The sequence below is a fragment of the Marinoscillum sp. genome, assembly GCF_040222955.1.
GTDB lineage: Bacteria > Bacteroidota > Bacteroidia > Cytophagales > Cyclobacteriaceae > Marinoscillum.
In genome coordinates, this window is record NZ_JAVKCA010000014.1 from 1 (window position 1) to 57,671 (window position 57,671).

The 57,671-nt window shown below is 46.6% G+C and carries 44 protein-coding genes (1 of these 44 running past the window's edge); 9 read left to right on the top strand and 35 right to left on the bottom strand.

Annotated features, from left to right (window positions below):
• Window positions 1–25: 25 nt before the first annotated feature.
• On the bottom strand, window positions 26–1,234 hold the full coding sequence (locus RIH33_RS13240; protein WP_406651421.1) for an IS256 family transposase: 1,209 nt from the start codon (window positions 1,232–1,234) through the stop codon (window positions 26–28).
• Between the two features lie 849 nt (window positions 1,235–2,083).
• On the opposite strand from RIH33_RS13240, the gene RIH33_RS13245 reads away from it, so the two are divergent.
• Window positions 2,084–2,437: a hypothetical protein gene (locus RIH33_RS13245; RefSeq protein WP_406651422.1), complete on the top strand. Its 354-nt coding sequence runs from the start codon at window positions 2,084–2,086 to the stop codon at window positions 2,435–2,437.
• Window positions 2,438–2,652: 215 nt separating this feature from the next.
• On the opposite strand, the gene RIH33_RS13250 is transcribed toward RIH33_RS13245, so the two are convergent.
• Window positions 2,653–5,361, bottom strand: coding sequence for a carbohydrate-binding protein (locus RIH33_RS13250; RefSeq protein WP_406651423.1), 2,709 nt, complete (start codon window positions 5,359–5,361; stop codon window positions 2,653–2,655).
• Window positions 5,362–5,919: 558 nt separating this feature from the next.
• Between RIH33_RS13250 and RIH33_RS13255 the strand changes: the two genes are divergently transcribed.
• Window positions 5,920–8,928: a two-component regulator propeller domain-containing protein gene (locus RIH33_RS13255; RefSeq protein ID WP_406651424.1), complete on the top strand. Its 3,009-nt coding sequence runs from the start codon at window positions 5,920–5,922 to the stop codon at window positions 8,926–8,928.
• Between the two features lie 56 nt (window positions 8,929–8,984).
• Window positions 8,985–9,206: a hypothetical protein gene (locus RIH33_RS13260; protein ID WP_406651426.1), complete on the top strand. Its 222-nt coding sequence runs from the start codon at window positions 8,985–8,987 to the stop codon at window positions 9,204–9,206.
• A gap of 86 nt (window positions 9,207–9,292) precedes the next feature.
• Here the strand turns inward: RIH33_RS13260 and RIH33_RS13265 are convergent, their stop codons facing one another.
• The 15 genes from RIH33_RS13265 to RIH33_RS13335 all read right to left on the bottom strand — a co-directional run bounded on the left by RIH33_RS13265 (window position 9,293) and on the right by RIH33_RS13335 (window position 26,368).
• Window positions 9,293–9,706 (bottom strand): hypothetical protein, encoded by a 414-nt coding sequence (locus tag RIH33_RS13265; RefSeq protein WP_406651427.1) that lies wholly within the window; start codon window positions 9,704–9,706, stop codon window positions 9,293–9,295.
• 226 nt (window positions 9,707–9,932) lie between these two features.
• Entirely contained in the window at window positions 9,933–11,102 is a 1,170-nt protein-coding gene (locus RIH33_RS13270; protein WP_406651428.1) for a tetratricopeptide repeat protein, read from the bottom strand.
• A 31-nt stretch (window positions 11,103–11,133) separates the two neighbouring features.
• Window positions 11,134–13,686, bottom strand: coding sequence for a DNA gyrase subunit A (gene gyrA / locus RIH33_RS13275; protein WP_406651429.1), 2,553 nt, complete (start codon window positions 13,684–13,686; stop codon window positions 11,134–11,136).
• Between the two features lie 69 nt (window positions 13,687–13,755).
• Window positions 13,756–14,805: a hypothetical protein gene (locus RIH33_RS13280; protein ID WP_406651430.1), complete on the bottom strand. Its 1,050-nt coding sequence runs from the start codon at window positions 14,803–14,805 to the stop codon at window positions 13,756–13,758.
• 76 nt (window positions 14,806–14,881) lie between these two features.
• Window positions 14,882–15,838 (bottom strand): FKBP-type peptidyl-prolyl cis-trans isomerase, encoded by a 957-nt coding sequence (locus RIH33_RS13285; RefSeq protein ID WP_406651432.1) that lies wholly within the window; start codon window positions 15,836–15,838, stop codon window positions 14,882–14,884.
• A gap of 44 nt (window positions 15,839–15,882) precedes the next feature.
• Window positions 15,883–16,503 carry a hypothetical protein gene (locus tag RIH33_RS13290; protein ID WP_159579741.1) on the bottom strand — a complete coding sequence of 207 codons (621 nt, stop codon included), beginning with the start codon at window positions 16,501–16,503 and terminating at the stop codon, window positions 15,883–15,885.
• 245 nt (window positions 16,504–16,748) lie between these two features.
• Window positions 16,749–17,243 carry a hypothetical protein gene (locus RIH33_RS13295; RefSeq protein ID WP_406651433.1) on the bottom strand — a complete coding sequence of 165 codons (495 nt, stop codon included), beginning with the start codon at window positions 17,241–17,243 and terminating at the stop codon, window positions 16,749–16,751.
• A gap of 76 nt (window positions 17,244–17,319) precedes the next feature.
• Window positions 17,320–18,756: a COG3014 family protein gene (locus tag RIH33_RS13300; RefSeq protein ID WP_406651434.1), complete on the bottom strand. Its 1,437-nt coding sequence runs from the start codon at window positions 18,754–18,756 to the stop codon at window positions 17,320–17,322.
• Between the two features lie 14 nt (window positions 18,757–18,770).
• Window positions 18,771–19,355, bottom strand: coding sequence for a penicillin-binding protein activator LpoB (locus RIH33_RS13305; RefSeq protein WP_406651435.1), 585 nt, complete (start codon window positions 19,353–19,355; stop codon window positions 18,771–18,773).
• Between the two features lie 56 nt (window positions 19,356–19,411).
• Window positions 19,412–21,781, bottom strand: a complete 2,370-nt coding sequence (locus RIH33_RS13310; protein ID WP_406651436.1) for a TonB-dependent receptor — start codon at window positions 21,779–21,781, stop codon at window positions 19,412–19,414.
• A gap of 8 nt (window positions 21,782–21,789) precedes the next feature.
• The gene (gene rpe / locus RIH33_RS13315; protein WP_406651437.1) at window positions 21,790–22,443 is read right to left on the bottom strand and encodes a ribulose-phosphate 3-epimerase; all 654 of its coding nucleotides are present in this window, start codon (window positions 22,441–22,443) and stop codon (window positions 21,790–21,792) included.
• A gap of 3 nt (window positions 22,444–22,446) precedes the next feature.
• On the bottom strand, window positions 22,447–24,057 hold the full coding sequence (locus tag RIH33_RS13320) for a S8 family serine peptidase (protein ID WP_406651438.1): 1,611 nt from the start codon (window positions 24,055–24,057) through the stop codon (window positions 22,447–22,449).
• Complete coding sequence (locus tag RIH33_RS13325; RefSeq protein ID WP_406651440.1) at window positions 24,044–24,721, bottom strand: hypothetical protein; 678 nt, start codon at window positions 24,719–24,721, stop codon at window positions 24,044–24,046. Before RIH33_RS13325 ends, RIH33_RS13320 begins: the two co-directional genes overlap by 14 nt.
• 14 nt (window positions 24,722–24,735) lie before the next feature.
• Complete coding sequence (gene mnmA / locus RIH33_RS13330; protein WP_406651442.1) at window positions 24,736–25,875, bottom strand: tRNA 2-thiouridine(34) synthase MnmA; 1,140 nt, start codon at window positions 25,873–25,875, stop codon at window positions 24,736–24,738.
• 175 nt (window positions 25,876–26,050) lie between these two features.
• Window positions 26,051–26,368, bottom strand: coding sequence for a thioredoxin family protein (locus RIH33_RS13335; protein ID WP_406651444.1), 318 nt, complete (start codon window positions 26,366–26,368; stop codon window positions 26,051–26,053).
• Window positions 26,369–26,443: 75 nt separating this feature from the next.
• Between RIH33_RS13335 and RIH33_RS13340 the strand changes: the two genes are divergently transcribed.
• Window positions 26,444–27,064 carry a phosphoribosylanthranilate isomerase gene (locus RIH33_RS13340; RefSeq protein WP_406651446.1) on the top strand — a complete coding sequence of 207 codons (621 nt, stop codon included), beginning with the start codon at window positions 26,444–26,446 and terminating at the stop codon, window positions 27,062–27,064.
• On the opposite strand, the gene RIH33_RS13345 is transcribed toward RIH33_RS13340, so the two are convergent.
• Window positions 27,019–28,293 (bottom strand): cystathionine gamma-synthase family protein, encoded by a 1,275-nt coding sequence (locus tag RIH33_RS13345; RefSeq protein ID WP_406651447.1) that lies wholly within the window; start codon window positions 28,291–28,293, stop codon window positions 27,019–27,021. The two genes, RIH33_RS13340 and RIH33_RS13345, sit on opposite strands and share 46 nt — an antisense overlap.
• 153 nt (window positions 28,294–28,446) lie before the next feature.
• Between RIH33_RS13345 and RIH33_RS13350 the strand changes: the two genes are divergently transcribed.
• Window positions 28,447–28,908, top strand: coding sequence for an Lrp/AsnC family transcriptional regulator (locus RIH33_RS13350; RefSeq protein WP_406651448.1), 462 nt, complete (start codon window positions 28,447–28,449; stop codon window positions 28,906–28,908).
• A gap of 1 nt (window position 28,909) precedes the next feature.
• On the opposite strand, the gene RIH33_RS13355 is transcribed toward RIH33_RS13350, so the two are convergent.
• The 10 genes from RIH33_RS13355 to holA all read right to left on the bottom strand — a co-directional run bounded on the left by RIH33_RS13355 (window position 28,910) and on the right by holA (window position 40,639).
• Window positions 28,910–29,806 carry an FKBP-type peptidyl-prolyl cis-trans isomerase gene (locus tag RIH33_RS13355; protein ID WP_406651450.1) on the bottom strand — a complete coding sequence of 299 codons (897 nt, stop codon included), beginning with the start codon at window positions 29,804–29,806 and terminating at the stop codon, window positions 28,910–28,912.
• Window positions 29,807–30,466 (bottom strand): tRNA (guanosine(46)-N7)-methyltransferase TrmB, encoded by a 660-nt coding sequence (gene trmB, locus RIH33_RS13360; RefSeq protein WP_406651451.1) that lies wholly within the window; start codon window positions 30,464–30,466, stop codon window positions 29,807–29,809.
• Window positions 30,463–31,749 (bottom strand): bifunctional folylpolyglutamate synthase/dihydrofolate synthase, encoded by a 1,287-nt coding sequence (locus tag RIH33_RS13365; RefSeq protein WP_406651452.1) that lies wholly within the window; start codon window positions 31,747–31,749, stop codon window positions 30,463–30,465. Before RIH33_RS13365 ends, trmB begins: the two co-directional genes overlap by 4 nt.
• Complete coding sequence (locus tag RIH33_RS13370) at window positions 31,750–32,625, bottom strand: hypothetical protein (protein ID WP_406651453.1); 876 nt, start codon at window positions 32,623–32,625, stop codon at window positions 31,750–31,752.
• 2 nt (window positions 32,626–32,627) lie between these two features.
• On the bottom strand, window positions 32,628–33,017 hold the full coding sequence (locus RIH33_RS13375) for an ExbD/TolR family protein (RefSeq protein WP_406651455.1): 390 nt from the start codon (window positions 33,015–33,017) through the stop codon (window positions 32,628–32,630).
• Window positions 33,014–33,670, bottom strand: coding sequence for a MotA/TolQ/ExbB proton channel family protein (locus RIH33_RS13380; RefSeq protein ID WP_406651456.1), 657 nt, complete (start codon window positions 33,668–33,670; stop codon window positions 33,014–33,016). The genes RIH33_RS13375 and RIH33_RS13380 overlap by 4 nt, the downstream gene beginning before the upstream one ends.
• An 88-nt stretch (window positions 33,671–33,758) precedes the next feature.
• The gene (locus tag RIH33_RS13385; protein WP_406651457.1) at window positions 33,759–34,802 is read right to left on the bottom strand and encodes an SPOR domain-containing protein; all 1,044 of its coding nucleotides are present in this window, start codon (window positions 34,800–34,802) and stop codon (window positions 33,759–33,761) included.
• A gap of 85 nt (window positions 34,803–34,887) precedes the next feature.
• A complete protein-coding gene (locus RIH33_RS13390; RefSeq protein ID WP_406651459.1) occupies window positions 34,888–36,558 on the bottom strand; it encodes a hypothetical protein in 1,671 nt (556 codons plus the stop codon).
• Window positions 36,555–39,566, bottom strand: coding sequence for a tetratricopeptide repeat protein (locus RIH33_RS13395; protein WP_406651460.1), 3,012 nt, complete (start codon window positions 39,564–39,566; stop codon window positions 36,555–36,557). The genes RIH33_RS13390 and RIH33_RS13395 overlap by 4 nt, the downstream gene beginning before the upstream one ends.
• A gap of 53 nt (window positions 39,567–39,619) precedes the next feature.
• Window positions 39,620–40,639, bottom strand: coding sequence for a DNA polymerase III subunit delta (gene holA / locus RIH33_RS13400; RefSeq protein ID WP_406651462.1), 1,020 nt, complete (start codon window positions 40,637–40,639; stop codon window positions 39,620–39,622).
• Window positions 40,640–40,950: 311 nt separating this feature from the next.
• On the opposite strand from holA, the gene RIH33_RS13405 reads away from it, so the two are divergent.
• Genes RIH33_RS13405 through RIH33_RS13415 form a run of 3 tightly spaced genes read left to right on the top strand, consistent with a single transcriptional unit; the run spans window position 40,951 to window position 44,160 of the window.
• Window positions 40,951–42,333: a circularly permuted type 2 ATP-grasp protein gene (locus RIH33_RS13405; protein ID WP_406651504.1), complete on the top strand. Its 1,383-nt coding sequence runs from the start codon at window positions 40,951–40,953 to the stop codon at window positions 42,331–42,333.
• Between the two features lie 15 nt (window positions 42,334–42,348).
• Window positions 42,349–43,320: an alpha-E domain-containing protein gene (locus RIH33_RS13410; RefSeq protein ID WP_406651463.1), complete on the top strand. Its 972-nt coding sequence runs from the start codon at window positions 42,349–42,351 to the stop codon at window positions 43,318–43,320.
• Between the two features lie 21 nt (window positions 43,321–43,341).
• Window positions 43,342–44,160: a transglutaminase N-terminal domain-containing protein gene (locus RIH33_RS13415; protein WP_406651464.1), complete on the top strand. Its 819-nt coding sequence runs from the start codon at window positions 43,342–43,344 to the stop codon at window positions 44,158–44,160.
• Between the two features lie 30 nt (window positions 44,161–44,190).
• On the opposite strand, the gene RIH33_RS13420 is transcribed toward RIH33_RS13415, so the two are convergent.
• From RIH33_RS13420 to RIH33_RS13450, 7 genes are all read right to left on the bottom strand, one after another.
• Window positions 44,191–47,268, bottom strand: a complete 3,078-nt coding sequence (locus tag RIH33_RS13420; protein ID WP_406651465.1) for a LamG-like jellyroll fold domain-containing protein — start codon at window positions 47,266–47,268, stop codon at window positions 44,191–44,193.
• A 67-nt stretch (window positions 47,269–47,335) separates the two neighbouring features.
• Window positions 47,336–48,412 carry a LamG-like jellyroll fold domain-containing protein gene (locus tag RIH33_RS13425; protein WP_406651466.1) on the bottom strand — a complete coding sequence of 359 codons (1,077 nt, stop codon included), beginning with the start codon at window positions 48,410–48,412 and terminating at the stop codon, window positions 47,336–47,338.
• Between the two features lie 37 nt (window positions 48,413–48,449).
• Window positions 48,450–49,934: a RagB/SusD family nutrient uptake outer membrane protein gene (locus RIH33_RS13430; RefSeq protein WP_406651467.1), complete on the bottom strand. Its 1,485-nt coding sequence runs from the start codon at window positions 49,932–49,934 to the stop codon at window positions 48,450–48,452.
• 13 nt (window positions 49,935–49,947) lie between these two features.
• The gene (locus RIH33_RS13435; protein WP_406651468.1) at window positions 49,948–53,025 is read right to left on the bottom strand and encodes a SusC/RagA family TonB-linked outer membrane protein; all 3,078 of its coding nucleotides are present in this window, start codon (window positions 53,023–53,025) and stop codon (window positions 49,948–49,950) included.
• Window positions 53,026–53,051: 26 nt separating this feature from the next.
• Window positions 53,052–54,770 (bottom strand): hypothetical protein, encoded by a 1,719-nt coding sequence (locus tag RIH33_RS13440; RefSeq protein ID WP_406651469.1) that lies wholly within the window; start codon window positions 54,768–54,770, stop codon window positions 53,052–53,054.
• A 5-nt stretch (window positions 54,771–54,775) separates the two neighbouring features.
• Entirely contained in the window at window positions 54,776–56,095 is a 1,320-nt protein-coding gene (locus RIH33_RS13445; protein WP_406651470.1) for an MFS transporter, read from the bottom strand.
• Window position 56,096: 1 nt separating this feature from the next.
• Window positions 56,097–57,143 carry a glycoside hydrolase family 130 protein gene (locus RIH33_RS13450; RefSeq protein ID WP_406651471.1) on the bottom strand — a complete coding sequence of 349 codons (1,047 nt, stop codon included), beginning with the start codon at window positions 57,141–57,143 and terminating at the stop codon, window positions 56,097–56,099.
• Between the two features lie 226 nt (window positions 57,144–57,369).
• Here RIH33_RS13450 and RIH33_RS13455 point away from each other — a divergent pair, with 226 nt between their 5' ends.
• Window positions 57,370–57,671, top strand: partial view of a two-component regulator propeller domain-containing protein gene (locus RIH33_RS13455; protein ID WP_406651472.1) — the start only. 3,787 nt of this gene lie beyond the right edge of the window; the window shows 302 of its 4,089 coding nt (coding positions 1–302); its start codon is at window positions 57,370–57,372; its stop codon lies beyond the right edge, outside the window.

Below are 57,671 nucleotides of genomic sequence, written 5' to 3' on the forward strand. Positions count from 1 at the left end.
GGATATGTTACAATAACTGTGTCAGCTAGATATTAAGTTTAAGCCTCTCACCAAATATAATGGAAAGTTGAGCTAGTGTTTGATTCCAATTATGTACGGGTCTATTCCACTTTGAACAGATATTTTCCTGAGCCAGAAACAGCAGTTTCATTAAGGCATCTTCCGATGTAAAAGCTCCCTTGCTCTTTGTTACGTTCCGTATCTGTCGGTAAAATCCTTCGATGATATTGGTGGTGTAAATGATGCGCCTGATCTCTTTAGAGTACTGAAAATAATTAGACAACCTTGGCCAATTCTTTCGCCAGGAATCAATGACTTTAGGGTATTTATCGCCCCAATTAGCCTCCAGTTGATCCAAATGGCGTTCTGCTTGTTCCTTGGTCGTAGCTTGGTATACAGGCTTCAAATCCATCATAAAAGGCTTGACATCTTTGTAAGAGAGATATTTCTGAGAGTTGCGGATCTGGTGAACGACACAAAGCTGTACTTCGGTGTTGGGGAAGATTGACTCAATAGCGTCTGCAAACCCGGTGAGGTTATCGATACTGGCAATGAAGATATCCTCAATACCCCTGTTTTGGAGGTCTGTGAGCACTTGTAGCCAGAACTTAGCTCCCTCATTTTCTCCAATGTACATCCCCAAAAGCTCTTTGTAACCCTCCTGGTTAAGACCAATCATGCAGTAAACTGCCCGGTTAATCACCCGACCCTCATGACGGACTTTGTAATGAATGGCATCCAGCCAAACAAAGGGATAAACCTGCTCCAAAGGCCTGCTCCGCCACTCTTGTACCAAGGGAAGAATCTTATCGGTTACTCGGCTGATAGTGGCTGTTGAAATGTCCAATCCATACATTTCCTGTAAATGGTCGCTAATGTCCCCATAACTGGCTCCCCGGGCATAGAGTGCCAGTATCTGCCTGTCGAGATCTACACCTAAACTGCGTTGGCGTTTGGATACAAGCTCCGGCTCAAATGTCCCGTTGCGATCACGAGGGGTATCCAACTCCACGGTACCCAGAGTAGTCTTGAGTGATTTGCGTCCTTTACCGTTTTTTCGATTGGGCTTTTCATCCTCCAGGTGGGCTTCCAGCTCCCCGGATAATGCTTCTTCAAGAAAGTCCTTGAGTAGTGGCGTGAGTACGCCCTCACGGCCCAGAAGACTATCGCCTTGCTTCAATCGATGAGCAGCCGTCTTCTTGAAGGTCTCAAAATCAAATTTGTCTTTGTTCATTTTTGTCAAGTTATGAATTTGTTCTAAAATCCTAACTTGACACACTTAATGTAACACTCTCTCTACGCGACCCGGTCAAAGAGATTCTCACAGTCATCAGCAGCCTTTGGCATACTGATTCCTCAGAATGACGCTTGAGGTTGGCTTGTGCTGTGAGAAAACAGAGCAAAGACTGGCAAGGCTACGCGCCCCGGTGTTCACAGGCAAAGTCCCGAGCCGCGTAGGCTAATCGCCGAGAATGGCTATATCCCGAATATCGAATTTGAACGATAAGCTTAATGGTTCCGGCCAGGGATAAATCATTATCACTAAGGTGGATGGATTTGCTTTAACATAATACCTGACGATCTACAACAGACAAGCCTTGCCGGCCGCACTGTATATAGATCTGGTATTATGTTAATCATCCGCTACGCGTCTGATCGCAAATCCATATAAGGATGTTATATAATTTATATTATGTTAAGTTACTCTACTGAAATGCCATGGCACACCCTCTATTCGATATATAACAAACCTTTGACATTCAAGTACTTATACACAACTACTCAAACCCACCATTCACAACCAATACTTTCGGTGAGCCACTGCTCCGTACAAATGGCTGGAATCATTGATGAAGCTTAGACTGCTGAGTATCTCTTCCACCTGTGAACTGCGTTACCGATCGTCAGTCTTCTGGTACACATCCTCCAGCACTCCGCTGATCGCTGGAACGTACGGGCTGCACCATTGAATATTTCCCCGGTGACACTCGGGTCGTCGTGCATGTGGTGCCGTTCATCGATTTCTTCTTAGCATTCAATTCCATCTTCGTTACATTCAATTACAAAGCAACTGTTCAACGACATGGATTTTTCAGCATTAGAACAAGCCATACAAAAACTCCTGCAGGCCAAACTTCACCTGGATGGTCATCCAACAGATCAATCACTGATTGATGATTTTGAAGACAAATTGTTCCAGTTCAAAATGAATTACGGCCAGTACCTCAACGACATACTGTTTGACATCTATGACGAATACTGTGAGGATGATCCCTGTCCGGATGTCACAGAGTTCTTCAGAGCTTCAGAGGTGTCGGTGCATCCCGATGATGTCTTGAATGGCCACGCCTTGCTTGAAATCAAAACTCAACCACTGCGCTTCGAAATGTCTGATCCCGAGCATCGCTTATCTGAAGTGATCTGGAAGGCCGCCTGACCATTCTCATTTATTTGATACTAATTCACCGGGTAATTCAGAATTTTTGGACAAGAGTGATCCGTTAGTGGTATCCGCTTGCCTTCCAAATGTTGGAGTAAAACACCTGATCACTTAACATAATATTCTCAAATACCAGATGCCCTGAACGTGATTAAACACGAAAAAGCCCACCAAATGGCGGGCTTTTCAGTTAAGAAATCAGCTGGTTGGAGTTATCGTTTAATGAATCTTTTAACCTGCGTTCCGGTTGCACCGGACAGCCGAATCAGGTACACTCCGTTTTTTAGTTGACTTACGGAAACGGCAAGTGTTTGATCCTTATCTATAGTTGTAGAAAGCTGGCTTTTTCCATCCAGGCCTATGATTTCCAGGTGATCAAAGCCCTCAAGGCCTTTAAAATGCAAGTAATCACTCGCCGGATTGGGATAGATGCTGAGTTCAGGAATGACAGGACGGGCAGCAGAATGATCGGTACGGCTACCGCTGCTCCCAGAAGTGATCTTGAACCAATTGAGGTTCCACCCTCCTGCCGGTATGCCTATTCCGAAATTTTGAACCCCGGCGCTTAATGTCACCGTGTGTGAGATGGTGGTCCAGTTTTGCCATCCGCTTGTACTGGTAACGTTGATGGTACCCAGTACCGTGGCACCATTGTTTTGCTCCAGACTGATGGTTCCACCCCCATTGAGGCTGGCCACACGATAGGAAACGGTATAGATGCCCGTGGCCGGAATGTTGACATCATGGAAAGACAGCCAGTCACCTGCATCAATGTAGCCCACATTAAGTCCCCCTTCGCTACAGGGTTCTGTCTGGATTCCGCTCATGAATGAATAGTTTTCAGCCTCCAGTTGGACGCTAAATGGTGGCGGGTTACTCCCATTCTCTACCATTACCACATCATCGATGTACACGTCTCCATTGGATGCCCCCAGGTTGAACAATACCCGCGCGTTGGCATCTGTTGCTGCCGTCATGGTAAAATCATAGGAGAAAGTCTGCATTTGCGTGGTGAGGCTCACCGATTGGTTGAAATACCCTGTATACGGGGAGTTGCTCATTTCCACCGATGCACCGATGGTTCTGTTGCTGGCTGCACGGGCTTTGAATGTGAGGGTGTAGTCCACACCATTTTGCATGTTTACCCCGGTCTGATACCACTGCACATGCCAGTTGGCACTGCCTCCGGAGGTAATGCTGGCGTGCATCTCACCACCTGCCACCCCCGGTGAGGCATTGGCGGCACCGTTGACGTAGCTCCCCCACCCGGTTGCACCGTTGCTGAAGTTGCCATTGGTGAGCATGTTGGAGCCATCATTCACTGTGACTGTTACCTGATCACTGACGGCACCATCGGTGGCCGTGACGGCAAAGGAACCCGCTGAAGACGCTGTAAACAGTCCATTGGGTGCATTGCCAGACCAGGTTGGGTTGGAGGCCATGGGGTTGCCACATTCGTCATAACCCTGGGCCGTCAGTTGGATGCTCTCTCCTACCAAAATGGTTGGATTGTCCGGGGCAATCGCCACCGTGGTGAGTGTTGTTCCCTGACAGCCAGCAGCCAGGTTGAACCAGTTGACATTAAATCCACCCGTGGGCGAGGACAGTGCAATTTCGTAATTACCCGATGGGAGGCTGACGGTGGCAGTGACCTCCTGCCACACCTGCCAATTGGATGGATCCGTGCTGGTCTGAGGAAGGTTGATCGTGGTATTCCCATTGGGTGTTTCCAACACCACCTGCCTGCCGGCAGCCGTGGTAGCTATGCGTAGTGTGAGTTCATGATTACCAGACTGACTGCTCGCCACTTTGTATTTCACCCAGTCTCCCGCATCAAAGTATCCTACATTCTGCCCGCCGCCAGTATCAGTGGTAGTCTCTGTCTGTATGCCTGATTGGGTACAGAAGTCTTCCGCCTGAATGATCCCCGGTAGTGCATGATCAGTGCAAACCACCGGTGTGAATGAATTGCCGGGCCAATTTTGCGTGATCCCTGTGAGTACGGTGCCCGCATCGCGCAAGTCGCCCGGAGCCCACGGGCCGGTATAGTTGGTGACTCCAGGGTTGAAGTAAGACAGTGGTTCATCTTTGTTATTCACCGCCCAGCTGCAATTTGGGATTTTGTTGTTTTCCATCCACTGGCGAAAGCCATCGGTGTTTGGATGATAGCCCGGAGTCCCCCACTCGGTAACAAATACAGGCACACCGAGGCTCTCCTTGCCATTGTAGAGACTTCCATTGTGGAGGTCAGAATAGAAATGCAGCACATAGCCTACGTTAGGATCATTGATGGGATTGGCCGCTGCGTCTTCCACCACCTGAGACCAGGTTTGGGTACCACAGAGAATCAGGTTATCCGGATCATACTGGCGAATGGTATTGATAATCAATTCACAATAAGGCTTGATGTCCGAATTCCAGTTTTGGGTGGTGGGCTCATTCCATAGCTCATAGATGACATTGTCATAATGACCGTAAGCCTGCGCCATTTCCGCAAAGAAGGTCTGGGCAATGCTTTCATCTCCCCAGGCGCTGCCTTCTACGTGCCAGTCGATGATCACATAGATGCCTTCATCGATCGCCGCCTGCACGATGGTTTCTACCAGTGCCTTATTAAAGGCCGGGTTGGGACGATAGCCTCCGCCCCATTCCGGATCAACCTGCATCGCAGCTCTGACTATTTGTACATTGTATTGTTCGTGTAAGTTTTTCACAGTCTGTGCAGTATACCACTGGGAACTGGCTTCGCTCCAGAAAAAACTGGCACCGGCCGGATAGGCGATCTCCCCGCTTTTGGCACCAAGAAAATGGACCGATCCGTCATTGGCAGCCTGCAGCCGTCCATGGTAATCTACTATTGATTGAGCACCCACCTGCCAGGCGGATATGAGAATGAAAAAGGTCAGGAATAATTGTTTCATCGTAATGGGTTGGTTTGGTTAAGAATAAGAACTGAATGTTCCGGGGATGCTCCGGCATGATAATACCGGTGAGTGATTATCCCCCGTCATCATAGCCAAGGTAAGTACCGCTCTCCTGGCGGCCAAGCGGAGGTGGCCTACATTAATTCAATAGCAGGATGTGGTATTGCTGTCACCCTAACTGTGTGGTTTTGGGTTCAGTGAGTCAAAGTTTGAGCGAAAATCAACTTTCATTAATAAGGCATAAGTATCTGTATATGTGCTAATTACATTTAATACGTTAATAACATAAACAGACAAGACCGATTAGACTTAAATGTCAGAATCCGATCTAATGATTGCTGGTTATTTGTTTCAACAAGTGAGTATTTCATTACTACACTTTTTCAACATTAGAAAAATGCCTCGCATTTCCCTTTGCGCTCACCGGATGAAGCCTCGATAATCACTCAACAAAATAGTTATATTTAGCCCCTGGTGAACAGTAGGAATTTAGTGAATGGCTCAGCATCGGATTGGGCGCACGGCTTCTTACACTAAGTGTTGATTATTGCCTGTATGACATTATCAAAACTGAACTTAAGAAAATTAGGGGTCGGCAAACAACTTTGGTTGATGCTGTTGGTGGGGTTGATGCCTGGAACAGTCCAGGGACAGATCAGCAACAGTCGGATCAAATTTGAACAACTCAGCGTAAGAGACGGCCTTCCTGATAATACCATTTCCTGTATTCTTCAGGATCAAAAAGGGTTTATGTGGTTTGGTACCTACAAGGGGGTAGCCAGATTTGATGGCTATGACTTTGAGATTTTCCAGTATGATGAAAGCAACCCCAACTCATTGCAGGGAAACCTGGTCTCCGCCATGGAGCAAGACCACCTGGGTCGGATTTGGATCGGCAGCTCTTCCAATGGTCTGAGTATTTATACGCCAGAGACCGGGATGTTCACCAGGCTTAGTGATGGTGTGGCGGACTCGCTTGTGATTGCGCATTACAGCATTCGTTCGATCTTTGAAGATTCGAGGCAATATATGTGGGTTGGCACCGAAGATGGCCTTTCAGTAGTCTCACCGGACGGAAAATGGCATCAGAAATACTATTTCCGGGACGGTGATGAGCAAACCGTCAATGGAAGGGTGATATACGACATTGCTGAGAGTAAGGATGGCCGTATCTGGTTGGCGACCGAGAACAACCAATTAAGTGTGTATGACCCCAGGACCAGTACTTTTGATCAGGTCACTTATACCGACCTTTCCCTGGCTGATAAAGATGACAATGTGTTGAAAAACCTTCACTTTCATAATGACACCACCTTGTTTGTTGCCAGCATCAACGGTGGTCTGTCACGACTCAACCTCAAAACGCTCACCTACAAAACCTACCGGAGTGGTTCCGGAATCAATGGGCCCAGTACCATGCAGATCAGGGACATTCTCACCGTGGATACCCTGCTATGGCTGGCCACCGATGGCAGTGGTATTGACCTGTTCAATCCAGGAACCGAAGTATTTAGCAATGCAAATAAATCAACGCAGGACCTGACTTCACTGTCCAGCAATGCCATTTGGACACTCTCCAGGGACCTTCAGGGAATCATCTGGATTGGAACCTATGATGGTGGAGTCAATAAATATGATCCACAACACAACATGTTTCAGTTGATTGAGAACAATCCATGTGATGATACGAGTATTCCCAACCAACCGGTACTTAGTCTGTATGAAGATGACCAGGAGCAATTGTGGATTGGAACCGACTGGGGAGGTCTGGTATTGAAAGCCCGGGCCGGACAAACCCTTCGTTTCGACCATAGCAATGGTCTCAGTACAGATGTGGTTAAAACCATCTCCACCGACCGGTTGGGGAATCTTCTGATTGGAACGTACAATCAGGGGCTCACCAGGTACAGACCCGAAACTGGTCATTTTGAGCATTTTAAAAGAGAGAAGGAACACTATGCTGCGCTCCCCAGCAATAACATCTGGTCCATCTTTACAGACAGTCGGGGCCTCACATGGCTGGGTACGCTGGGTGGTGGGATCTCTATATTTGACCCGGTAAAGAGAGATTTTCATCTACCCGATCTCTCCTATCTCAATGGAGGGCAGTTCCATGTTTATCATATCATGGAAGATAGCCAGTCAAATCTGTGGTTTAGTACAGATGGTGGGCTCCTTTACTATCAGCGGCGCCTCGATGAATGGACGAGTATCATTCCATCAGACAAGCTGGCCAGCAGCAATCACTTACTGAATCAAACGAAAGGAACTATTGAAGATAAATTCAGAAATATTTGGATTGCTTCAGCAAGTGGATTGATACGCTATATTCCCGAGAAGAATGAGTTTATCCTGTTTGGCCGGGAGGCCGGATTCCCGGAGTTGCCGTTACTCGGTCTTCAAACAGATGACTTTGGAAATCTGCTGGTCGTCTCAAAGACCCATTTGTCCCAATTTGATTTATCAACGCATGCCATTATCAGTTATGAGATTCCAGACAACTTATTCAATCACAATGCCCTATTGAAATCTTCCAATGGTCAGGTGTATGTTGGTGGCACCCAGGGCATCACCTCTTTTGATCCAGCGCTTCTCAGAAAGAACACTTACATTCCTCCAGTTTACATTACTGATTTTCAGGTATTTAACCAGTCACAGAAACCTCTGATTAAAGGCACTGTGATCGACAGCACCATTGAAAACACTACACTGATCGAAATAGCGCATGAGCAATCGGTCATCAATTTCGAGTATACTGCTTTGAACTATATAGCATCTTCGCGAAATGAGTTTGCCTATTGGCTCGAGGGCTTTGATGACGGCTGGCAGTATGTTGGCGGTCGGCGACTGGCCACCTATACGAATCTTGATCCAGGGAAATATACTTTTCATGTAAAGGCCTCCAATAATCATGGGGTATGGAATGACACGGGTGCGTCAGTTCAATTGATCGTACACCCTCCTTTCTGGAAAACACGCTGGTTTCAGGTGGTGTTGATTGTTGTTGGTTCCGGGCTCATCTATTGGATCCAGAGAATCAGGATTACGCAACTGCGGAAAGCCTACGAATTTGAACGGTTGAGTAGTGAGCAGGAAATGATCCGGATCAGAAACCAAAACCTCAGTCAGGAACTGGAGTCCACCAAAAGCGAGATGAACGCGGTGACCATGAGCTATCTCCACAAGAATCAAAAGCTACAGCAAATACGTGAAAAAGCACGGGCAACTGCTTCCAGGATTAGTGCTCAGGATGTAGGGCTCGTGAATAAACTGGTCAAGGAAATTGATCAGCAGCTACAGGATGAGGATTACTGGGATCAGTTTGAACACCAATTCAATAAATCACATGACAATTTTCTGACCCGCTTTAAGAATGCCTATCCTGATCTCAGTAAACGGGAGCTTCGCATGTGCGCGTATCTTCGAATGGGTTTGGATAATCATGAAATCTCCATCCTGATGAATGTAACGGTGAGAACAGTGGAGCAAAGCCGCTACAGAATCCGTAAAAAAGTGAACCTGGAAAAGAGACAGTCTTTTACCAAAATGGTTCTTAGATTTTGATGCTTCTTGCAGCGTTTGGTTGATGAATGACGTCTGTCCTGAAAAAAGGTCCCATCATGTATCAAAAATCAGATTGCCAAACTCTGTCAGAAACCATCCAGACATTAGAAACACTCCAGTGGAATGCAGCGGAAATCTTAGATGAAAAATCCGCCACAATTCTGAAGCAGTCCATTGATCAAATGATGGAAATCAAAAAGGAGAAATGCCTACCCAGACCCGGATTTATGGAACGGGTCATCGGCCGTATACTCCACTACCTGTTGAGGTTGGAGTAGTCTGAAATCCATCTGACGGTACATCTCAAAAGGGACATAAAAAAGCCCGAAGGTTTCGGGCTCAGGACAAGTTAGTTGTGTTTTGATCAGTAATCAGAAGCCAGCACTTCGTCGCTTTCGTCCTCTACAGGCGTGAGTTCCTTTTCCTCGCAGAGGTACTCAAAACAAGCCCGTTTCTTTTCATCACTCAGGTCACCCCAGATGGTTTTCAGACTTCTCAGCGGAATGCACACGCGCTCTTCTGCCATTGCGGAGCTGAATTTCTTCCAGCCAAAATCTTTAAAAACGCTTTCCTCTTCAAGCAGCTCATCATTGTCGATCACCTTATCGCAAATGGACTTCAGGTAGCCATCCAGTTCGTTTTTTGCCAGGATAAGCTCATAATCCATGGTTGTTTGATTGAGCCTGATGGTATCTAATGCTTTATACTCCTTCTTGATTTTCTTGTATACTGAATTAATCTCGTCAATGCCTCGGGCTGAAATCTTGATGGTGCTCATTTTTAGGGGTTTTGCAGTAGGTTTATAAAGTTCAACAACAAAGCATTCGTAAAACAATAGATTTACGTCAACAGGAATAATTCCCTGATGAACAGAACATATTGGCGGTGGTTAATGAAAAAAACAGGTCTCATTAAGGACCTGAACAACGGTGGAGATTAAATGTATAAAAAAAAGCCGTCAAAAATACTTTTTTGACGGCTTTTTCATGATTACGTTGTGAAATTTACATCGAATCAAGTTTTTTATTCATGGCATTGGCCTTTTCCTTCATCTTCAACTGCGTGTAGATGTAAGCAAGGGTTTCCATTGCTGTCCGGTCAGAAGGATTGATCTCATGTACCTTTTCCCACTGGGGCAAAGCATCCTTCAACTTCTGACTGATTACCGGCTCCAGCTCTCTGGCCTTTTTCTGGTCTGCCTTAGACATTCCCAGACTGTTGCTCTCTTTGATCGTTTCGTTGGCCTGATTAATCAGGATAACCCCGTAGTTGAAGTTGGCCTCAAAGTGATTCGGATCAATTTCAATGGCTTTCAAATACGCCTTGATGGCTCGTTCCTGATCTTTCATCTCATCATTGATCACTGCCAGGGTGAAGTATAGATTGGCATTGTCCGGCTCACTTTCAATAGCTTCTTCCAGATTACTTCTGGCTTCTTCTATTTTCCCCATGTTGATCAGCAGGTTGATCCTGTTTTTCTGCAAAGTCCCGTCAGAAGGATATTTTTCCAATGCTTCATCCACTACAGCCAAAGCACCCTCTTTGTCGTCCAGGGCAGTGGTAAGGATGCTCACATAGTTGTAATACAAATCCTTGCTGGTAGCACCATTGTCTATTGCCAGACGGTAGTTTTTGGTAGCTGCATCATACAGTTGGCCATTGTGCGCGGCATAAGCTGCATTGATGTAGGCATTGGTATCATCCGGTACGATATAGTAAGACTTCTCAAATGCATCCACAGCCTTCTCATACTCACTGTCCTGAAAAGCCATTACCGCCATATTGTAATAGTATGAGTAGTAATTACTGATTTGTTGATTCTTCAATTCAGGAATCCCCATCATGCCGGTAATATAATAGTTCTTACCCTCAGGATCGATTTCATCTGCTTTATTGAATGCGGCTACAGCTTCCTCCAGGGCATTGTCCGAAAGGTTCGCATACTGCTCATTAGAGGTGGTATCGATGGTGGCGTAAATAAGCCCACGGTAATACCAGGTTTTCCCGTCATCCTTCACTTTTTCGTATTCGATGGCAGCATCGATAATTGCTTTGGCCTCAGCCAGGTCTCCATTTTCGCGAGCCTGATTGGCCTTGGTGATCTTAGGCTTCTTTTGGGCATAACCTGCAAGGCTAAGAACCAATGCCATCATGATTATGTAAGTACGTTTCATTGTCAATTTTATTAAGGTTATCTATTAAAGTTTAGTCTACATTCTCTTCATTAGGGCTCTGAGAAGCTCCTTCTTCTCCACCTTCCGGCTGATCATCTCCCTCAATATTAGAAATTTTTTCTACAGCTGAGATTGAATCATCGTCATTTAGCCTGATCAGTCTTACTCCCTGAGTGGCCCGGCCCATTACTCTGAGACTGGATACTTCGGTACGTATGGCGATGCCAGAACGGTTGATAATCATCAAGTGATCGGTCTCTTCCACATCCTTAATGGCCACCAGAGCACCCGTTTTCTCAGTGATATTCATGGTTTTCACCCCTTTACCACCTCGTTTGGTGATGCGGTAGTCAGAAAGGTCAGAACGTTTCCCGTATCCGTTTTCTGATACCACCAAAAGATCCGCTGGCTCCTTATGGTCAACACAGACCATGCCAACCACAAATTCACCTTCTTTCATTTTGATACCGCGAACGCCGGCCGCCATTCTTCCCATTGGCCTCACATCTGATTCGTGGAAGTTAATTGCACGCCCGGTGTTCGAAGCAATCACGATGTGATTGTCACCATTGGTCAGACGTACATTGAGCAGTTTATCGCCTTCATTGATGGTGATCGCATTGATACCATTCTGTCTCGGACGACTGTATGCCTCTAGCGTGGTCTTCTTGATGGTACCATTTTCGGTACACATGATCAGGAAGTTGTTGTTGATATAATCCGGATCATCCAGGTTCAACACATTGATCACCGCACGCACCTTGTCAGACGGATCTATATTGATCAGGTTCTGTATGGCCCGTCCTTTGGCTGTTTTACTGCCTTCAGGAATGGCCCACACTTTGTGCCAGTACACTTTACCAAACTCGGTGAAGATGAGCAGGTAGTTGTGGTTAGTAGCCACAAAGAGGTGCTCCGTAAAGTCATCATTTTTGAAAGTGGCCGCCTTGGAGCCCACACCACCCCTGTTCTGCGTACGGTATTCGATCAGCGGAGTACGCTTGATATAACCTTCACGCGAAATGGTCAAAACCATTTCATCATCCGGGATCATATCCTCAGCGGTAAACTCATCCGCAGCATGCTCTATGTAAGTGCGGCGCTCATCACCGTAGCGATCTTTTACTTCCAGCAGCTCGGTCTTGATGATTTCCATCCGCTTTCCTTCATCTGCAAGGATGGCCTTCAGTTCTTCGATCAAAGCTTTCACTTCTTCGTATTCCTTGATGATCTTCTCCCGCTCAAGACCTGTCAGTCGCTGCAACCTCATGTCGAGGATGGCTCGTGCCTGAATCTCACTTAGCTTGAAATTCTCCATCAACCCAAGTTTTGCAATCTCCGGATCACGCGAACTTCTGATTAATTTAATGACTTCATCAAGGTTGTCCAGCGCAATCAGATAGCCTTCCAGAATGTGGGCGCGCTTCTCTGCTTCCTCCAGTTCATACTGAGTCCTGCGAACCACTACCTCATGGCGATGCTCCACATAGTACTTCAATAAATCCTTGACATTTAATGTCTTAGGCCTCCCTCCTACAAGTGCCACATTGTTCACACTGAAGGAAGATTGGAGTTGTGTTTGCTTATAGAGGTTGTTGAGAACGATGTTAGGAATCGTATCCTTTTTCAGTTCATAAACGATCCTCATACCATCTCTGTCCGACTCATCACGAATGTCAGAGATGCCATCAATTTTCTTTTCATTGATCAGCATGGCGGTCTTTTCGATCATCGACGCCTTGTTGACCATATAGGGAATCTCGGTTACTACAATCTGCTCCCGACCGGACTTCATGGTTTCTACTTCTGCCTTAGCCCTCATGACCACTCTGCCACGGCCTGTTTCGAAGGCCATGCGGACACCCTGATAGCCATAGATGATACCACCTGTAGGGAAATCGGGTGCTTTGATATGCTGAGTGAGTTCTTCGATGGTGATGTCATTGTTGTCGATGTACGCCACGGCGCCATCCACCACTTCTGACAGGTTATGTGGGGCCATGTTAGTAGCCATACCCACAGCAATCCCACTGGCTCCATTCAGCAGCAGGTTGGGTAGTTTGGCAGGAAGCACCGAGGGCTCCTTCAAACTATCATCAAAGTTGGGTGAGAAATCAACCGTATTCTTATTGATATCCGCCAGCATTTCTTCTGCAATACGCTTCAGTCTGGCTTCGGTATATCGCATCGCAGCAGGTGAGTCACCATCTACAGATCCAAAGTTACCCTGACCATCAACCAGCTGATACCTGAGTGACCAGGGCTGTGCCATACGCACCATGGTATCGTATACCGCTGTATCGCCATGCGGGTGGTACTTACCCAACACCTCTCCTACTATCCTTGCTGATTTCTTATAGGGCTTGTTATAGTTCACTCCCAACTCCAACATTCCATAGAGAATACGCCTGTGAACCGGCTTAAGACCATCTCTTACATCGGGCAAGGCACGTGAGATGATTACCGACATTGAATAATCAATGTAGGCACCTCTCATTTCGTCTTCTATGTTGATTGGGATAATGTTCTGCCCCGGGTAGGTTCCTGACTCTCCTTCAGGTAGGTTTTCACTATCGTCTGACATGAAAAAGCTTTAAAAGTTTACCTTAAAAACAAGTCGCAATTTAAGCAATTTTTTTCGGTCTGAACTGCTTTAATAGGGGTCTATTTTTCGCCTGTTCTTCAACTTGTAACGCCAAAGTCTGCGGTGGTTTTCACCCACTTTGGGATTCTGCTTTTTCCACATGGGTTGCCCCCTCACTTCCATGAGTCTTCCGCTGGCCGGATCGGTAATTACATGCTTCAATTGTACGTGATCACTGGCCATGGGAGACCGGGGTATTTCCGGGATGTTGATGCTGATACCCACCTGTATCATAAAGGCAGAATTGGTATGGCGGATGCTGGAAGCATCCGGCAGATTGACGACATAACTTTTGATGTCATAACTGGGCCGTATCACCACCCTGAAGTATTCTGAAAGGTTTTGCTCAATGTTTACGCCTATGTTGGTATAAAAATTCTGACCAATACCTATGGCACTCGTATTAATCTCTTTCCCTGGCTTGGCTCTGCCCAACTGAACCTCCAGCACGAAGGTATAATCCCAAAACTCATAAAACTCATAGCCCATCATCCCGAAGTATTTGAGGTAATGGGTTTGTTTAAAGTCGGGCTCGTAAGGGCGGATCACCTCCTGATAAACAGATGGCTTGAGGGGTGTCATGTAGTGCTGCTCATACTGAAAGCCCACTCCGATTCTAAACTTCTGAAAATCATAGTGTGCTGAGACCATGACCGGAACCGTTGATGCAATGGAAGAAAAGCTTAATCCAAGGGTATCTGCATCACCAATGAATTGCCTGTTTTTGAGGAGTGGATTATTGACGGGATTTTCCAGGTAATCGTAAGGCACATCAAACACATCATCCAAATTGACTTCCTCTCCGGGTGTGGGATTGCTCATCCATTGCTGATACCCTGAGAAGACCGGCCCCAATTCATTTTGCTTGCTGAGGATCAACTGAGTTTCGCCATCCTGATAGAAGTAGAACCCGGCCAGATCATGTTTGTAATTGGTGGCACCATAACCTGTAGAAATCGTCCAGCCTATCTTGTTGGCCAGCACGCGAAAGGGAGACCTGTAGATATCATATTTCCGATAGATATCCTGAGCCTGCGCAGTAGACCACTGATAAGCCATGAGAAATATGCATACAAATATGAAGAGCCTGCGCAATACTGTCCTGTTTGATTTCTAAAATTAGGGATTATATGAATCAATTGATACCAATCACCTCAATTTCGAAGACCAAAGGCGTATAGGGCGGTACTTTTGATGCATAGGATGGTATTATTTCAAGATCAGCCACCTCCGATGTGATATTGTGTGGTATGACCACAGCACTTTCCCGATACCCCAGGTATGATGGCATAATAATCAGCGCCTTCTCCTGAAGCTGAATGCGCTCCACCCCGATCTCAAATCCGGGAATAACTGAACCAGTACCCATATAAAACTCAAACACGTCGGCATTGGGGGCCCGATCGAAGACTGTTCCATCCAAAAAACGACCTTCGTAGGTGACTGAAACAAATTGCCCGCTTTGAGGAGTTGCTCCAGTTCCTGCTTTCAGTCGTTTGTATACCATGCCATTGGTAAGCATCTCAGGCTGATTGAGGGGGTAGTTCACGGTGTCTCTGAGCTGATTGTCTTCTATGTAAGCAGCAATGGCTTTCACTTCAGCATCCAATACATCCGTTTCCGAGCGAACCTCCAGGAGTTCAATCTCTATGGCCATGGTGGCTTCCGCAGGTATCAGCACGTGAGGAAAGGAATGGTTACCAAATGCGAGGTATGAAGGCAGCACAAATCCCCATTTTTCTCCTTCCTTCATATAACTCAGGGCTTCGTCTATTCCGATAGGATAAATGGCGTTGGCATTCTTTTTAACCACTACGGTATCCAGGCTGCGAATGCTGGTAGTGGCAGAATCTGCACCCAACACCCATATTTTATATGAAATGGAAAGGACAAACCCCGCTTTGGGTACCCCACCCTGAGTGATGGGATAGGCATACAGACCGGATTCCGCCCTGCTGACATCAACATCCAACGTATCAAAATGTGCTTCGATGCGTGCTTCTTCCTCTGCTACCACATCCACTTCATCATCCTTGCAGGAGGTGAGCAAGAGGAGCAACAGAACAATGACAAGCGATGGAAAATTCTTCATTAAAAGCCAAAACGAACGAATGCACAAAAGATTATGGTTCGAAATTACGCTTTTTGATCAAAGGTTTTACAAAACATCTGAAAGACAGGTAATTTATTCAACCCCATTTGCTCACCAATTTTCAGCATCTGCAGGTACTCGTTTCTCCCGATGTGACGGTTGGTACTGATGATTTCCTCATCATTTTCCAGAAAGAAACTGGCGATAAACCGGATCAGAATGTATGGTGTATTGAGAACGGCCTTCTTATACTCAGGATAGGTCACCTCAGCTTCCTCATCAAACTTCTTCTTTTCGAGTCGTTCCATGTCAAAGGATACATGCATGGCCACCTTGAGTACATTGAAGAACTTATCAGACCAGATATCATATTTCTTCAACAAAAACTTCATGGCATACACCACAGGATCTTTCTTCATGAAATACCCTCCTTTCGAAAGTTTTCGGGCCTTCTTATTCAGCGCCAACTCCTCGAAAAGACTCACTGTACCATCAGCCAGGGCAATGCCCACGGTTGGGGCCATCATGATCAGGGAAAAAAAGTCATGGTCGCTGATTTCCAGATAAGGCGCTTCGTTTTTACAAAAATCTTTCTTTAGGGCCTGGGTAGCTTCCAATACTTCAGGAAGCTCAACCATGGTTTCTATTTCATATTCCGTGAACATATTCTGGTCTCTGTTAGGATTAGTTGCCTGAAAATAACAAAATTCTCGTCGTAATTAAAACCTTAGGGTAATTAGGGCTTCATCTTTCTAAGGTGATCACCATGAAGCGCTTCCCTCTGATTTTGCTTTCAGTACCACTCAGGGGTCTTTATGACTATAAGCGTTGGTCACCAGGGACATTCACAGCGACCGGATATAAATGAAAAAAGGACTGAATATCAGCCCTTTTCCATCATCATATTTCATTATTCCGTATCTCCGGCACTTTCTTCCTGCTCGGAAGAATCGGCCTGAAGTTGGGCGTAAATTTCGTCGTATCTGGCTTTCACCGCCTCGTCCTTCTTAAGTGCGGTTTTCACCTTATTATAGAGTCCTGCCCCAATGTCATCTTTGATACGGGACACGTATCTTTCTTTGAATTTCGCGGCTTTGTCATCAATTCTGTTTCTGATCGCCGTATACACAGCCACTTGGGCTTCTGTAGCTTCCACAGCCTCCAATTCGCCTTTCTTATCTGCTTTACTCAATTCGTTGTATTCCGCATTGGTGAGGTCTGTATTCTCCAGCCATATGGCCACAGAGTCACTTACCACACTGCTGAGTGCGGCCTTTTCGTTCTCAGCCCATACCATCACAGAGGCATATGTAGTCAATTCTTCATCCGTAAAAGTGTCTTCCTGAGCCCAACCAACTACACCTGCCAATAGGAACAACATCATCATTACTGTTTTCTTCATCATATCAATTTTTAAGTTTTCACATTCAAACAGCTGGCAAGTTTATGAAAGCCTGGTCAAAAATGACAGAAAAACAGCACTAACGTTTGTATTCCAGTGATTGAAATGAATGAAAAAGGGTCTCACCCTTGGCTGCTGTAAAAGAAAACTCCTGGGTGGCAGTGGCTCCTGAGCCGCTGATGGTCTTGAGGGTGACCGTATTCTCACCAGTATTCAGTGGCACGCGACCATAGTAAATGTCGTGGGGTATGGTTTGCCAATTTCGGGTGTCTGCCTTTTCGGTGCTGGCATTGAAGATGCCCACCATGAGCGACAAGCCCTCTCTGATGGCCTCTTCACGTTTTTCCTCTTCTGTTTTCTTCTCATCACTCCCACCCTGAGGGCCCCTGATGGCCATCTCCACAGCTTTCTTAGTGGCTGCGCGTAGCAGCCCTTTGGCCAGCTCCTGCATCATGCGCTCTTCCAGTGTTTTGAAGGCGATGGCATTGACATCCTCAGCCAGTTCAAGCTGATAACGTGTTTGATTGGTCTCCAGCACCGCCCTCTGAAAATAGGGCTTGCGCTCTTCATATTTTGGGAAGGCCACGCGAAACAATCGCAGATCGGTCAGCTGTGACTTCTGATCGGGTCCGCTGATGGCATAAGGGAAACTCAAATTGTGTTCGTCATTGACAAAAGTGACAAAACCATCTCCCCCGTCTACAGCGGTAAAATTGATAGACCACTCTGATTTGACCGGGCCGAGTCCATTGTGCCAGAAAAACACCAACTCTTCAGACGCGGCGGGACTGTATTTCATATTGAACTGACGCTCATAAAAGTCCAGCTCCGTATAGAACCCGTTGAGATGAGCCGCCCGTAGCAAGTCTTGCTTGAGTTGATTCGGAGCATCCAGCCCGAATAACCGCTTATAGTCGCCTTCATAGATGTTGTAGGCATTTCGGTAGGCGATGAATGCATTGTTGATCTCTCCACTGGCCTCATAGATGATGCCCATGAGGTTGTGCACAAAGGCATCCTCCTTGTACTTCTTGTCTGATTTATACTTATCGCTGAGCTCGTTCTGGCGATTGACCAGTCGTCGGCACTCCACGAGTGCCGACTCATAATCTTTCATTTTCAGAAAATTCAACGCCTTGTAATACAATAACAATAAGTGCTCATGGTCTTCACCCGGATACACAATGGTATTGGGATTCACCAGGAATGAGGCAGCAATACTGGCATAGTTCTTTTGGTAGTCCTCACCAAACAAGTAGGCCTTCTCCAGCCATTTATTGCTCTCCTCCAGATTTCCGAGCATGCTATTCACCACACCCTGATTGGCAAAGTAGAGGAACTGAGCTTTTTTCTTAGCCGCCTGTTTATTACTGTTCAATACCCGCTCAGCAGCTTCCAGATTTCCCTGCTCAAAGCTCTGATTAAACTCCGAATTGATCTGATAATAAGTTGCACAGGAGAAGGTAGAACAGGCCAGGAAAACAATACTGACTGCCTTAATCCATTTGAGGTTCACGCGGTGTTGTGGATTTAATTTTTGATGAATTTCTTAATTTCCTTGTCTCCGATCCAGACTTTCTCGTTGGTTTCGAGGTTGGCCAGTTCGAGGTTTACCTTGTAGTTCACCACCTTCTCGTTCTTGTAGGAATCAGTCACGGCAGTAATGACTCCAAACATCATGAAGTCAGCTCCAAGCTCCCTACCCCATTTCGACTGAGTTTCAGGTGAGGCAAATTCGCCCTGGTCTGCACGTTCTTCTCGCAGCTTCTCCCTGAATACGGCATTCTGAACGATTCGAACCATACCGGAGTTGATAAATTCACGCTCCACATCTTTGATGAAAGTTTCCGGCTCGATGTATTCAGAGGTTTTATTTTGGATCATCCCTACAATCACCACCGGCTTACGGCCATTGGCACGACTGAAGTCTTCTCTCCAGGGTCTGTTGAGCACGTCATTGATCATTTCGTCTGCTACCAGCTTAGAATCGGTATCGTTCCATCGACCACTCAGGTCAATTTGCTGATCCGGGCTCACTCTGGTGACCGTGCGATTGGTGCAGGCTACGGCGATGCTTACCAGTGCCAACATTAAAAAAGTGTGTTGAATTTTCATGATTTTGTTAAGTTTTTGAATTTTAATAAACCGCAGTATTAGACGTAAAACTACTACTAAAGTTCTGCTGTCAGCTTGATATTCAAAAACCTTGCCGATAATGAGTTGGGGATGGCGAATTGCGCGCCGTTTACATCTTCTATCCAGGTGTATGAAAGGGTATTATCGGCCGCAAAAGCATTGAGGACTTCCAGGCGAACCCATAATTTGTTGTAAAAATTATTAATCGACAGATCAAATTGCTTGGATAGTCCGATATCTGCCCGGTAGTACTCATCACCGCTGAAGGCATTTCTCAGATCTTCCCTGTTCGGTGGGCCAAATGGATATCCTGATCCAAAGACCAGGTTCAGGTAGACCCTCAGCGTGGGATCCCCGGGCATGTGGTCTTCAAAATATGCCGCAAGGTTGATGCGCTGATCACTGGGGCGCCTGATGTATCCCTGTCCATCACCTTCAATGTTTTCCTGTGTCTGCAAAAAACCCAGGCTGAACCATGACTGGGTACCTTTCACAAATTCACCATTGATCCTGAAGTCAAGGCCACGCGCGAAGGCCGTGCCGGTCATATCAGAATAGTACCGCAGGCGTACATTGTCAATATCATATGGAATGATGTCAAAAAGCTGCTTGTGGTAAACATCTGTGGTGAACATAAAAGGGCGCCCCCACATGTAAAAGAGTCTGGTAAATCCGGCAATCAGGTGGATGGATTTCTGGGCATAGACATTGGACCTGAGCTCCCCATCAAACCCTCGGAGTTCACGATAAAAGGGAGGCTGCTGATAGAGTCCGGTGGCCAGCTTGAATGTCGTAAAATTCTCCCATTTGGGTGCCCACCGGTAGGAAACCCTGGGACTGATCAGTATTTGACCATTGTAGTCCCAATAGGTGGCCCGAACACCGGAACTGATGGCATGCACCGAATCATTCCATAAAAACGTGCTTTGGACATAAGTAAAGTACTGCCGTGTGTCCAGGGTAATGTCGTTGAATACAGAATTGGTCAGGTGCACATAGTCGGAAGAATCTATAAAAGAATATTCATTGATGTGATCATTGATCTGCTGAAATGTAACGCCTGCTCCACCCTCCATCACGTGATTCACATTGAGCAAGTATTCCCATCTGCTCTCCAGGGTTTGAATGCTTGCCTCGAGATCATTTCTTCCATAATCATAGTTGGTGCCAATGCCGCGCACCACCACACATTCATCAAATGACGAAGAATTGGGGTCATTGTTGACATCACAGAGGCGGTAGGCACCTTCCACATCATATTGCTCCTTTTCTGAGGTAAACATGGAGGAGCCAATAAAGTGGGTTCGCAAACGCTCATTGAAACGGTGGGTAAGCCTGAACCCGCTCTGATAGGTGTCATAGCGCATGATTTCCCGGCCGATGAAAGCGGTCTGTAGCCTAAAGTTTTGCTGAACGGAGCCAAAATCAGTGGTTTGAGAAACCGGCTCCGTGAGGTACCTGTTTCGTCCATAACTCAGAAGGATATTCAGCTTGGTCTTGTTGATATACTGCGACTTATTCCTTGACAGGTCAAAGGTGAAAAGAGACTGGATATCCGTGTAGGTAGGAAAATACTGGCCTTTTGTTTCCAGCGTGTTCAGCAGATACCTGGAATCCCTGTGTCGGGCTCCAATCAGGTAAGACATCTGGTTGGTTTTTCCTCCCGCATAAGCAGTACCTCCCAGTAAGCCAATAGTGACGGCACTTTCCAGGCTGTCTGGTTCTTTGTATTCGATATTGAGACTACTGGAGAGCTTATCTCCATACTTTGGCTCCCATCCGCCTGCATAAAACTCAATATCCTGCACCATATCGGGGTTCACAAAACTGAGCCCCTCCTGGCGTCCTGCATTCGCAAGAAAAGGTCTGTAAACGGGCATGTCATTCACATAAACCAGATTTTCATCAAAATTACCCCCACGGACAGAATAAGCAGAGCTGAGCTCATTATTACCTGAAACACCCGGAAGGGTTACCAGCACCTTGTTGAAATCCCCAAAGGTAGAAGGCAAACTTTTGGCAGACCTGGCGTCTACTTTCTGCACACTGACTACCTCACTTTCCCGCAGCCCCTTATCTTCTATTTTAACATCCTGAAGCCGGGTAGTACCCTCCTTCAGCCGAACCTCCACAAATTCATCCTTCTCCAACACCAGTGGAAGCTCCAAAGGCTCATACTGCACATGGGTGAACTGCAAAATGACATTGCCTGTAGGTACCCTCAGCTCAAAAGCACCCTCAATATCTGAAATGGCACCCTGACTGGTGCCTTTAAGTAGGATTGATACTCCGGGAACTTCCTGGCTGCTTTCATCCAGGATTTTACCTGAAATCAGCACTGACTGAGCCAGTAGATGGCCACCCAATAGTATTAAAAGAAAAGTGAGAACCGGCTTTATCTGCATTCCGGTTACTAAACGTTTTTGAGGGATATAATTGTCTGCTTAGGATCTGCAGATTGGAAAACAAAGCTCCCGGCCACCAACATATTGGCTCCCTTCTGAGTCAACTCAGCGGCATTTTCGGAAGTCACCCCTCCATCCACCTCGATCAGTAAGTCAGGGTTGACATTAGCGGACATGGAAGCCAGCTGCTCCACCTTGGCAAAAGTGTGCGGAATAAACTTTTGTCCGCCAAACCCGGGGTTTACAGACATGATCAGTACCAGATCCAGGTCTGCCAACAGGTCCTCCAACACCGACACGGGGGTGTGTGGATTCAGTGCCACTCCCGCTTTGATCCCCATAGACTGTATGGTAGCAATGGTCCGGTGAAGGTGTGTAGCTCCCTCGTAATGCACAGTAATGATCTTCGCTCCGCTGTTTTTACATGCCTCCAGGTAAGGATCCACCTGGCTGATCATGAGGTGGAAGTCCAATGGTTTTTTGGCATATCTGGCGATGGCCTCCGTCACCGGAAAACCAAAGGAAATGTTGGGAACAAACACCCCGTCCATGATGTCAATATGAATGTAATCTGCTTCACTCTCATTGAGCATTTCCACATCACGCTGGATATTGGCGAAATCTGCGGCCAGCATAGAGGGAGAAATCAGACATTGCTTCATATTTTAAATCTTTTTCAGTTGAACGGTTTTCTTGAATTTCCTGGACCTGAGTGACAAAAAATAGGTTCCGCTTCGCAGGTTATTCACTTCGATCTCCAGTTTTCTCGGAAGCGACTTGGTAGAAATTTCCCGGAGATACAGTTCTTTGCCCTGCAAGTCATAAAGTGAAATTTCCACCTTGTTGTCAAACTCAAGGTTGCCAAAGTTAATGGTAATGATGTTATCGCGAAATGGATTGGGATATACCTTGAAAGTAGTGTCTGTAACCGCCATCGGATAATGGGGAATCCCATAACCGTAGAGGCTATCCGGGGCAAAAGCCCGATTGGCTGATTTCTTAATCGCGTCCGTCACCTCGCGGTTACTCCAACCTGGGTTAGCCTGCCAGATGCCTGCGGCATACCCTGCCATCTGGGGCGCAGCGAAACTGGTTCCGTTTCCGGTAGAAATAACCCCTTCGTCTCCGGATACATAAAAAATAGTTGTAAACGAGCCCATGGCCATCACATCCGGCTTCACTCTGCCATCTGAAGTAGGGCCTACCGAGCTAAAACTGGACCTTGACCCATCCGGGTTTACGCTACCTACTGCCAATACACCGGTAGCATCTGCCGGGCTTGTTACATATTTCCAGGAGCCATTGCCTTCATTGCCTGCACTCACCACTACTATAATCCCGCTCTCCACCGCTATCTCTGCCGCTCTCGAGACCACAGTAACCTGACCATTCATGTCCTGATAGCTATAATTCATGGTCTTATCCGAAAAAGTGGAGTAACCAAGAGAACCATTGATGACATCCGCTCCGGCACTGTCGGCGTACTCCGCAGCCAGGAGCCAGTTATACTCCTCTATGCGATATTCACTTTTGATGTCCTCAGTCACACACAGAAGAAAGGAGGCATTTGGGGCCGTGCCGGAAATATCTGCTCCATAGGAGCTGGCGATACATGATAACACGGCACTTCCGTGATCGTCATACTGGAAGACATTCCCTGAATTCGAAATAAAATCTTTGGTTCCTAATAGTCGGTCTTCAATGAAAATATGTTCGAAAGGTTCATATTCATTGACACCCATAAAGCCATCATCAAACACTGCAATGATCATCCCTTCGCCTTTGTAACCATCTGCATGCATTTCGTCAGCACCAATAAGCCCCAACTGTGCCCGTGTGGTGGCGGTCACCCGGGAAGGTGCCTTAAACTCAGCTACATTGGCAGTGGCCACCCGGGCATCAGAGAGCTTTTCACCTTTCGCGATGTACTCCACACTGTCCACAAAGGTCAGTTGAGTTACCTGGCTTAGTTCTTCGCTGGTCATTTGTACCAACGCTGCATTGAACCACCTGCTGGTGTAATAGACCTCAGCTCCGGTATTTCGAACACCGGCCACATAGCTGGCATTCACGGGGAGGTCTCTTTCGGTAATAGCAATGCCCATGCGCGCTCTCCGGGACACGGCCCGTTCGCTCAGGAAGGCCTCTGGTTGGTCAATGGAGAATGAAACCCCCTCTTTATCTGAAAAAAAGACCATGTACCGGTCCTTCTGCGAAAATCCCATGTGCCCGAAAAACACAATCGCCAATACCAGCAAATGCTTAATTTGGGCCATATCCTACTAAATTCTGTTTCAAAATTCTACCGCTTTGTATTTCTCCCAGTTCTCCACAATTGGCACTGCAAAATTGAAGAGTAACATAATCCTTTTCTACCAGTCCTATCCCCTTGGCATAGGTCTCACTGCGCTCATCCTGGTTCACGAGATTTTCCTCTATGTCCTCTATGATCACCTGCACAAAGTCTGAAGCCCCAGTGGATTCAAGATGCGTAAGCTGCGAGATGGCCTGATAATAATACATCTTTTCTGGTTGAGCATTGAATGCATTCCCATCCCATCGGTTTCCAGCGATTACAGGAAAGGCCATTTTAGCATACGGAACATTATTTTCAGTAACGATCATAATGTCCTTGAAACGGTGTACCGTCCAGATAGAATCAAGTTTCCAGGTTATAGAATCGGTGCTTTTAGACCTTTCAACCAGGTACTTAACCGACCCATCCCCGCTGATCAGTGAGTCAGAAATGACTTCACTTAAAAAATACCTGGAGGTGTCACCACCAAATGCTCCAAAATTGACCTCTTCCACCCAGTAAGTCCTGTATTGCCCCATTTTGACCGGAAAAAAATCATAACCCGGATCAATACTAATATCACTGGGTTCCTCACAAGCGAGGAGAAACGTTAGAAATATCAGTATCAGAGAATTGCGCATCATACAAAAATAATATGCTACCTGTTAGAAATGGCAGGCATACCCATTGGATTTTCCTGCCTGAAGCTGGACTTGATCCAACCGCCTCCTATCACGTCATTGCCTTCATAGAAAACCGCCGCCTGGCCTGGTGCTATGGCTTTTACACCATTCCCGAAATAGACCTTCATGGTGTCTCCAATCTGCTCGATCACCGCCGGTGTGCCATTATCATTGTAACGCACCTTGGTCACCGTATCCTTGCGCTCACCCTCTATACTGGCATATTTCTGCATGGTCAGGTTCTTTACATACATGCCATCGCGTGATAGTTCATCGAACGTGCCAAGAATGACACGATTCTTATCTTTCTGTATTTCAGTAACATACACTGGATATCCTAAAGCAATTCCCAGGCCTTTTCGCTGACCAACGGTGTAGAAGGGAAACCCTTCGTGTGTGCCTACCACCGTACCATCCTCCAGCACAAATTCACCACCTTTTACCTGATCTTCCAATCCCTCAACTCTCCGCTTCAAAAAGCCACGATAATCATTGTCCGGAACAAAGCAGATTTCGTAAGACTCAGATTTGGATACCAGCTCATGGAAACCACGCTCCGTGGCCATTTCCCTGATTTGAGATTTGTGCAAATGTCCCAGCGGATATTTAGTTCTGCTCAAGCTCTCCTGGGAGATGCCCCATAGTGCATATGATTGATCCTTATGGTCATCTTTTCCTTTAGAGATGACGTAGCGATCATTCTCATGCCTCACGTTGGCATAGTGTCCGGTAGCAATAAACTCACAATCCAGTTTATCAGCTCTGCGCAGCAATGAATCCCATTTGATGTGTGTATTACAAAGCACACATGGGTTGGGAGTCCTGCCTTCCAGGTACTCGCTGGTGAAATGATTGATCACATAATCACCAAACTCCTCTCTGATATCTACGATATAATGTGGGAAACCCAGGCTGACGGCAATGTTTCTTGCGTCGTTGATGGAGTCAAGGCTGCAACAGCCTGTTTCTTTTTTGGATCCTCCTGAAGTCTGATAATCCCATGTTTTCATGGTCATCCCAATGACTTCATATCCTTCTTCGTGTAGCATCACTGCGGCCAGTGAGCTGTCAATGCCGCCACTCATGGCAACAAGTATTCTTCCGTGTTTACTCATAATGCGCTTCGCGAGGTTGAAAGCCTCGTTTACGGTTCGACAAAAATCTCTTCAAAACTGAATGAGACCTATAAAAAAAGAACGGACACTTCCGTTCTTTTGCAAAGATAGTAGCTCATGAACAGCTATCCCCTATAACCATCCAATAACTTTATATTGAGGGTGATAAACGGTATTAATTCAGTTTAGAGATAAGCTCAACCACGGCATCTTCCTTGCTGCCGGCAAATCCCTCAACCAGCTCCCCATTTTTGAACACCGCGAAATATGGCAAGTTGGTCACCCCACCGGCCCGGCGTGCCTCGGGATTATTTTCAGCATTGATATCCAGAAATGTAACCTCTTCGAATCGCTCGTCATTGGAGAGCCTTTTGAACTTAGGTGAAAAAAGTCGGCAGTTACCACACCAATCGGCGAAGTATTTCACGACCACTTTCTCATTTGCAGAAAGTACGTTATCAAAGTCATTATCTGTGATCAGATCAACAGCCATATTTTCTATTTTTTTGGTTTTGTAAAGCTTAGAAACTCAAGATTTGGTTTCTTTGTTCCGCAAAAATAGAAAAGGATGAGTTTAAAAACTTTTGTGAAGATTGGTAAAATAGAAAATCTCAGTGACGCCAGATACTGTGCCGGAATGATGGTGGATATTTTGGGTTTTAACCTGGAGGAAGGTACAGAAGCCTACCTCTCTCCCGAGCGTTTCAAGGAGATTACCGACTGGGTAGCCGGAGTGTCTTTTTGTGGTGAATTTGCCCATGCTCAGGCCGCGGAAGTAAAGCTGGCTGCCACCCAATACCCGGTAGAATACATCGAAACACAAAACATCGATCAACTGGAAGAACTCACGGACCTGGATCAGGAGCTGATTTTCAAATTAATCATCGCAGATACAGAAGATCTGACCAAACTTGAATCCAGCATCAACTATGCATCTGAATTCGCCAAATTCATCAGCATTCACCTGACCAGCGATTCGCTGAAATCTGAAGTGGAGGCCATCCTTAGTAAAATGGACCCTCGCCCTAAACTCCTCAGAGGATATACACTGACTCATGAAAATGCCTTCGAAGTGGCCAGTGATACTATGTACTTTGGAATAGAACTTGAGGGCAGTCCCGAAGACCGCCCCGGTTTCAAGGATTATGGCAATGTCATGGATATCCTGGAGGTTTTAGAAGAGGATTGACCCACGTACTCCAGGGCCTGAACCAGATCAGACCAAATGTCGTCCACATGCTCTACACCCACAGATAATCGTACCATCTTTTCGGTAAGGCCCAATGCATTCTTCAGGTCACGGTCCACATCCGCATGGGTCATACTGTATGGGTGTTGCGCTAAACTCTCAGTACTGCCAAGACTCACGGCCAGCTTAATTAACCTGAGGTGATTGAGTACCGTGAAAGCATCTTTTTCCACCCCTTTGATGTCAAATGAGAGCATAGCACCTGGCGAACTGTACTGCCGCTTATAAATAGCATACTCCGGATGATCTTCCTTGAGTAGCCCCAGATAATAGACCTTTTCCACCTTGGGGTGGTCAGCAAGACGTTGCGCCAAAATGGCTGCATTTGAGGCTTGCTGGTCCATTCTCACCTTCAACGTCTCCAGGCTTCGCATCAGGAGCCAGCTTGTCCACGGACCCGCCATATTACCCACGAAAGTCCTAAACCCCTTTACCCTTGCAATCAACTGCTTATTTCCCAGGCATGCTCCAGCTACCACATCACTATGACCACCAATGTATTTGGTCGCAGAATAGAGCACCAAATCAGCACCATGTTGGAGCGGATGCGACCAAAGCGGCCCCATGTAGGTATTGTCTACTGCCAGAATCACCTCCTGATCTTCCTTTGCAAAATGGTCTCCCACTCGTCTGCACATTTCTATATCAATCAGCGCGTTTGTTGGGTTAGCGGGTGTTTCTACATAAACCATCTTCAAACGACCCTCAGCAGTGGCTATCCTATCGATGATCTGTTGTTCGCTTTCTCCAGGTCTGAACTCAAGGGTGTGAATTCCATACTGACAAAGGATTTTTCGAATGAAATGATCAGTACCCCCATAGATCGGGGCACTGTGTAAAAGGAGGTCTCCAGGCTTCAGAAATTCAAAAAGCGTGGAAGTGATGGCAGACATGCCACTTTCAAAAACGGCACAGTCTTCCGCACCATCCCACAGTGACAGTCTGTTTTCAAGTATCTCCAAATCCGGATTATTGAGTCGGCTATAGATGAGGCCTAGCTCCTCTCCTTCGTGTTTTTCTCTGAGGCCATAGGCCACTTCAAAGAATGCTTTGCCCTCTTCTGCGGATTTGAAAACAAAGGTACTTGTTTGGAAAATCGGGGGTTTTACGGCTCCTTCGGACAACTCTGGTCGATAACCGTAGGACATCATTAAACTTTCGGGTCTCATGTGGGGTGCTTTTTGATCAAAGTTAACTGGTTGCCACATTACTTCTGTGTTTACAGATAATATCAGTTAATAAATCTATTTTTACAGAAAAAGTAGAAATAATTTCTTCAAAGAGCTCCTTCAGGGCAGGGAAGCAGAAAAAATATCTGGAAGATGGATACCACAGATTTTAAAATACTGGACTTACTCCAGCAGGACGGACGACTGACCCATAAGCAAATAGCCGCACAACTCAACCTGACCATTACACCCATATACGAGCGAGTTAAGCGCCTGGAAAGAGACGGGTATATCAGGCATTATGTGGCCATTCTGGACCCCGACAAACTGAACAAGTCACTGGTGGCATTCACAAGTATTTCACTGAAAGAGCATAGCAAAGCCTATATCAAGAAATTTGAATTGGAGATCACAAAAATAGCAGCTGTGGTGGAGTGCTACCACATTGCCGGGCAATTTGACTACCTGCTAAAGATTGTGATAGAAGACATGAAGGCCTACCAGGCGGTAGTTATCGACCAGTTGGCCTCCATGGAAAACATTGCCAATGTAAATAGCTCTTTCGTGATGACTGAGGTTCAGAAATCTACGGCTATCCCACTGGCAATCACATGATTTAATCCACGATTTTATTCAGGGTGACCTCAAAAATGAGTGTAGAGTTGGGAGGTATTCTTACAACACCGCCCCTTACCACACTGTTTGTCCCATAGCCATATTTGGAGGGGATAAACATGGTGATAGTCCCTCCTTCTTTGACATAAGGCATCAACACTTCCCAGCCATCAATCAAAGTTGAAAGGGTTAAATCAACATCTTCATTCTCCTCAAAGGTCTTGTCATCAGACAATAGCCGTCCCTCATAATCCACATTGATTTTATCTGAAGGAACCGGATGGTCACCTGTGCCTTCTTTGGTAATAATATACTTCAGCCCTTTGACGGTGTCCGTCATTGCGGTGAGTTCATTGTCTTCCAGGTAGCGCTCGATCTGGTATTGTTCAAACTCGAACTGCGTGAAAATACTGTGCAACTCGATGTTGAAAATCAATATGGCATCTGCCGGAATGGAGCCATCCCCGCTTCCGTAATGACCATAGCCGTAGAATGACGGTAGATACATGGTCATTTCCCCACCTTCTTTCAGGTAAGGCACCAACACCTGCCAGCCCCCGATGAGGTTTGGGCTAAGCTGGATAAACGCACTGTCCTGCTCATCAAATACCTTTCCATTGGAAAGGAGTGTTCCTTTATAGTTGAGAAACAGAATGTCATTCAGCACTGGAGAATCCCCTGTACCCTCTTTCACCATGGTATATTTCAGTCCATGTCCACTTGTGTCGGTCTGCACAGTAATCCCATTATCAGAAATATACTGACTGATGATCTTCTGATCCTTGTCGTACTGCTCGGCACTGTCAAATACATCATCTGAATTCAAACATGAAGTAGTGAAGGCCAGTAGAATGATACTGAGTCCAAAAAGAACGGATTGTAGTCTTGATTGAGTCATTTACTTTTTAAATCGAAATTTTAAATACTTTATATTCTCACCTTTCTCAGTCCAGATGCGCTCATACTTGGTTTTGATACCGTGATGATCCGCCATCATATCGGACTTATACAGATCCCGGGTATATTCCAGGTTTTCCACTTTAAATTCCTGCTCCAGCACTTCAAGTGTATAATCAAAAAGGGAAGTGCTGTCGGTTTTAAACTTAAACCATCCATTAGGCTTACAAATCTGCTGATACATTTGCAGGAACCGCGGATTGGTGAGTCTCCTCTTCGCATCCCCTTTTTTCGGTCTGGGGTCCGGAAATGTGAGCCAAAACTCATCCACCTCCCCTTCTCCAAAAAACTTGTCCAACAAATGAATCTGACTTCTCAGAAACCCAACCTGCTTAAGATCCTTCTCAATGGCAATGGTGCTACCCTGATGCAGCCTGTCTCCTTTGATGTCTACTCCGATGAAATTCCTTTCGGGTTGCATACCTGCCAAGCCCACCGTGTACTCACCATCACCACAGCCAAGTTCAACGGTGATAGGACAATCGTTTTTGAAATATAGTTGGTGCCAGTTACCTTTTATTTCATCAAAAAGTGGCTTCCCTGGTTCGATGATATTATCTCTCAGGGCATTTTCTGCAAATCGTACTAGTTTCTTTCTCACAAATGCTCAATTTCCGCGACCACAAAAGTACTACCACAGATGAGAATGAAGTCATCTGAATGGGCATTCTTTTCGGCTTCTTTTAAAGCTTGATTGACATTAATGAAACGATCACCCAAGAGTCCCAGGACTTCAGCCTGCAGTCGAAGATCAACTGCCGGGAGTGAACGGGGCACAGACGACTGGGTGAAATAGTAGGTGGCCTCTTTTGGCAACAGCTTCAGGACACCTGAGATGTCCTTGTCCCTTACCATCCCAATGATCAAATGTAATCGCCTGCGTGGAACCAATGAAACCTGTTCCAGAAGTTGTGCTACACCGGGTTCATTATGACTCACATCCGCCACTACCATTGGTGATTGGCCGATCATTTGCCATCGGCCTTTGAGTCCGGTTTGAGATTTGATCTGAGCAAAGCCTTGTTTTATAGCTCCCTTTTCTATGGTAAACCCAAGGCCCCTCAACTCATGAACAACCCCCAATACACCGGGGATATTTTTCAAAAAGTAGTTGGCCGTAATATCGGTACGATACTCCATCGCAGGCTCACCAGGCTCCGACACTTCAAAGTTCTGATGAAAAACCCCCTGATCACCCGTAACAACCCTCATTTTGTCCATCGTTTTCAATGGGGCACCCACTTCCCGTGCTTTTGCTTTGAAGACTGACAACAGGTCCGGTTGGTTGGCGCCTATCACCACAGGCCGGCCGGGTTTGATGATTCCAGCCTTTTCTGCAGCGATAGCCGGAAGGGTATTGCCAAGCAGGTCGGCATGATCATAACCAATCATGGTAATAAGGCTCACCAGCGGATCAATGACATTGGTGCTGTCCAGCCTGCCACCTAATCCCGTTTCAATGATCGCGATATCCACTTCCTCACTCGCAAAGTATTTGAATGCCATGGCTACAGTCACTTCGAAGAATGAAGGATTAATGTCCTCTATCAGGCCCTGATGCTGCGAGACAAACTGGCCTACAAAGTCCTGGCTCACTTCGCCTCCGTTTAGCCGGATGCGCTCGGTGAATTCTTTGAGGTGTGGAGAAGTATAAAGCCCGGTTTTGTAGCCAGCACTCTGCAGAATACTGGCTAAAGCATGCGCCGATGAGCCCTTGCCATTGGTACCGGCAACATGAACGGATTTGAAATTGTTCTGTGGGTTTCCAAGTGCCTCCAGGAGGCGCACGGTATTGCCCAAATCTTTCTTAAAAGCGACTGCTCCTACACGCTGAAACATAGGAAGCCGCTCGTATAAATACGTCAGAGCCTGCTGATAATCCATTTATTTTGATCGGATAATGAAGGTAATGGTGCCCGATGAAATGGGTGCCGGGGAGTAGTCATTGGTCTTGGTGAAAGACAGACGCTCCACCGACTGCCGGTAATAGCGCTCCACCACGGGTGACACGGTACTGGAAACTAACTCAATGCCTGTGAGGTATCCATCGCTGTCCACTTTGATTCGATAAACAATTTTGCCCGATTCTGAAGAGGCATCCTTGGGATTGGGTTTGACATCCCAAACCCATCCTGCCATCTGAAGGCTAGCCCCCTCTGCAGATCCCTGCTCTCCCATCAGCGCACGCCCGTCAATGCTACCTTCCTCTTTTCCTTCAGCCCCTTTTTCCTTTTGCTCCCCTTTGGTGTTATTGGGGTCTCCTTCGGTTTTGGGCATGGTAGCGGCAGGATTCAGGGTTTCTTTGGTCACCTTTTCAGCTTCCTTAGGTTGGCTCACAGGTTTCGTCTCCTTGACTTCTTCCTTAGGCTTCTCTGCCCGGGGCTTTTCTGTGACCTTTTCTTCTACTACATCAGGTGTGGGGGTTTCCACCAAAGGGACTTCTGTAGGTTCGGTGATTTCCTCAAGTACCTCATCCTGAAATTCCGCAGCTTCCTCTAATGGTACTTCTGAAGGATCTTCGGAGCTCACCTCTTCGGTCTCTTCCTCCGGCTCTTCAATAGGTGTCGGGTTACTAAGGGGTTTCTCTCCTGATCCGGCATCTTCAATGCCGAAACTCAACTCAATACCGTAAGAGGGAATTGGAGGAAAGGGCTCCTTCCAGGCCACAAGAAAGTAAAAAAGTATCAACATGATCACCTGCACCAATATGGAAGTGAACCATCCGATTTTTCTGTATTTTTTTTCTTTCTCCTCTCCCATCACTATTCAGGTTTGGTGGCAATAGACACCCTGGCCTCCAAAGCAGTGGCAATCCCGGCCACTTTCACCACATACTCCACAGGAACTGACTTATCACAGTGAAGTACTACAACTCCTTCTTTTCCAGCAAAGGCATCGCGCAATACCGCTTCCAGCTGATTGACACTGACTTTGCGATCATTCACGTAGTATTGGAGGTCTTCAGTAATGGTGACTCCAACCTTTTGCATCACAATCTCCGAACTGCGGCTCGAGGGTACATTCACGGGCAACCCCGATGGGGTGATAAAGGAAGCCGTCAGCATAAAGAAGATCAACAACAGGAAAATGATATCCGTCATTGACGACATGCTGAAGGCTGCTTCTACTTTATGTTTTGAATTGAGGTTCATTTCTGAGGTTCCTGAAGTAGGTCAACAAAATCAATGGCCGAATACTCCATCTTGTGAACGAGTTTCTGCACCCGGGTGACGAGGTAGTTGTATCCCAGGTAGGCCAGGATACCCACGAAAAGGCCAGCTGCTGTGGTGACCATGGCTTCATAGATACCACTCGACAGTAGCTTTGGGCTTACAGCACCCTCCTCCTGAGCGATCGCGATGAAAGCCTGTATCATTCCGGTAACGGTACCCAAAAATCCAATCATAGGTGCCACACCTGATATGGTGGCCAACATACTGAGGTTTTTCTCTAGTTGGTAGATCTCTATTTTACCGGTGTTTTCAATGCTTACTTCAATGTTCTTGAGGGGGCTGCCTATCCTACTAATTCCCTTTTCGATCATTCGGGCCACGGGTGTATCCGTTTGGGCACAAAGTAGCTTGGCCCCATCCACCTCTCCGGAAAGCACCATACTTCTGATTCTGTCCTTAAAGTCAATCGGAGTTTTAGAGGAATTTTTAATGAGTAACAGGCGCTCCACAAAGATGTAGATGGCTCCAATCCAGAGCAGCAGAATGGGAATCATCATAAAGCCACCATTGAGCAGTAGCTCTAATACAGAAATGGTCTCAAGGCCATCAACAGGTTCTATTTGAAGAAGCATATTTTTATTAAAGGTCTATAAAACAAAAAATCGTTTAATCCCGCGAAGGTAACGCGGGATTAAACGATAGATTGTTAACTAAGTTTGTTTAATATCTAAGTGTCCAGACGTCCGATCCATACTCTGATTTGTAACCATCAAGACTCTGCTGAGCGTCCTTGAAAGTATCGAATCCGGCAATGGCCACCCTATAGAATCGGGAGTCATTAAATGGAGGGATCACCATCGGACTTTTTCCTTCTGCTGCCAGTTTATTGGCATAGTCAGTCGCCAGGTCATCGTCGAAAAAGCTGCCCACGATCACGTATGTTTTCCCGGTGGCCTGATCAAACTTGGTGATCTCACCCGCAGGTAATGTAGTACTTGGCTTTGGCTTTTGTGTTTTTGGCTTAGTAACCGCAACCGGCTTCTTCTCTTCTACTTTCACCGGAGCCTCTTCTTTGGGCACTTCCTTCACTTCAGGCTCGGGCTTTTTGGCAGGCGCCTTCTGCTCCACTTTGGCTACTTTCTTTTCTTCAGGTGCTTCTCCATCGCCACTATATAAGTATAGCAGCACCACCGCAATCGCAGCAAAAAGAAGTGTACCTATCACTACCGTTCTGACAAACTTACCCTTGTTGGATTCGTGATCTTCTTCTGAAACCAAACCTGATGAAGCCGTGTAAGCCGAAGGCTCATAGGTCTCTTCCGTATATTCCGAAGTGGCCCCAAATCCGGTATCATTGCTGTCATCTTCAAAAACAGAGGCCGCTATCTGCTCCTCTCCCTGAGCTTCAAACTCTTCGTAGGACTCCTCTTCGTAAAATCCTCCGGTTTCATCATCAGACTTCAGTTCATCCTCAAGTTCCTTCTCCAGCTCCTTTTCCCAATCTTCAGGCTCATCTGAATCTTCAAGATCGGCAGCAGTGAGCTCCACATCATCCAGGTTATCCCCGCTCAAATCAATATCATCGTCCTTGGGCACTATCTCTTCCTCCAAAGCATCCTCCTGCTCTTCGTCCGAGAGATCCTCATCATCATCGTCGTCCAATTCATCATATTCCAGATCCGGTAACCCGAAATCCTCATCATCATCGAATTGATCGTCTCTTTCTTCCTCCGGATCTTCGTTTTTATTTTTGTCGTCAGCCATTAGATTAGATTTAGTAAAACCAAGATAGTAAAAACTTCATTATTCCAAAACAATGCGTTTTTCTTTTGCTTGGCGAATATGTCACTTAAAAACGATAAATAAAACCCAATTTACCCGTTAAACCGCGTGAAGGGTAATTGAGATATCGCTGGTACTCTACTCCCAGGAGATTTTTCACCTCCACAAATCCTGAAAACGCTTCCGAAAAAGCATAATTACCCCCGACTCCCATATCAACGATCGCAGGGAGCACATTGACCCCTGTTGCATTTGACTCCTGCCCCTTGATACCATCCAAAATCAGGATGCCGGCATTTAGCCTCAGCGCTTCACCTATTGCCTGCTCCACCTTCAAATTGACCTGAGTAGCAGGCAGATACCACGCCTCCAAAACCTCGTCTGTCTGGTACCCTGAGAAAGTCATTTCAGCAGTGATACTGGTTCGGTTGGTCATGTACTTGACCAAAACACCCAGGTCCACCTGACCAAAGTTTCCCTGATCATAAGTCAAAAGAAAACGGGAACTGTCCCCGATAGCCGGAGCCATCAAGGCCTTTTGCTGTGTCAGGGAGTAGCGAATAAAGGGCTGGAGCATGAAATTTTCAAGAAAGAGAAACTGCAATCCGGTATGCAACGAAATCTTTTCGTTCTCATTTCGCAAGGTAAGCGAATCGTCGAGGTATCTATTGGCCAGGCGGGCATTGTTCAAACTCATGGAAGTGAGCCCGCCCGAAAGCTCCGCATAAATACCCAAATGATCATTGAGATGGTATTTGGCCGACAAGTCCGGGTACACAAATAGCTGTGTACTGCTCGCACTGTCGCTACCCAGGGCCAATGTAACTCCGGCTTTTAAGACCATCTTTTCCTGACGAAACCGTACGTACGGGGTTATGTCAAATACATTTCGCTTTTGAGAAAGCTGTCCACTCTGATAGGCCAGGTAACTGTACCCCACCTCAGCACCGGCGCGGAGAGTTGAGTTAATTTCATAGTCTGAGCTACCCTGTAGACTAAAGTGTGACTCCTTATTGAAGGCTTCCAATCCTTTAACGCCTATATTGGTAAAACTCATCCCCGGTTTAATGGCAAAGCTGACTTCAGAATCTTCAACTGACCTAAATACGCTGGATAAGGTGAAATGATTCGCTGAAACCTTATCTGTTATAGGGTTCAGGTCTCCGGGATTAAGGAAGGTAGGTTCCTGATAACCGTAATAGTAATAGGCCTCCCTTTCATAAAAAAATGAAGGTAAAATAACCACCGAAGCCCCCTCAAGGACAGCATTCAGTAGCATATCTGATCTTCCATAGGCACTTTTCTCTTCGTTCACCGGGCCTTTGGCAAAAGACTCGTGACTAACCCATGCCCCCACACTGCCCTGAGAAATTTGCTGTCCCATATACCCTTCTATTAAGGGTGAGAGGTAGTTGCCAAATCCCGCTTTCACATAATTATGATTGCGTGAGTCTTCGGCATTAACCTGATAAGGTTTGGTCTGCAACCGATAGTTGAAGGGAGAAAATTCAAATGAAGGCTGTGAAAGGTTGAACCGAAGGGTAACCGTATCGCTGGAAATGGGCAATACCTCGGTTTTCTGATAATTTCTCCCCGCTTTGGGAAGTGTTAAAGGTTTGTCCTTCTCGATAATGATCTGCGCGTCTTCTATCTCGCCTGTGGGCACATCCTGAGCGCTCAATGGCGTAAAACCAATGATCAATATAGCTGTAAAAAGAAGATAGGGTATCTTTCTCATTTGATTGAATCGGTTTTAATCGTATCCGAAACCAGTAGCTTCGATTCCTCATTTTTGATCTTCATCAACTTCTGACTGGCTTCCTTCCTGATCTCAGGAATGGTTGCATTGGCAATGATTGATTCTACCGTAGCCCTTGCCTGGAGCAGTTCACCCATCGCCAGGTAGTTATCGGCAATGAGTAAAAACGACTTCCCAATCCAATACGGATAAGATCCAAAGCTTCGGTTGAGATCAAAAAGGACTTCCAGAGATCGTTTGGACTTGCCCTGTTCGAAATATACCCGTCCCAGAAGATAGGTGGCTTCTACCCCACTTTCATTTTTAGAATCATTCATCACTTTGAGCAACTCATCCACCGCAAGGTTATAATTCTTCTTTTGCAGGTAGATTTTACCTTTCACCAGCCAGGCAGAAGCTTCTGCATTGGCTGGTTTATAGTCGCTTGTCAGAATTTGATCTGCAAAGTAGAGTGTACTGTCTGGCTGATTTATCTTGACATAGGTATTCATAAGCCCTTCGTGCGCCTGAAATGTTTCCTTTTGGTTAACCGCTCGTTTGCCTAACAAGTGATAATTATTAATCGCCTGAGAAAACTGCCCCAGATTCACCAGTGCCTTCCCACGCTTATCCAGGGAGCGACTGATATAAGCTGATCCCGGGATGGCAATGACCTGTCCAAATCCATCAGTCGCCTGCTGCCAGTTTTCATTTCTGTAGTACGAATCCGCCAGAAAATAAAGCGCATCCTCTTTAAAGGGACTGTTGGGATATTTGGCCATGAACGCTTTGAGCTTTTCTATAGACTCCCCATACTTTTGGTTATAGTAAGCCCCCTTAGCGGCCTCAAAGGCAACCACCTCCAAACTGTTGTCGTCAGGATGAGCTTTCTGATAAGCCTCCATATACGTATCAAAATCCGGTATATCCACCCCTTTCTTCACAAGCTCCTGCAATCCCAGCAACGCGGAATTGGCTACCTGATGACTCAGGTGATTTTCCAAAACATACTCGTAGGCCTTACGTGACTCCTGATACTGGCCAAGATTGAAATGGCTCAGCGCCTGCTGACTTTTAGCATAAGGAACGAGGGTGCTTTCAGGGTAATCACTCAAAAGTCTGTTGATATGGGTAATGGAGCCCTGAAAATCTCCAGATTCAGCTTTCATGTCTGCCAGCTGAAAAAGCGCTTTGTCACCGTATCCCGACCGAGGATTGCGAAGCGCTTTCCCAAATTCATTTTGAGCCTTCGCTTCATCCCCTTTCAACCGATACACCAGGCCCATCTGGTAAGTGACATAGGGCACATATTGCGGATCAGTGACCTCTGAGTAAGCCCGGATGGCCTGATCATATTTCTTTTGCACATAGTAGCAATCTGCAACACGAACCAGTGCATCCTGATAAAAGTCGTCGGTCGGATTGGCCTTTCTTATGTAGGTGAGGAAATAGCCCTCTGCTTTATCAAATGCTTTGTCATTGTAAAATACATACCCCAAACCATAGTTGGAGTAAATAGCCCACTGTGGATCTCCGCTTTCGATGCTTTTGCGGTAGGCATTTCCTGCCTGACCGGATTGATTGAGAATGGTGTGACATTCCCCTTTCAGGTAATAGGCCTGAGCCGCAATACGGGTATCAATGGGGAAATCTGTGGACTTATCAAAATAAAGCAATGCCTGCTGAAATCTACTGTCATTGAACAGAAGCTGGCCCTTCTGAAAGGTCACTTTCTGATAGGCCTTCTTCAAAGGCAAAGACTTGTTTTTGATGGACTCCAGGTGAGCAATGGCCTGGTCATAATTAGAGGTTTTCAAATAGGCCTGTGCCAGAAGTTCGTTCGCTTCTACCTTCCATCGGCTATTTGGAAACTGATCGATGAATGCCGTAAAATCCACAATGGCTTCTGCATACTGTGCCCTTTGAAAGTTGATTTTACCGATGGTAAAAGCTGACTCCTCTCTCATGTCATCATCTTCGGTGCTTTTGGCCACGGTTTTAAACGCACTGTAAGCATAGTTGAGGTTTTGTTCCTTCAGATATAACTGACCAAGGTAGAAACTGCTGATATGCCCCATCGCTCCCTTTTCCAGCCCGGCTTTCTTAAAATTTTCGATGGCTTTCAGGTTTTCACCCGTCTGAAAGTAGGCAAATCCGAGTTTGTAGAAAGTTTCAGCATCCGCTCTGCTTCCGGACATGTCCAGGTATTTCTGGAGATAGCTGGCTGCCAAAGTATACTTCTTATCTCCGAAATAAGCCTCACCCAGTAGCTTATTGAGCTGTTTATTCTTCTCCGAAACTTTATTGGAAACCTGAGCTCCGGCGTATTTGTATAACTGTGCATACCTGTTGGTATGAAAGTAAATCCCCGCAATCATCATGGTTACCTCATCGGCATAAGGTGTGGAGAGTCCGTCCAAAGCCTCCAGCACTGAAAGGGCCTGATTGTAATCACCCCTGTCAAAATAGATTCCTCCCAAATAGTAGGAGGATTCGTTGAAATAGCTGCCGCGATAGTTTTGAACTGCCTCAAAATTACTTTCTGCCTCAGCCTGATTGCCTGTTTCCAAATAAGAATAGCCCTGCCTGAATCTCCAGGCCTCTTCATCCCTGGCATTTAGCTGACTACCAGAAACTTGTGTGAAATATTTAAGCGCCTCCTCATGGTCATTCTTCGCAAAAAAATGACTTCCGAGCACATAATAACCACTGCCAGCCAAAGGATGCAGGGGTTCCTGACGGATGAATGTGAGTAGCTTTGACACCCCTTCCGAGTCACCCGACCTTAACGCTGCGATGGCCAGGTAGTAATCAGCTTCAATCACCGCATCCTTACTCAGTGCCAGGTATTGTGCAAACAAGTTTTTGGCTGCTCCATAGGCTTCCTGCTGAAAAGCATCCAAACCCTGATCATAGAATTTGTCCGGCGGTATGTTGGAGAGCGTTTCCTGAGCCTGAGCCCCCCAAGACAGAGCAACTAATATTAGAGTGAAAATGCTGGTGCGCATAGCTGATTTATCCTGATTCTTAAGCCTTGAACGTAAACTTGCCTTTAAGTGTATCAATGCATCAATTTAAAAATGAGTTCTTTCAAAATATCGCCATCTTTCATACTGGCAGATCCGATGCCTTTTGACTGTAAATCCGCCTGATGAATTAATTCGATGTTTCTGATCACTACGTGCGCCGGATAGTTTCGTGCGGCCTGAATGTACTCATTGGCAAAGAATGGGTTAACCCCAATGGCCCGGGCAACCGCATTTTTATCAAAAGCATTTTGATGATGAATCAGAAGAAGTTTAGAGAAATAAGCATACAGGTTAGCAATCACCAGTATGAGTGGATTACTGGAAGGATTGGCCGAAAAGTAAGTAATGATCTTGAAAACCTTCACTTCATCCCTGAGAGACAGTGCTTTTTGCAGTTCGAAGGTATTGTAGTCCTTGCTGATGCCCACGTACTTCTGCACTGCCACCTCATCTATCTGCTGATCTGCCGGGATGTTCAACCTCAGCTTATCCAGCTCATTGGCGAGCCTTTGCAGGTTGTTGCCAATATTCTCTGTTAGGATCATGATTGCCTTCTCCGAAATATTAGCTCCGGATGCCTGGGCATATGACCTTACCCACCCCGGCACTTTATCATCATAGATTTTTTTGGAGTTGAGAAAGACACAATGCTTTTCGAGCGTCTTGGCGATTTTGGTCCGGCGATCAAGCGTCTTGTACTTATGACCAAAAACCAGAATGGTTGTGGCCAATGGATTCTCAAGGTATGCCGTCAGAAACTTCTGTGCCTCTTCTTTTTTCCAGTCTCTGATTTCCTGCGCTTCCTTGATGATCACCACCTGACGTTCGCCCATCATAGGGTATTTTCTGGCCACATTCAGAATGTCTGTAAAGGAGATCTCTTTACCGTAAAGGACATATTGATTAAAGCTTTTCTGAGTGTCGTCCAGCGCATTCAGCTCTATGTGCTCTATGATGTTGTCGATAAAAAAAGGCTCCTCTCCCTGCAAAAAATACAATGGTGAGTATTTACCCTTTTGTAAGTCTTTGATTATCTCAACGTATTCGGCCATAGCGGTAAAGTTAATATGACTGGACATTTAGGCTTTGGATATCTGGAATAAAAAGTAATTTCATTCTACCCGCACAACACAGGGCCTTCTGCCTGATTCCGATAGGCCCAAAAACGGGTTTTCATTTTATGGAAAACTATGATTGAAGAATCGAGTTTCGTTATGAAATATTCAAAATATTATTGATTTATATAAATATTTATTAATACTCTTTTATTTTCATTTGAATATTCGTATATTCCTAATCATTTACTTTAAAATATATCAATTTGATTTTTGATAAATACAACCCCTCTGAGCACTATGATGAGATGTTTGATGACGAGAGTTGTCGACCTGCTTATCAGCAATTCAAACAAGCATTAGAGCAATATTCCGGCAAGAAGCTACTGCAGCTTCAGGACTCCTCAGATAAAGCGCAGATGTCCATGGGCATGACCTTCAATGTCTACCATGACAACCAGGGCGTTGAGAAAATTCTGCACCTCGATTTGATTCCCAGGATCATATCCGGAGAAGAGTGGTCTATCATTGAGGAAGGGTTAAAGCAAAGGATTTCGGCCATCAATCTTTTTATTAATGACATCTATCATGATCAGAACATACTGAAAGATGGTATCGTACCTAAAGAACTGGTGCTTTCGAGCCGAGATTATCTGAAGCCCTGTATAGGACTGAATCCACCAAAAGGCATCTGGTGTCACATCACCGGGAGTGATATTGTCAGAGATAAAAGTGGCAAATTCTACGTGTTGGAGGACAACCTCAGGTGTCCCTCAGGGGTCTCCTACCTTTTGGAAAATCGGGAGATCATCAAACAGGCTTTTCCGGGATTGTTTACTGGTTTGGGTGTAAGGCCTGTATCTGACTACTCCAACATGCTCCTGAACATGCTCCAGCACCTGTCGGACAAGCCGAACCCTACAGTGGCTGTACTCACACCAGGCATCTACAACTCGGCGTACTTTGAGCACTCCTACCTTGCTCAGCAAATGGGCGTTCAGCTGGTGACTGGTCAGGACCTCATTGTGAAAAACAAGAATGTATACATGCAGACGACCAAAGGCCTGCAACAAGTAGATGTGATCTATAGAAGAATAGATGACACCTTCCTGGATCCCCTGGCCTTCAATCCTGACTCCATGCTTGGGATACCAGGGATATTTGAAGCCTATCAGGCTGGCAATGTGGCGCTGGCGAATGCGCCCGGGACTGGTGTGGCGGATGACAAAGCTGTATATGCTTATGTGCCACGGATTATTAAGTATTACCTCGATCAGGATCCCATCATAGAAAATGTGCCTACTTACCTGTGTTCAGAACCGGAAGATTTGGCTTATGTATTGGAAAACATTGAAGACCTTGTGGTGAAAGAGACCAATGCTGCCGGCGGTTATGGTATGCTCATAGGGCCAAAGGCCGATCCATCCGAGCACGCAAAATTCAGGAAGCTGGTGAAGGAGGATCCGCGAAATTACATAGCGCAGCCCACACTTTCGCTCTCCACGGTGCCTACCATTACTTCCAAAGGCATCGCTCCGAGGCACGTGGACCTGAGGCCGTATGTGCTCTATGGAGACCATATCAAGGTGCTGCCGGGTGCACTGACCAGGGTGGCTCTGGTAGAAGGTTCGCTGGTGGTGAATTCCTCACAAGGTGGCGGAAGCAAGGATACATGGGTGTTGTTTGACTAAAATTGAAAAATTCAAATGTTAAGTAGAGTTGCAGATTCTTTGTTTTGGCTGGGAAGGTATGCTGAGCGAGCCGAAAATTATTCACGTTTTATAGATGTCAATTTCAACCTGTCGATAGACCTGCCTCCAGGTATGAAGGAACAGTGGCGCCCACTCATCACTGCCACAGGTGACGAGGCTCAATACAAGAAACTTTATAGCGACTATTCAAGGGAAAATGCCATCCGATTTTTGGCTTTTGATAAAAGGAATCACAACTCGATCATTGCCTCTGTGGTAAGTGCACGAGAAAATGCCCGTCAGGTAAGAGAAAACATCTCAAAAGAAACCTGGGAGGTGCTCAACGACCTGTACCACTTTGTGGAAAAAGCTGCCAAACGCCAAATGTGGAAGAGCGAGGATGCCGACATCTTCAAACAAATCAAATACAAGCTGCAACTGATCCAGGGCATTGGGTATGATACCTCACCCCGAAATCAGGGCTGGTATTTCACGAAATTGGGTCAGTTTTTGGAAAGAGCGGATAAAACCTCCCGGATTCTGGACGTAAAATACCATGTATTGCTTCCTTCTGTGGAAGAGATCGGCTCACCATTGGATTTCCTACATTGGAATGCACTCCTGAAGTCAGTAAGTGCCCTCAATGCCTACAAACAGATGTATGGGAAAATTGATCCCGGCAATATTGTAGAATACCTGGTGCTTAATGCCTTCTTTCCCAGGTCGATTCTTTTCTGCCTGATCAATGCGGAAAATTGCCTCCATGAAATTTCAGATGCCAAAAGGGGATACACCAATTTGGCTGAAAAGGAAATTGGAAATTTGCGGGCAGATCTGGAGTTTGCCGATATCAATGATGTCTTTGAGTTTGGACTGCATGAGTACCTCGACAAGTTGCAGGGCCGGATCAATGACATCTCCACGGCTGTATATGAGCAGTATTTCAAAATCCGGCCTAACCTGATGGATCAATCTCAGTCTCAATAACCCCTTTTCAAAGCACCCGAAATGAAGCTCAAGATTAGTCATCGCACACTGTATGAATATTCCACTCCGGTTTTTGCGGAGCCACATCACTTGTATTTTTATCCTTCTCAGAGGAATTATTTTCAGTTGCGGGACTTCCACATCTCAGTAGACCCCTCACCTTCCGGGCTGGCTTTCAGGTTGGATGCCGAAAACAACCCCTACCACCAATGTTGGTTCAACTCTGACATCAGGAAACTGGAAATCACCGTGGAGATAGAAGTGGAGACTTTTGAACTGAATCCATTTGATTTCCTGGTAGAAGAAGATCCGCACAAAGATCATCAAACCGCGCTCCAGCTATATAGAACCACCGTGGAGCTAGGTGCTGAACCTCTGAAGTGGGTCAGTGAAATTCGTGAATTGTCCGGTGGCAACCTGGTCACCTTTGTCTCCTACCTGGTGAAAGAGATACACTCCGAGTGGGAGCACAATGAACGCTATGCGGAGAATGTATTGCCTCCGAATGTGTGTTTTGAGCAGCACAGTGGCTCGTGCAGGGACCTGAGCTGGATGATGATCCAGATGCTTCGCCATTTGAACATTCCCGCGCGGTTTGTGAGTGGCTACGCCTTCAATCCCGGACTCAAGGAAGGCCATGAGCTACATGCCTGGGTGGAGGCCTGGGTACCAGGAGGCGGGTGGATAGGCCTCGATCCGAGTGCCGGACTGCTGGCCATGGAGAATTACATCCCCACATGCTCCAGCTACAAACCAGAAAATACACTGCCTGTTCAAGGTACCTACAGGGGTATGAGTACCGCCAACCTCAGTTTCGAAGTGCGAATAGAGGAAGTTTGATTGAAAGTCAATTAATCACCCAAAAACCTCCTACTTGACTACTAGCTTATAACACTCCCCGGAAGCTCCATTGGGATACAACAGATAGACGCCACTCCTGACAGTGGATAAATCAATGTTAAAAGTCCCTTCAGCTGCCTTTGTCATCTTTAATTCATCCATCCTTTTGCCGGCCATGTCAGTGATCATTACACGCTTCAGAGATGAAGATTTAATATTAACAAACCCTCCCTGCTCCACGGGATTGGGGTAAATCAGGGTTCGAGGCGAGCTGACACTGAGTGGAGGTTCCTCATACCATTCCACCGAAAGCATAGCTGCCTGTGTTGGTCCTACGGGCTCCTCATAGATTCTTATTTCATCCACACGCCCTTTCAGATAGTACTGCGCATCTCCGGGAAGACGTTTGCCAATGACAATATCCACCTCTGCTGAATTAATTTCTCCGGAGTGACTGACAAAGGTGTCCAACTGGCCATTGGCAAAGATTTGCATAGCACCATCGTTGTAAACCACGGTGAAGTGATACCAGGTAGATGGCTCCAAAATCATGGAGGCATCCAGGTCTTTGATTCCTGCAGCTGTATTAACCGTCCACCTCAACCGCTTGTCTGTGGTGGTTGACACCTTCCAGCGCTGTTCCCAGCCGCCATGGGAAATGACAAATCGCTCCTGTCCAAAGTCTGTAAAATAGGCCCAGAAAGATATGGTGATCGCTTTGCTAAAGTTCAGGGCCGGGTCATTGGCGATGAGTAGCTCATCCGCCTGGCTTGATAACACCAGCACCTCCTCTGCTGCCTCTGTTTGCCCCCTCATATAAGAACCACCTTGCAGGGTTGTACTAAATCTATTGTCACTCACATCACGGGGGCTCTCATTGAGTGGTAAGTGTACCAAAGGTGCAATCCCTTCTGCATCCTCCGTTACCAAAATCTGTAGGGTCTGCCGGGTCTGTTTATCGTAATTACTTGCTGTCAGGTTAATTGAAATTATTCCGCCGTGAGATGGCGCCTGAACTTTAATCTTGCTTTCATTTTGCTCTAAAATAGTCGCATTATCTACTGACCAATCCAGGTCAAAATCGAGTCCCTTAGGGTCATGAACTTCCGTTTCTATCCAGAAATCATCATTCGGTTGATACCATCTACGATCTGCATATAGTGTATCAATCACCGGGTAAGCCGGGATTACAGCCACCACATCGAGCTGTAAACTATCCTGTACAGCTTTGTCCCCTGCATGCACCACCACCCGGATCCCGGCTGATCCAATGTCTTCCGGAATCCAAATAAAAGCAGCCGAGTCGCTCATTTGCAGTAAGTCGTCCACATACCACTCATACTGTAAGGCTTCACCGCCCTGTGCAGTACAATAGATCGTGTCAGCAACCCCTGTTTCGGCAGGATTACTGGTGGCAGCGAGCGCCCTGATTCGAAGGTTTTCCGCAAAATTGTAACCATAATGGTAATCCAGAACATGGTCATTGGCGATTAATTGCCCTTCCTCTGCGCCCACGACACTGCCAGAAGGAATGTATGAGATCAGCAGGACTTCACCCGGGCCGATTATTACTTCACTGGTGCCAGTCACATTGTTCAAAATAAAGGTCTCGCTGATGGCATTATACACATCCTTCGACTGATCCCCCAACTGTATTTCCACCAGTTTGCTCTCAGCATAGGGATTAAACACCATGTAGGTTGGGAATGGTGAGTCCACAAAAAAATCCGTGACATTCACGTCAATTGTCAGGATGCCCTCTACATTAGTTGGTGCCAACAATGCTCCGAGGTAACCAACGTGCGAAGATCCGTATAGGCCCAGGTTGGTAGACGCCCACCCGGCATCTTTGGAGTCACCGCGTGCGTAGAGCGCGGTACCCTGCCACACCTCTTTAATCGCCTCATAGGCGATGACCGCCTGCGGGTCATTGGTGGCACACCAGTCAAAATCAGACTGCTGATTTTCAGGAAGATATGCTGAATAGAAGAGTCGGCTGGCATTGGCCATGTTCAAAATCCATTTGGCAATGGCTCTGGTATAGCGCTTATCGTATTTAACCAATGGAGCCAGCGCTGCTGCTTGTTGGAATCCATTCATGATAAAAGCATAATCATTTCCCTGATCATTGGCCTCACCAATAAGCCCGGACACATCCATACCACCCCAGGAACCGACTATACTTCCCCATCCGCGCAGGTCTCCCCGATCAAAGCACCAGCTGATCATCTTTTCCAGATCGTATTGAGCTCCCAGTTCGGCATTCATCCTGGCAGCCGTGATCACACCATAAGGAAGTTGCAGCTCGTAGGAAGGGTTGACAGTGAGCCCATCCAGGAAATCCAGGGCTGCCTCAGCACCGTGCAGGTACCGCTGATCACCAGTTCTCTGATAGGCATGATAGAGTATCCAGGCAATGGCTCCGGCTGCTTCCGGCTCTTTTACCCCTTCGTTCAAGGGCTTCATTTCTTTTAGATTCCATGCCCTGTAGTTCATGAAAGGCACTTCCCATGGCGTGGTGCCCGCACCCATGGCCTCTACAGCTTCCTGCCACCGATTGGCTACAGCCAGAAAATGGTCATCGAAACCCGGTGTATCCGGGTACAAGTCATATAATTGATAAAAAAACACATTAGGCATCGTCTCATACCACCAGTCGTGTCCTGACCTGTCTGATGGACCATTGAGGTAAACCAATTCCCCATTTTTGAGGTTGTAAAAATCCCGCACTTTAGAGACCCAATCCACACCAAAATGAATGGTCTTATCTGCTCCTACCAAACTAGCTCCCACGATGGCCGGAATAACATTGATGGCCTCACGCTGCGCTCCGTGGCTGGATGAACCCACATAGCTGTCCATGAAAATAGGCCGTAACTCAGGATAATTCACACCGGCATTCCTCACTGAGAGGAATGGCATGTATTGCCCGGATGCCTGAGCAAACACCAGACTGTCATACCTGACAGCCACCTGTTTCCAGTCCCGCATCTGATAGGGCTGAGGGAAATCCGGCATGGCATCAATGCGAGGTATCCCAATTTGCTGAGCATGAATGACCGCCAGGGGGAGGAAAAAGCTCATTAAAAGGAAGGTGCAGTATTTCATCTGTTCTCTTTTTAAAATACACAAAAGGGCAGATAACTGCCCTTTTGTGTCATGCTCCAATAAAACCTTAATCTATTGGTTTTTCCAGGTCATAAATAGAACCCACCTGAGTAGAAGAAAGTACTTTGTTGTATATACGGATTTCATCCAAAGTACCTTTGAAGTATCCACCCCAATCCACATAATACGGGCTGGTATCATCTGAAGAATAAGTACCTGTAGGTAAATCCTGTCCGATGGTCAGATTAACTGGTGCGTCAGCAATGGAAATGGCTGTACCAGGGGTATTGTCCCACTTTTTCACTTCTGTACCATTGATATAGAACGTCATCTCGCCGCCACCAAAAGTAACCGCCAAATGATACCATACATCCTGATCCAGGGTTGGCGACTCATTGTCTCTGTCGTAGTAAACAGGATTCTCGTTGCCATCAACATTCGCCTTTACGGTCATAAATGCCTTGTTGGCTTCCTGCAACTGAAATTTGAACCCATTCCATCTGTTCAGCGAAATCATATAGTTATTGGCCCATATTGGATCTACCACATCACCCTTCACCCACAAAGTGATACTCATTTGCTGAGGATTCAGCGCCGTAGCATAAGGAATCTCTACATTCGCTCCATCATCAAAGTGAAGCGCTTTGCCAGCATTGCCATATCGGTCACTCACCCACTCGGGAGTACCAGCACCCCAGTTGGCATGGCCGGCAGACAGTGTTCCATCCCGCTCATTTCCGGAATAGTCTGTTGTGGAGGTTCCTGTGCCCTCATCAAATGTCCAGTGCCCTACCAGCGCATCCGGCTCAATGGCCACGACCTCTTTTCCCTCAAAAGTCACAATGGCCTGCTCCAAAGCAGTGTTAGCATTGTCTACCTGAACCTGAGTAACCGTTTCGCTGTCCGAAACCTGCTGGGCCAAATCTACGGCTGTCTGCAATTCAGCTTTAGCACCAAGCTGAAACTGTCCTTCCGCAGTACCTTCCTGTGAATTTGCCAACAAATCTGTGGCTACTGCTATGGTAGCGTTCAGTTCTGTCTTGTCCACCTCTACTTCGGGATCATCCCCGTCAGAGCAAGCTACAAAAAATGATGTAGCGGCTAATGTCAGCAGCCACATCGCATGTTTAATGTTCGTCTTCATATTCATCTTCATTTAGATTATTGTGTTTAGAATGGTTTTAATTAATTGATTGATTAATGTCTGTTTCTGAAAGTGGTATCGTGAAATATCGATTCTCTTCATAGCTGAAATCTGTATCTGAAAGTGCCGCTTCAGCCACACTCTTGCCATAGCGCATCAGGTCGTAGTATCGGTGAAACTCCAGTCCCAGCTCTACCCGGCGTTCGTGCCGAATGGCGGCTCTTACCTGGGTGCGATCTGTGGTGACCACATCAGGCAAAAGTCCCGCTGGCACACTGCCAAAGCCAGCTAATGTTTCGTCATACAGATAGCTCTCACGAGCCCTCTTTCGGACAGCATTGAGCGGCACAAGGGCCTGAGCGGGCGATGCAGATTCATTCAAAGCTTCAGCTTTCATGAGCAACACCTCGGCATAGCGCATAAATACATAGTTGAGTCCGCCATCACCTTTGGTGCCCTTAGGTACTTCCGATAACGGCTGCAGGTGTTTTTTAACGATAAATCCGGTAGATGACCAGGTAGGATCAAATGGCTCACCGTTCAGCCAGGTCTGACCGGCACGGCCGACAGAATAGTCGAGGCGTGGATCAACTACCTCAGCGGTGGTCATTTCAAACTCATCCACAAAATCCTGGGTAGGTGAATTGAAAAAGTAGCCACCTTCGGTCTGTGGAGCGAAATATTGGTTCAAAACCGAACCTAACTTCGGGGAGGCTCCTGAGAGGTGCTGTACTTCAAAAAGAGACTCCTTGTTATCCTGATTTCCCAAGGTGAAATTATCTCTATAAAGCACCTGCAGCTCATAGATTCCGAGATTTTCTATGTCCGCTATGGCTTCTAAAGCACCCTCATAATCCTCCTGAAACAGCCTGATCTTGGCCAGCAAGCCTAAGGCACCTCCTTTTGATACCCGACCCACTTCGTTCTCCGTCGGAAGCAGACTGGCTGCCATGCCCAGGTCACCATCGAGTTGAGCATATATAGCAGACACCGTGCTAAGCGGCACATGCACCTGATCTTTCGTAACCGGTGGTTTGAGTTTTAAAGGAATCTCTCCGTAAACATTGACCAGATGAAAATAAAAGTACGCTCTAAGAAACAATGCCTCGCCTTTTACTTCCTGCTTACGGTCCTCATCCATTTCTATGCCGGTCAAACTCCCGAGCAGGTAATTGGCACGGGTAATGCCTTCATAATAATGGCGCCATAGGTTTTCCAGGTAGGAATTGCTTGGCTGATAGGTAAACTCCTCAATAAACTGAATGTCGTTTTGGTCACCCGCCAGTCCTCCTTTCACTGCATCGTCCGAAGCCACATCTCCAAATACCCATAAGTTGTTATTGGTATTGGAAAAGGAAGTGATGTTGTAAATCCCGGTGAGTGCCAGCTCCGCATGATCTCCGGTTTTGTAAAATGTACTATTGGAATAAGTACCCTGCATATCTTCCTCGAGGAAATCAGCACATCCGAAAGCGACTGCTGTGAGGGTAATTGCCTGAAATATTCTTATGAATGCTCTCATAGTTGCTGCCTATTTAAAAAGATAGATTAACTCCAAAATTGAATGAGCGTGCGGTGGGGTATGTGCCCCAGTCGATCCCTCTGGCCATATCGCCCTCTCCTGTAGCATTGTCACTGGTGGTCATCTCAGGATCCAGCCCTGAATAACCCGTGATGGTCAGTAGGTTTTGTGCTGACACATATACCCTCAGGCGATTGAGTCTGAGTTTCTCGGTGATGTTCAGAGGGAAATTATAGCCCAGTTGCAGGTTCTTCAGACGTGTGTAAGAACCATCCCGCAAAAACCGTGTGGAGATGCGCACATTGTTGTTTGACCCGCTCCATGATGCACGCGGATACTCATTGGTAGTTCCCTCTCCTGTCCACCGGTTATCATAGTAGGCCTTGGTCAGGTTAAATGGTCTGTAGAATCCTTCGATATCATGAAAGGCCACATTGTAGATATCAAAGCCATAGGCTCCCTGAAAGAAGGCTGTCAGGTCCAGGTTTTTATAGCTCACAGATAGGTTCAACCCCGCCGTTACTTTTGGAATGGGGCTGCCCGCATGTACCCGGTCATTCTCGTCTATGAAGTTGTTGCCATCCTGATCTTTGTATTTGACATCTCCCGGGCGAATGTTATTGCCCTGAAACGCACTGGTTGCAATGTCAAGCTCATTCTGAAAGATTCCTTCCATCTCAAGCATGTAAAAGGATCCGATGGACTGTCCCACCTCGGTCCGGGTGGTGTAATTGCCCGATCCAATGGCTCCACCGGAAATAAACCCATCGAGTCTCTTTACTTCATTGTGCAGCAGGGCTGCATTACCTGAAATGTTATACCCAAAGTCTGCCATCGTCTTTCTGATCCCAATCATGAGCTCCAGTCCCTGATTGAGTATTTCTCCATTGTTCACCCACGCCGGGTCGGAATAGCCCACACTCGGGGGGTTGGGCTCTTTTACCAGCATATCAGTGGTCAGTTTGTAGAAATAGTCCATAGCGCCATACAAGGTTCCCTGGTTCACTTCAAAGTCTATTCCCGCATTGTACTGGCGGCTCGACTCCCACTTCACCTGGGTATTACCCAGCTGGGTAACCGAATAGCCATCAGCTGGAGCTGAAGCATAGGGATAATTATAATTTGGCTGTATCTGATCTGAATAAGCATAATTGCCAATCTCTTGATTTCCATTCTCCCCATACCCTACACGTAGTTTGAGTTGGCTCAGGAAGTCAACATCACTCAAAAATGCTTCTTTGTGTAAGTTCCACCCCCCTGACACGGCGTAGAATGTGCCCCATTTATTTTCGGATGCAAATCGTGAAGAACCATCCCGGCGAAACGAGCCACTCAGCTGGTAGCGGCCATCAAAATCGTAGTCTGCCTTGCCAAAAAACGAGAGCAGTGTATAAGCGTATCTGCCTTCGCTGACGGCCGCTGTACCTTGTCCATTGCCCAGGTAAGTGAGGTTTGGATCCTGATCCGGGAAATCCCGTCCTGTCTGGTTTGAGAAATACCCCTGTGACTTAATGGCTTCCGTACCCAGCAGCACACTGAAACTGTGGAGTCCAAGGGATTTCCTGAGCTGCAACACGTTGTTGTTGGTCCAGGTAACCGCATTGGTATTCGCTACCAAAAGCCTGTTTGGATTGTTAATCCTATCATTAGATCCCCAGTTTCTGTCAAACCTCCTGCGCAGCCCATTTTCAGAATCAAAGCCAAAATTGGTGGTTAATGTCAGGTCCTTGCTCAGGTCAAACACCCCGAAAACCTTTCCAAAGTAGCGATCGGTGGTCTTCTTATTATCTGCATAGTTGGCCAGTCCCACAGGGTTGTACCCATCGCCAAAGAAGCTGGGGTATTCCGGCAAATCCATATAATTGCCCTCTTCGTCATAAATGGGAATGGCTGGCGTCCTGAAATAGGCATATCGCACGATGCTCCCACCGTTGCCACCTGCACCATCTCCGGAACTACCAATGCTGCTGGTGTGTGACCGGGCAATATTAAGGTTAACGCCTGTGTTGAACCATGGCTTTACTTTGGTGTTGAGGTTAATGCGACCGGTCAATCGATCGTAATCACTTCCGATGATGATCCCCTCCTGATCAAAGTAAGTGACCGACAGTAAATACTGACTCTTTTCACTACCACCGCTGGCGGTGATGCCATAATTCTGAATTACCGCTTCCCTGAAAATGGCCTCCATTTGATCTATGTCCGGTTGAGAGGCAGCATAATCCAGCGGGATGAGGTCCCTCTTGAACAGATCATCTGAAACAAAGGCATTGTCATTGGTGGCCGCCTCATTATACATTTCTACATATTGATCCCGGTTCGTCATTTCCGTAAGCTTCCCATGCATCTGCACTCCCACCTGAGAGTTGATGGTAATGGACGACCTATCACTGCTCCCTTTTTTAGTCGTGATCAGCACCACACCATTATTGGCCCGGGACCCATAAATCGCAGCGGCTGAAGCATCCTTGAGAATGGTAATTTCTTCAATATCCTGTGGAGAAAGGATGCTCAGCACTTCCCGGGTAGGCACCCCGTCTACAATATAGAGCGGATCATTGCTACTGTTGAGTGAACCTATTCCACGTATCCTCACGGACACCCCTTCACCCGGAGCGCCGGTTACCTGAGAGATGCTCACACCCGGAGCACGCCCCTGCAGCGCCTGATCGATACCCGCCACAGGTAAACTATTCAGGTCTTTCCCTTTCACGGTACTGAGGGCACCGGTCACCTCTCCTCTTGTCTGGGTACTATAGCCCACTACAATCACCTCTTCCAGTTGTTTGTTATCCAATGTTAGTTGCACATTGATCTCTGATAGACCTGTCATCGGTCGCTTCTCTGTGTGGTACCCTATAAATGAAACCATCAGATTTGATTGCGCTAAAGAGTCAGGTACATTCACCACATACCTGCCGTCAATATCCGTGATGGTGCCAATGGTAGTGTTCTCCACAAAAACACTGGCGCCAATGACCTCCATACCCTGTTCATCGGTCACCTTTCCGGATATCCGCTGTTGGGCAGATACCTGAAATACGCCGAAGGTCAGGCACATTAAAAAGAGTTGTTTGTATAGCTTCATCATATTTCAATTAATCGGTTATATCAAAATCACTGATAGGCCACTATTTTTCCGTTGCACCTATAAACTCCATCCTGTTCTGCCACTTCTGCACCCTGTGGGAGTACCACTATGAGCGCAGCCTCATCTGCAGGTATGGTAAACCTGCCGTACCCGGAAATACCCGCTGCTACTTTGGTATGTGTAAGGGCATCATACAAATCCACAGGTTCGTCACTATTCCACTCAAAATTGATTTCCTGAGCTTGTTGATAGGGATTGTAATAGAGATAAGTCGGATAGGCCTCTGCCCTGTAAAAGTCTGTAGCCAGGCAGTTTAGTCTAAGTACCTGATCCACATTGGTTTCGTTGATGATGGCTCCGTAGATTCCCGCATATGCGGAGCTATAAAGGCTAAACATCGATTCCTCCGGCTGACCGGGTAACCAGTTTGGACCATCTCCCAAAGCCACCGGTTCCACTCCTTTTAGCTCTTCTTTGCCATAAGCATCCACCTTTCTCAGTCCCTCATAGGCAATCACATTTTTGGTCAGTCCTTTCTTTTTTGGTAACCACTGATGTCTGTCATCAATTTCGTATGGGTAAAATAACCTGGCCGAATTGGAAGCATTGAGCATCCATTTACCGACGGTTCTGGCGTACTGTGGTTGATACCTCACCATGGGTACCAAAGGCCACGCCATGCTGTGGGTATTCATCAGAAATGCATAGCCGCCGCCATCGATAATGCTCCCTTGCAAACCATGAACGTCATAAGGCCCCCACTTATCAGCAATGACTCCCCAGCCCGTGCGTCCTTTTTCGGCTTTGCACCCGTCAAAGGACCAGTTAAGGAGCTGTAACACGTCATAATCCGTACCGTACTCCGCATTGAGGCGAGCAGCTACATAGGCTCCAAAAGGCAGCAATACCTCGTAAAACCGACTCTCTGATTGACCAGCCAATGCTGTAATCGCAGATTTGGCACCCTCTAGGTATTTCTCATCACCAAACTGTTGATAGGCACTCAGCAGTACGTAGGCATGACCTGCCGCGGCATCCTCCTGGGGTGGAATGTGGTTATTAACGCCACGCATGTCCGCATAATCAAAATAAGAATATTCATAGTTTCCGTTGAGGACTGAATCTGCTTTAAAGAATTGCTCGGCGATGGAGCGCTGAATCTCTTCGGCACCTTCCACTCCCGGAAAAAGGCTACTCACAGCATAGTAGAGCACATTGGGATACACATCGTACCACCAGTCCCGTCCATACCCTCCACCGAGCATTGCCACATCAGGATTGGTGTTGTTCATCATGATATTCCAACCCGTATCACTATTGAAGTAATTTTGCGACATTTTCACAAAATTGAAACCGTTCTGATTGGTCTTATCGATACCAGAAAGCCCGGCGCTCATCAGTGCACCCAGAGAAGTCAATGATTCATGAAAATCCGGGTGAGCCTGATAACCCTGACGCACATCGCCAATCACAGTGTACAGACCGAAAGTTGTTTGATTGATATTTCTATTAGAGGAGTCCAGCCAAATTAACGGCATGAACTCCCCACGCTGGTTGCTATCAAATACGTACTGATCAAAATTGATGGCTTTCTCCCTCCATTTCAACTGTTTGTAAGGCCTAGGCTGGCTTGGCATGTCTTTCACCTTGCTGATAGCCACCTGGCCAACTTTTTTCACCTCCGGACGGCATGCGCCTAAAGTCACCACCAAAAGAATTAATACTGTTATTTTGTAAATATTCATGTTCATTATTTTACTGCTACTGCCAATGGGATTTCTTCTGGTACTTCGGTCTTCACTTCTGATTGCTCGTATAAATCCGCCTGCCTGGTGATGTGTTTGGCCAGTGGGATGGACAGCAACTGTAATAGAGCCACTACAATCAATGAATACTTCAGCGCGAATGTCTCAGACACATATGTGGCCAGGACGATGAATAAGCCCAGTCCAAAAAAGCGCCCGAGGTATAGCCCAAACTCATGGTTGAATATGTAAGCAAATTCATTTCGCTTTTCGCGTGCCGATACCACATCGATCACCCGCATTTGGATGGGGAAGTAAGCAATGTCATGCAGGGGCTGAAAAAGCACTTTGCAAAGCACGAAAACCATTACACCGACTGAAGAAAACATCAGACCATTCACCAGTGTACCAAAAGCAAATATGACGAGCCCGGCAGAGAGGATGGCAATCCTGTGTTTGGGTTGGGTCATCCTCCCGATGAGATAAAGCATGATGGCCGTGAAGGCACCACTCACTCCCTGAATCAGACCGAGCGAACCTTCATCGCCCACTAACCTCATGATGAGGATGGCCGGTGCTGTCACCAGATAGCCCTGCACCATTCCTTTGAGACCCGCCAGTCCCATAAGTTTATTCCAGAGTTTATCAAACCTGAAATATAAAAACCGCTTTTGCTCAGGGTTCTTAAACCGATCCCTGTGGACGACCACACTGGCCAGAATGGTCAGTATGACCACCACTACGGTGACCATCTGATAACTGACTGACATACTGCCGCCAAACCACCCATTGCGATTGGCGGCTCCCAGAAACCAACCCACCAACAACGGCACTATGATCGCTGTGAGCGTATAAAAAAACGTCTCCAGTCCGTAGTAATAATTTCTGTTTTGATCTTTGGTGGTGCCCAAAGCCAGGTAATCTCTATTGGCCCAGAAAAAGCCAAATGAGGCTCCCATTAAAAAACCAGCGGCACCCACACCTGTGAACGAAAGGGTCTCCAGTCCCATCATGAGAAACATGGAGATACCACTCAGCAGCATACCGAAACTGTAAAGGTTGCTGATGCGAAACCATCTGAGCAAATAGCCATTCACCAAAAAAGTAAATGGGATGCCCGTATAAACTGTGAGCTGATAGAGGGCTACAATTTTCGGATCATCCGAACTGCGCATGATGTACGCACCCACAAAAATCTCTATCACCGGCAACACAAACGCATAGATCATGTTGGTGGAGAGTAATACCCGCATCGCTTTTGGCTGCTCCTTGAAGAATGCAAACTCCCGTACCGGCTTTTCTAATATCTTTAATAACCCTTTCATACTACCTTCCCAATGATTTTAATACTTCTTTAATTGACAATGTCGCGCCACAAATCACTTCATCACTGGCACCATAGTAGATCGTCACCGTATCACCCTCCACCAGATGGCCATTGGTGAATACCACATTTCCGAAAAAGCCCGTTTGCTCATACCCCGCCAATGGCTCCATAATGGGCTCTTCGCTCCTGGCCAACACCCGGTCAGGGTTCTGGAGGTCCAGCAACAGAGCACCCAGACAATAGCGATGGTCCTCGTTGGCTCCATGATAAATTTCCAGCCAGCCTGCTTCCGTTTTAATAGGCGCCGCACCAGCTCCTACCCGGGCACTGTCCCAGTATCCGGCACGTGTTGTGGCTATACACTGATGATGTCCCCAGTGCTCGAGATCCGGCGACTGGGCTATCCAGATGTAATTGCCACCTATGCTAGGGCTACTTGGTCTGTGTAAAGCATAATATTTGTCTCCGATGCGCTCTTCGAACAATGCACAATCTTTATTATGAGCGGGGAAAATCATTCCTTTTCTGTCAAAGTGCTTCCAGTCAGTAGTCGTAATGAGGCCCACCCCCACTCCTGTAGGTGATACTTTGGTATAAGTGAGATAGTAGGTATCTCCGATCTGGGACACCCGGCAATCTTCTATACCGAAAGTTTCCTGCTCACCTAACGGGAAAATGGGACCATATTCAGGGTCCTCAGAGAATTGGATGCCATCACTACTGGATAGAAGTCTCAGGTGTGAAAGTGTGGATAGGTAATGGGCCCCATCATACTCAAATACGCGTTTGTCACTATCGTCAAACTTAGGGTCGTTATTACTAAAGGTCATCAGCTCCAATTGACCAGCCTGGTTATAGATAGGCAAGGTGGTAGTACCCTCCTGTTGCTCTGGTCGCTCCGCCACACGCACAAGAAGCCACACCTTACCCTGAAACCGGAATACCCCGGGGTTCAGCAAACACTCTATCCCTACAGATGGAGTGCTGGGTTTCACCATTTTAGGTGTCAGGATGGGATTCTCAGTGAACCTGTTTGTTATATCCATAATTTTTTAAATGAATTATTGCCAATGATCCAGTAATGAGGTCTTCTGGATCATATTCTTTGCCAATTTGACAATAAGGAATTTGGGATGTGTCCTCTATGGTTCATATTGTGTTTACTATGGTGCAAGTGCACTCCAAAGCGGTTTTTTCTTACTATTTTGGACACAAAATATACTGGGGAGGACAGAAGGTATGCGAAAGACGAAACATCTAACCCTTGGCTTGATGCTGGTCCTGACTATTGGCTTTGAAATCAATGGTCAAACTGAATGGCCACTGCAACATGTAGATAAGAAATCGGGGCTTTCCAATAGCGCCATCAACGCCATCTACATGGATCACCTGGACTATGTATGGTTTGGTACGTGGGATGGGCTCAATCGCTATGACGGAGACGAAATCATCAGCTACAAACCCATTGCAGAAGATGAACATTCCCTTAGCAACAACGTGGTTCGACAAATCCTGGAAGACAAATTTGGCAACCTGTGGATCGTCACCCATGATGGCATCAATAGGTATAACCA

What these genes read in the sequence shown, in the direction of transcription:
- RIH33_RS13240 (WP_406651421.1), bottom strand. Translation starts at nt 1,234, where the DNA reads ATGAACAAAGACAAATTTGATTTTGAGACCTTCAAGAAGACGGCTGCT.
- RIH33_RS13245 (WP_406651422.1), top strand. Translation starts at nt 2,084, where the DNA reads ATGGATTTTTCAGCATTAGAACAAGCCATACAAAAACTCCTGCAGGCC.
- RIH33_RS13250 (WP_406651423.1), bottom strand. Translation starts at nt 5,361, where the DNA reads ATGAAACAATTATTCCTGACCTTTTTCATTCTCATATCCGCCTGGCAG.
- RIH33_RS13255 (WP_406651424.1), top strand. Translation starts at nt 5,920, where the DNA reads ATGACATTATCAAAACTGAACTTAAGAAAATTAGGGGTCGGCAAACAA.
- RIH33_RS13260 (WP_406651426.1), top strand. Translation starts at nt 8,985, where the DNA reads ATGTATCAAAAATCAGATTGCCAAACTCTGTCAGAAACCATCCAGACA.
- RIH33_RS13265 (WP_406651427.1), bottom strand. Translation starts at nt 9,706, where the DNA reads ATGAGCACCATCAAGATTTCAGCCCGAGGCATTGACGAGATTAATTCA.
- RIH33_RS13270 (WP_406651428.1), bottom strand. Translation starts at nt 11,102, where the DNA reads ATGAAACGTACTTACATAATCATGATGGCATTGGTTCTTAGCCTTGCA.
- gyrA (WP_406651429.1), bottom strand. Translation starts at nt 13,686, where the DNA reads ATGTCAGACGATAGTGAAAACCTACCTGAAGGAGAGTCAGGAACCTAC.
- RIH33_RS13280 (WP_406651430.1), bottom strand. Translation starts at nt 14,805, where the DNA reads ATGGCTTATCAGTGGTCTACTGCGCAGGCTCAGGATATCTATCGGAAA.
- RIH33_RS13285 (WP_406651432.1), bottom strand. Translation starts at nt 15,838, where the DNA reads ATGAAGAATTTTCCATCGCTTGTCATTGTTCTGTTGCTCCTCTTGCTC.
- RIH33_RS13290 (WP_159579741.1), bottom strand. Translation starts at nt 16,503, where the DNA reads ATGTTCACGGAATATGAAATAGAAACCATGGTTGAGCTTCCTGAAGTA.
- RIH33_RS13295 (WP_406651433.1), bottom strand. Translation starts at nt 17,243, where the DNA reads ATGATGAAGAAAACAGTAATGATGATGTTGTTCCTATTGGCAGGTGTA.
- RIH33_RS13305 (WP_406651435.1), bottom strand. Translation starts at nt 19,355, where the DNA reads ATGAAAATTCAACACACTTTTTTAATGTTGGCACTGGTAAGCATCGCC.
- RIH33_RS13310 (WP_406651436.1), bottom strand. Translation starts at nt 21,781, where the DNA reads ATGCAGATAAAGCCGGTTCTCACTTTTCTTTTAATACTATTGGGTGGC.
- rpe (WP_406651437.1), bottom strand. Translation starts at nt 22,443, where the DNA reads ATGAAGCAATGTCTGATTTCTCCCTCTATGCTGGCCGCAGATTTCGCC.
- RIH33_RS13320 (WP_406651438.1), bottom strand. Translation starts at nt 24,057, where the DNA reads ATGGCCCAAATTAAGCATTTGCTGGTATTGGCGATTGTGTTTTTCGGG.
- RIH33_RS13325 (WP_406651440.1), bottom strand. Translation starts at nt 24,721, where the DNA reads ATGATGCGCAATTCTCTGATACTGATATTTCTAACGTTTCTCCTCGCT.
- mnmA (WP_406651442.1), bottom strand. Translation starts at nt 25,875, where the DNA reads ATGAGTAAACACGGAAGAATACTTGTTGCCATGAGTGGCGGCATTGAC.
- RIH33_RS13335 (WP_406651444.1), bottom strand. Translation starts at nt 26,368, where the DNA reads ATGGCTGTTGATCTGATCACAGATAATGACTTTGATAACGTACTTTCT.
- RIH33_RS13340 (WP_406651446.1), top strand. Translation starts at nt 26,444, where the DNA reads ATGAGTTTAAAAACTTTTGTGAAGATTGGTAAAATAGAAAATCTCAGT.
- RIH33_RS13345 (WP_406651447.1), bottom strand. Translation starts at nt 28,293, where the DNA reads ATGAGACCCGAAAGTTTAATGATGTCCTACGGTTATCGACCAGAGTTG.
- RIH33_RS13350 (WP_406651448.1), top strand. Translation starts at nt 28,447, where the DNA reads ATGGATACCACAGATTTTAAAATACTGGACTTACTCCAGCAGGACGGA.
- RIH33_RS13355 (WP_406651450.1), bottom strand. Translation starts at nt 29,806, where the DNA reads ATGACTCAATCAAGACTACAATCCGTTCTTTTTGGACTCAGTATCATT.
- RIH33_RS13365 (WP_406651452.1), bottom strand. Translation starts at nt 31,749, where the DNA reads ATGGATTATCAGCAGGCTCTGACGTATTTATACGAGCGGCTTCCTATG.
- RIH33_RS13370 (WP_406651453.1), bottom strand. Translation starts at nt 32,625, where the DNA reads ATGGGAGAGGAGAAAGAAAAAAAATACAGAAAAATCGGATGGTTCACT.
- RIH33_RS13375 (WP_406651455.1), bottom strand. Translation starts at nt 33,017, where the DNA reads ATGAACCTCAATTCAAAACATAAAGTAGAAGCAGCCTTCAGCATGTCG.
- RIH33_RS13380 (WP_406651456.1), bottom strand. Translation starts at nt 33,670, where the DNA reads ATGCTTCTTCAAATAGAACCTGTTGATGGCCTTGAGACCATTTCTGTA.
- RIH33_RS13385 (WP_406651457.1), bottom strand. Translation starts at nt 34,802, where the DNA reads ATGGCTGACGACAAAAATAAAAACGAAGATCCGGAGGAAGAAAGAGAC.
- RIH33_RS13390 (WP_406651459.1), bottom strand. Translation starts at nt 36,558, where the DNA reads ATGAGAAAGATACCCTATCTTCTTTTTACAGCTATATTGATCATTGGT.
- RIH33_RS13395 (WP_406651460.1), bottom strand. Translation starts at nt 39,566, where the DNA reads ATGCGCACCAGCATTTTCACTCTAATATTAGTTGCTCTGTCTTGGGGG.
- holA (WP_406651462.1), bottom strand. Translation starts at nt 40,639, where the DNA reads ATGGCCGAATACGTTGAGATAATCAAAGACTTACAAAAGGGTAAATAC.
- RIH33_RS13405 (WP_406651504.1), top strand. Translation starts at nt 40,951, where the DNA reads ATGTTTGATGACGAGAGTTGTCGACCTGCTTATCAGCAATTCAAACAA.
- RIH33_RS13410 (WP_406651463.1), top strand. Translation starts at nt 42,349, where the DNA reads ATGTTAAGTAGAGTTGCAGATTCTTTGTTTTGGCTGGGAAGGTATGCT.
- RIH33_RS13415 (WP_406651464.1), top strand. Translation starts at nt 43,342, where the DNA reads ATGAAGCTCAAGATTAGTCATCGCACACTGTATGAATATTCCACTCCG.
- RIH33_RS13420 (WP_406651465.1), bottom strand. Translation starts at nt 47,268, where the DNA reads ATGAAATACTGCACCTTCCTTTTAATGAGCTTTTTCCTCCCCCTGGCG.
- RIH33_RS13425 (WP_406651466.1), bottom strand. Translation starts at nt 48,412, where the DNA reads ATGAAGACGAACATTAAACATGCGATGTGGCTGCTGACATTAGCCGCT.
- RIH33_RS13430 (WP_406651467.1), bottom strand. Translation starts at nt 49,934, where the DNA reads ATGAGAGCATTCATAAGAATATTTCAGGCAATTACCCTCACAGCAGTC.
- RIH33_RS13435 (WP_406651468.1), bottom strand. Translation starts at nt 53,025, where the DNA reads ATGATGAAGCTATACAAACAACTCTTTTTAATGTGCCTGACCTTCGGC.
- RIH33_RS13440 (WP_406651469.1), bottom strand. Translation starts at nt 54,770, where the DNA reads ATGAATATTTACAAAATAACAGTATTAATTCTTTTGGTGGTGACTTTA.
- RIH33_RS13445 (WP_406651470.1), bottom strand. Translation starts at nt 56,095, where the DNA reads ATGAAAGGGTTATTAAAGATATTAGAAAAGCCGGTACGGGAGTTTGCA.
- RIH33_RS13450 (WP_406651471.1), bottom strand. Translation starts at nt 57,143, where the DNA reads ATGGATATAACAAACAGGTTCACTGAGAATCCCATCCTGACACCTAAA.